Origin of the sequence: Mesoflavibacter sp., from assembly GCF_964226795.1 — a bacterium.
GTDB lineage: Bacteria > Bacteroidota > Bacteroidia > Flavobacteriales > Flavobacteriaceae > Mesoflavibacter > Mesoflavibacter zeaxanthinifaciens.
Map to the genome: position 1 here is coordinate 1 of NZ_CAXQQP010000004.1, position 57,671 is coordinate 57,671.

Sequence of the window (57,671 nt, forward strand, 5' to 3'; positions counted from 1 at the left end):
CACTTTACTCTGAAACGCTAGGAAACAACTTCTAATTCAAACAAACCAATACAAATAGAAACAAAAAAGCCTGAACATAGTGTTCAGGCTTTTTAATATAAGGTGTTTTATAAATAAAAACTAAAAGCGATTACTCAACTTCAAAAGTGATTTTAAGGTTAACTCTAAACTCAGTTACTTCACCACTTTTAACAATAGCGCTTTGGTCTTGTACATACACAGAACGTATGTTTTTTACACTTTTTGATGCGTGTTTTACTGCTTTTAAGATGTAAAAAAAAGCTTGAGTAGATACTCAAGCTTTTATATTTATGTTTTATTAGAGAGTTAAAGCTTAAAACTTAAAGAAAGTGTTATGTTAGAGTTTGTTCTGTCAATATTAGCTGCATTAGTAAAGCCAACATCAAAAAATTGCTCCTGTCTTTCTTGAGAAGAATTACTATAAGCCAAATCTAATACGGTGTTTCCAAAGTCGTAGCCTAATCCAAATGAATAACCAGTTAAATCGCCAATAATTTCGTCGTTTTTATAAGGACTTTCTTCAAAGCGGTAACCACCTCTTAAACTAAATTGCTTTATTTTGTACTCTCCACCAATTCTGTAGGTATTTGCTCTAGTTAGTAAATTAGACATAATATTGTTTTGTGCACTATAATAAGCATCAGAAGTTGGTTTAAACTTTGTGTTACTAAAGTCTTTAGTAGAATAATCAAAACTAATAAGACCTTTTTGTCCAAACACATATGCTATACTAGAAGAAAATCTTGAAGGTGTTTGTAATTTATAGCTAGGAAATATGTTAACTATATTAGGATTTACTATTTGGTAGAAATCACCATTTGTTTCATCAATTACGAAAGTCTCTAAATATTGTGTGGTCTCTTCTTCAATAGTCATCCATGTAGGAGAATCGTAAGTGAATCCTATTCGTAATTCTGGTGTTACTTTATATATAGTTCCTAATTGAAATGAAAAACCAGTACCGTTAGTGGCTAATGTGTTATCAAATAAAACTTCATCAACTAAAGTGTTTGTGTTATTATTTGTTTCATAATAACTAGTGTATCTTTCGTAGTTTAAAAAATGAGAATTTAAATTTAAACCAATATATAAATCATCTGTGTATTGTGCTGCAGCATTAAAAGTCACTTTTCCGTTATATCCTGTTGCAGAGTAATTATTAGCTTGATTGAAGTCTCCTGCAGCAATATTAGAAAAGTACACTGTATTATTATCATCAAAGGTTTCAGGTTCTAGTATGTAAGAGTCATAACCTAAAAAAGCTTGTTGATTTTGATAGCCATACAAACTACCAATTTCTGAATAAGCTTGAGAAGTAGATTCTCCTTCTAAAGCAGAAATTTCACCTAAGGGTAAACCTTGCGCATTAGCTAAAAAGTATTGGTCAACAGAGTTTTGACTTACTCCAGAAGCTCTCCAATTATCATCATAATGTTTTGAATTTTCAAAATTTATTCCAACAGAAAATTTCTTCCAAGGTGAATCTTGTCGATTATTTCTAAAGACAAATACGGCACCACCTTGAGTAAAATCAAAATTAGATTCAGATGATGTGTTGTTTACATTAAAATAATTTGTTTCATTATCAATGTTTTGATTTTCTAAAGTAAATGTGGCATGACTGCTTGTAAAAACAGCAGAACCTGCAGGATTTATACTTATAGCGCTTAAATCTCCTCCTAGTGCACCAAATGCACCGCTTAAAGCTCTAAATCTAGCAGTTCCTTTTAAATCATCATTAGAGTATCTTAAAGCATCTGTAACTGTTTGCCCAAAACTAAAGGACATAACAAAGCTACTTATGGCAAGCATAATAATTTTTTTCATTTCAATTTTTTTAAATAATTATAAATTTGAATAAATAAGGTTAAATAGTAATGACTTATTAATATTCTAATCATCCACCTCTACGACCAGAAGACCTTGAAGATGTTCCTCTAGAAGAGGATCCACCACTTCTTGTTCCTCCAAAAGATCTTGTTGGAGAACTTGTACTAGGTCTTGTTGTGCTAGTCCTTGGTCTAGTAGTATTTGTTCTAGGTCTAGTAGTGCTAGTTCTAGGTCTAGTAGTGTTTGTTCTAGGTCTAGTAGTAGAATTAGTTCTTGGTCTTGTGGTATTTGTTCTAGGTCTAGTTGTAGAGTTAGTTCTCGGTCTTGTTACAGATCTTGGTCTTACATTTGTGTTACCTCTATTTATGTTACTTCTACCATTTAGAACTGACGAGTTTCTTAATATAGATCCTCTTCTTCCAGCATTATAAGAAATACCTCTTCTAGTGTATATACCATTGTAAGCGTATCCATTATAGTAATTTCCGTAACCATATCCATAAAAGAATGGACCATATCCGTAAAAACCTCTATTCCAAAAAGGATCGTAGAAACCGGCATTCCATCCCCAAGAATTCCATCCCCATGGTCTGTTCCATCTCCATGAGTTCCATCCCCAAGGTGTCATACCCCAAGAATTCCATCCCCAATTGTTCCAACCGTATCTAGCTATTTGGTTTGAATAGACGTCATTGTAAACGTTAATAACAACTTGGTCATTAGAATCTCCCCAACCAGCTTTTTGGACAACAGAAGTAGTATCAGAGTATGTGCCTTCATAGGTGTCAATATCTGTAAAAATTTCGTTGTTATTATTGTTATAAGCTTCAGCTTCTAAAGCTTTCTCTCTGAAATAGTTAGTGTAATAATCATTATTATTATTATTATTATTTCCTTCTTCTATAACAACTGTTTGATGCCCATAAGCGTCAGGTGTTTCATAAATACCATCATTTGTTTGTCCAACATATTGATAAGACCCACACGAGGTTAGTGCAATTGCAGCTATTATAGCTGTAAATGCGTTTAATTTGTTAGATAAAAAAGTAAATAATTTCATAACGCTTTATTTTTAATTGTTGAACTATACAAAAATAGTTAGTTTTGCTAAACTATTCTATTATTTAACATAGACACAATATTTGTGCCAAAATACCGATATGAGTAAAAAATTGACAAGTAGAGCCGAAGATTATTCCAAATGGTATAATGAATTGGTTGTAGAAGCTAATTTAGCTGAAAATTCAGCAGTTAGAGGTTGTATGGTTATAAAACCTTACGGTTATGCAATTTGGGAAAAAATGCAAGCAGAGTTAGACAGAATGTTTAAAGAAACAGGTCATGAAAATGCATATTTTCCAATATTTGTACCAAAAAAACTTTTTGAAGCTGAAGAGAAAAATGCAGAAGGGTTTGCTAAAGAATGTGCAGTAGTTACTCATTATAGACTTCAAAACGATCCTGATAATCCAGGTAAATTAAGAGTAGATCCAGACGCAAAACTAGAAGAAGAACTTGTGGTAAGGCCAACAAGTGAAGCTATAATATGGAATACATATAAAGGCTGGATACAGTCCTATAGAGATCTTCCTTTGCTAGTAAATCAATGGGCTAATGTTGTAAGGTGGGAAATGCGTACACGATTGTTCTTACGAACAGCAGAATTTTTATGGCAAGAAGGTCATACTGCGCATGCAACAAAAAAAGAAGCAGTTGCAGAAGCCGAACAAATGAATAATGTTTACGCAGACTTTGCAGAAAACTTCATGGCTATACCTGTAGTGCAAGGATTAAAAACAGAAAGTGAAAGGTTTGCGGGTGCAGTAGAAACATACTGTATAGAAGCACTTATGCAAGATGGTAAAGCTTTACAAGCTGGTACATCGCACTTTTTAGGTCAAAACTTTGCTAAAGCTTTTGATGTAAAGTTTACTTCTAAAGAAGGAAAGCAAGATTACGTATGGGCAACTTCTTGGGGAGTTTCAACACGATTAATGGGAGCATTAATTATGACGCATAGTGATGATAAAGGTTTAGTTTTACCACCAAATTTAGCACCAAATCAAGTTGTAATAGTTCCTATATATAAAAATGAAGAACAGCTAGAAGCTATAACAAAGGTTGTAAATGGTATAATGAAAGACTTAAGAAGTAAAAACATTACTGTTAAGTTTGATAATCGAGATACATTAAGACCAGGAGCAAAATTTGCACAGCATGAACTTCAAGGAGTTCCTTTAAGAATTGCAATAGGAGCAAGAGACTTAGAAAACGGAACTGTAGAATTAGCAAGAAGAGATACCTTAACTAAAGAAATAGTAAACCTAAATGGTTTGACAGAAAAAGTAGAAGGTTTAATGACAGAAATACAAGAGTCTCTATTTAATAAGGCATTAGATTACAGAAATAATCATATAACTAAAGTAGATACTTTTGAAGAGTTTAAAACTATACTTAAAGAAAAAGGAGGTTTTATTTCTGCTCATTGGGATGGTACACCAGAGACAGAAGAAAAAATAAAAGAACTTACTAAAGCAACAATAAGATGTATTCCTTTAGATGGAAAGGAAGAAGAAGGTAAATGTGTGCTTACTGGTAAGCCTTCAAACCGTAGAGTATTGTTTGCAAAAGCATACTAGTAAAAATTTTTTTTAATTTTTTTTAATTAGTTGTTGCAATAGTCAAAAATAGTTGTATTTTTGCATCCGCAATGGAAACATTGTTAGTTGTTTTGAAATAAAAAAAAAGTTTTGCAAGTATTAAAAAATAATTTATATTTGCGCTCTCAAAATAACAAATGGCCCGTTCGTCTATCGGCTAGGACGCCAGGTTTTCATCCTGGTAAGAGGGGTTCGATTCCCCTACGGGCTACAATTTTTTAATAAAAAAAGAACTAATGGCAAATCATAAGTCAGCATTAAAAAGAATAAGAAGCAACGAAGCTAAGCGCTTAAGAAATAGATATCAGCATAAGACAACTCGTAATGCTGTGAAAAAATTACGTGACTTAGATAACAAGAAAGAAGCTGAAGAGTTATTACCTTCTGTTGTATCTATGTTAGATAAGTTAGCTAAGAAAAACATTATTCATGCTAACAAAGCAGCTAATATTAAATCTAAATTAGCTAAGCACGTAGCTGCATTATAAGAAATTATTATTAGTTATATAATATTATTTTAACGCTTCATTTTATGAAGCGTTTTTTTGTTTTTAATAATTTTCAGTTATAATATTAGCGCATTTTAAGATTATAAAAAAAGCCTTGAATAATTTCAAGGCTTTTTTTATATATAACATTCTTTAAGTCTTAACCATTCATAGAGATTAAAAACTCTTCATTGTTTTTTGTTTGTTTAAATCTTTCATTGATAAATTCCATCGCTTCAACAGGATTCATGTCTGCTAGGTATTTTCTCATTACCCACATGCGTTGTACTGTGTTGTCGTCTAATAATAAGTCGTCACGACGTGTACTAGAAGAAGTTAAATCAATAGCAGGGAATATACGTCTATTAGCAATTTTTCTATCTAATTGTAGTTCCATATTTCCTGTTCCTTTAAACTCTTCAAAGATAACTTCGTCCATTTTAGAACCAGTATCTGTTAAAGCTGTAGCTATTATAGTTAAAGATCCCCCATTTTCAATATTTCTAGCTGCACCAAAGAAACGCTTAGGTTTGTGTAAAGCATTTGCATCTACACCACCAGAAAGTATTTTTCCTGAAGCTGGTTGTACAGTATTATAAGCTCTAGCTAAACGGGTAATAGAATCTAAAAGAATAACAACATCGTGTCCACATTCTACTAATCTTTTTGCTTTTTCTAAAACTATATTAGCGATTCTTACGTGTTCATGAGCTTCTTTATCAAAAGTAGAAGCAATTACTTCTCCTCGTACATTACGTTGCATGTCTGTAACTTCTTCAGGACGCTCATCGATAAGTAAAATCATTTGATATACTTCTGGATGGTTAGCAGCTATTGCATTTGCTACGTCCTTTAGTAACATGGTTTTACCTGTTTTTGGTTGTGATACAATCATACCACGTTGACCTTTCCCTATAGGAGAGAATAGATCCATAATTCTGGTAGAAATTGTACTTTGCTTTTCTGCTATATTAAATTTCTCTTTTGGAAAAAGTGGTGTTAAATGTTCAAAAGAAACACGATCTCTAACCACATTAGGACTTTGACCGTTTATTTTATTAATTTTTATAAGAGGAAAATACTTTTCACCTTCTTTTGGAGGACGAACATTACCTAAAACAGTGTCCCCTGTTTTTAATCCAAATAATCTAATTTGAGATTGTGATACATAAATATCATCTGGAGAAGAAAGGTAATTGTAATCAGAGCTTCTTAAAAAACCATAACCGTCCTGCATGATGTCTAAAACACCTTCACTTTCAATAATAGCATCAAACTCAAAATCAGGTTCTCTATAACGGTTGCGGTTATCTTTGTTTCCGTTATTACCTTTTTGATTGCTGTTGTTATTCTTGTTGTTGTTATTTTTTTGACGATTGTTATTATTAGGTTTGTTAGCTTTATTGTCCTTTTGTTGCTTATCGTCTTTTTTGTTGTCGTTGTTATTTGACTGTTTATTTTTTTGATGATTTTGTTGGGTAGCTTTTTTAGGCTGTTCCTTCTTTTCTTTAGATTTATCAGACTCTAAATCTAATTTACTTTGGTTATCATCTTTTTTTTCTGTTGAAGTTTTCTTGTCTGCTGAAGCTTTGCTAACTCTTGTTCTTTTTTGTCTTTGAGGTTTTGGTTTGTCCTCTGTGTCTTCCTTTTTTACTTCTAAGACAGCTTTTGGATCTGCTGCTTGTTTGTCTAGTATTTGATATACTAAATCTAATTTTTTCATAGAGCGAAATTTAGGAACGCTCAATTTTTTAGCAATTTCCTGTAATTCAGGAAGCTTCATGGCTTTTAATTGTGAGATTTCAAACATTGATGTTGAATTAACTTATGTAATGTTATAATTTTTAATTGATTGTTTCTTAAAGAAAATAAGATATTTCTGAAGAATTAACGCTTTGCTATTGTGAGTGTTGCGTAACGTTAATGCAATTATACAACTTTTATTTTAATTTTTAGTTCTATAATTCTAAAAGAAACTATATTTTTGTAATCCTAAAATTTAAAAATTATTATGCTACAACGCATCCAAACTGTATATTTATTAATTGTTGCTATTATCTCTGGCGGATTAATATTTGCATTTAATCTGTGGACCACTGCAGAAGGAACTGTTGTGTATGCAAAAGATGAAATACTTGCTTTAGGCCTTTTTGTAGGCTCAGCTATTTTAGCAATTATCTCGATTTTCAATTTTAAAAATAGAAAGTCTCAATTTATGTTGGGACGTCTAAATATGATATTAAACTTAATTTTACTAGGATTTTTCGTGTATCGAATACTTAACTCACCTGGAGAAGCTAATGGAGTTTCAGAGAAAGGTGTTGGGATTTTTCTTCCAGTCATTTCTATCGTATTTTTGGTTCTTGCCAATAGAGCCATTAAAAAGGATGAAGATCTTGTAAAATCAGTAGATAGATTACGATAAACCTATCATCTTAGTAGTATTAGTGCGAAAGAAAAACCGAAGTGAATAACTTCGGTTTTTTTATTTTCTATCATATTGAATAACTTCTAAATTATCAATCTTACCATTATCTATTGTAAAACGTAACATGGTACGTACTTTATGAAAACCATGTATGCCAATTGCTCCCGGATTTATATGTAACAAACCTAATTTTTTATCAGACATAACTTTTAAAATATGAGAATGACCGCAAATAAATAATTGTGGTGGATTTGCTTTAATAGCGTCTCTAACTCTAATATTATATCTACCAGGATAACCACCAATATGCGTAATCCAAACATCAACACCTTCAATAGTAAAACGATTATGTTCTGGGAATTCTGCTCTTGCTTTATCACCATCAATATTTCCCCAAACAGCACGTAAAGGTTTCAATTTTTGTATTTGATCGGTAACGTTTAAATCTCCAATATCACCAGCGTGCCAGACTTCATCTGCATTTTTTACGTGTTTTAATATAGTGTCGTCAATGTAACTATGTGTATCAGAAAGTAGCAGTATTTTTTTCATCTCTTAATTAAACTATTCTTAAAACTTGTATCATCAAGTTTTTAACTTAATGCTTTATCTTATCTTTGCATTTCAATTTGTAAAAATAAGCGATTAATTGAGATATTTCATAGAATTATCATACAACGGAAAAGCCTATCATGGTTGGCAAAATCAACCTAATGCTATTTCTGTTCAAGAAGTTTTAGAAAATGCGTTAAGTACTTTATTGGGTGAATCTGTCGCTATTGTCGGAGCAGGACGTACCGATGCAGGTGTACATGCTAAACAAATTTTTGCGCATTTTGATACAGAACAAATTGTTGAAAAAGCGCAATTAGTTTATAAATTGAATTCGTTTTTACCAAAAGACATTGCTATACACAATGTTTTTAAAGTAAAGCCTGATGCGCATGCACGTTTTGATGCTTTAAGCAGAAGTTATTTATACAGAATTTCATTTAAAAAAAATGCGTTTAACATAGAACAAGCGTATTTTGTAAAGCAGCAGTTGGATGTTGAAAAGATGACAGAAGCAGCAAAAATCTTATTGGATTATAAAGATTTTCAATGCTTTTCTAAAGTGCATACAGATGTAAAAACGTATAATTGTGATATCAAAGAAGCTGAATTTAATATTGTTGAAGACGAGCTTCATTTCACCATAAAAGCAGATCGTTTTTTGCGCAATATGGTGCGTGCCATAGTTGGTACGTTAATAAATATTGGTGTTGGTAAAATTGAAGTTACCGATATGCATCAAATTATAAAATCAAAAAATAGAGGAGAAGCAGGTTATTCTGTGCCAGCTAAAGGGTTATATTTAACAGCTGTAGAATATCCAGATTCCATTAAAATAGATGACTAAGAAAAAAGAAAACATATTTGACGTTAACTTATTTAAGCGTCTTTTTAAATATACAAAACCTTATCGTGTAGTTTTTTACGGTTTAATAGTTTCGGTTCTAATTTTAGGAGCATTAAGTATTGCTACACCTTTATTAGTAAGAGAAATTGTAGACCAGCATTTGGTTAAGCAGGATTATGATGGTTTTGTCAACTTGATCACTATTATGGCTTTGCTATTATTAGCAACAGTTGTTTTTCAATTGTTATTTATCTACTATTCTTCTTGGTTGGGTTTAAAAATGGTTAAAGATATTAGAGTTAAGTTATTTGATCACATGCTTAATTTTAGAATGAAATACTTTAACAATTCTTCAGTTGGAGTTTTAATAACAAGAGCAGTTACTGATATGGAACGTATTTCGTCTGTATTTGGTGACGGTTTATTTTCAATCATAAGAGATTTATTAATTATGATTGTTGTCTCTAGCGCTATGCTTTATGTAAACTGGAAATTAGCGTTAATCGTTTTTGTAATGCTTCCTATAATACTATATGCTACCAAAGTATTTCAGCGTTATATGAAACAAGCTTTTGAAGAAATCAGAAATGAAGTTTCTAATCTAAATTCGTTTGTGCAAGAACGTGTTACAGGAATGAAAATTCTGCAATTATTTACTAGAGAAGTAACCGAGTATAAAAACTTTCAAGAGATAAATACAAGACATAAAAACGCTTGGTTAAAAACCGTTTGGTATAACTCTATCTTTTTTGCAATTTTAGAGGTTTTATCGGCATTAACTGTAGGTACAGTAGTATATTTTGGTGGATTAAGAGTGATTATTGACGGTTCTGTTTCAGCAGGAGATTTGTTTATGTTCATAACCATGATACCTATGTTATTTAGACCTTTACGTCAAATAGCAGATAAGTTTAGTACACTTCAAATGGGGCTTGTTGCTGCCAACAGAGTGTTTAAAATTTTAGATACCACTTCGCAAATTGATAATTCTGGAACTATTGTAGCTAAAGATTTAAAAGGAAGTATTAGCTTTAAAGATGTTCATTTTAGATATGTTGAAGACGAAGAAGTTTTAAAAGGAATTTCTTTCGAAGTTACCGCAGGTCAAACCGTTGCTATTGTTGGTGCTACTGGCGCAGGAAAAAGTACGGTGATTAATTTATTAAATCGTTTTTACGAAATTAATAACGGTGAAATTAAAATAGACAACACCAACATAAAAGACTTTACATTAAGTTCTTTAAGACAACAAACTGCAGTTGTGTTGCAAGATGTGTTTTTGTTTGCAGATACTATTTTAAGTAACATTACTTTAAATCATCCCGAAATCACAGAAGCACAAGTCATACAAGCTGCAAAAGATATTGGTATACACGATTTTATAATGAGCCTTCCAAACGGATATCATTATAACGTTAAAGAACGTGGTGTTATGTTATCTTCTGGACAACGTCAGTTAATATCATTTTTAAGAGCGTACGTCACTAATCCAAGTATTTTAATTTTAGATGAAGCAACATCTTCTGTAGATTCTTATTCAGAACAATTAATTCAAAATGCGACTGATAAGATTACCAAAGGTCGTACATCTATTGTTATTGCTCACCGTTTGGCAACCATACAAAAAGCAGATAATATTATTGTAATGGATAATGGTCAAATTGTAGAACAAGGAACTCATCAAGAATTACTTAAAAAGGAAAATGGTTACTATAGAAACCTTTATGAAGTTCAGTTTTTACAATCTGAAGTGGTTTAAACCAAATCTTTTTTCAAAATTTCTGCTAATTCTGAAGTATCAGAAAATGGTACAAATTCACCATCTCTAAAACAAGATATTTGTCCTGTTTCTTCACTTACTGCAATAGCTACAGCGTCTGTTCGCTCTGTAACGCCAACTGCAGCACGATGACGTAGTCCAAAACGTTGTGGTATATTTTTTTCGTTATTAACAGGTAAAATAACACGCGTTGCTTTTACAGTATTATCTTGAATTATAATCGCGCCATCATGTAAAGGACTATTCTTAAAAAAGATACTTTCTATAATGGGTTGTGTTACTTTTATATTCATCTCGTCACCAGTATTGGCTAAAAAATCAAGGTTATTATTGCGTTCTAAAACAATTAATGCACCAGTTTTTGAAGCACTCATCTTATTACAAGCAGCAATAATAGCATCAATATTTGTTGTAGCGTTTTCTTCCATTTTTAAAAACTTAAGCTGACTAAAAAACTTACGTCTACTAGCAAAATTGGTAGAACCTATCATTAATAAAAACTTTCTGATTTCTTGCTGAAAAACCACAATTAACGCAAACATTCCTACGCTAATAAATCCGCCTAAAATATTACTAAGCATTTGCATTTGTAGTGCTTGCGTAACCTTCCAAATAATGTAAATAATAACAATACCAATAAAAATATTGATAGCCACAGTACCTTTTACTAATTTGTAAACATAGTAGAGTAGTAGTGCAACTAAAATAACGTCGATAACGTCTATTAAACTAAATTTTAAAATATCATCTAATATCTCCAAAGTGAAGTCGGTTTTTGTAAATTTAATGAAATTGAATTAAAAAATATACTCGTTGTTGTCAATAACTATAGTTTCAAAATTTAAGTTTTGAAGTCTATTTTTTACTGTAATGTAATCTTGAAATTTTAATTGCTTATTTAAATGAAGTGTCAAAACAGTATTTTCTTCATTTTTATTAAAATTTTTCTCAAGTTGAATAATTAAATTATCAATATCAACTTCTGAAAGTTTTACATCATTATGATGAATTGCAATATCATTTAAATGGTTAATTGTTATTATATAATTGTTTTCAGAATTGATTTCTTCAACATAATTTACATCTGTAAAATCAATAAAACCTAGGTTTTTAATACTGGTATCGTTACAAGTGTAATAGTTTTTTGCGGCTTCATTTTTATGCATTTTTGCATTTCGTTTTTTGTCTTGCAAAAATTTAATTTTTGGTATGGCTTGCTCTAATGTCAAGCGTTTATCTACATTAAATAACCAGTTGGTAGAGATAATTAAATTTTTTCTATTAAGTTCAACACTGTCTGGTTGTGTTTCATTATAAAAAATATATGCAGGAGACACATCTAAAATTTCAGTTATTTTAGCGTGTTGTACTTCTGGTAATTGGATAACTTTTTCGTTTCCGCAAGACCATAAAAAGAGTGTTATTAATCCTATAAATCCTATTTTTTTAAGCATGTAATTGGTTATAAAGTGTGATACATTCTTTGGCTTCTTTTACATCATGTACGCGTAAAATTTTTGCGCCTTTTTGTAAAGCAATCATGTGTAAAGCAGTAGTTCCGTTTAGTGCGTTTTGAGCTGTTGTGTCTAGTGTTTTGTAAATCATAGATTTACGAGAGACTCCAACTAAAAGTGGTAAACCAGCAATGTTTAAAAGCTCTAATTGGTTTAAAAGCTCAAAATTTTGCTGTGTCGTTTTTGCAAAACCAAAACCAGGATCTAAAATCAAATCGATAATACCTAACGCTCTCGCTTTACTAATACGTTCAGAAAAATAGAAATTAACGTCTTTTGTCAAGTTATCATAATCTGTAAGCGTTTGCATAGTTTGTGGTGTGCCACGCATATGCATCATGATGTATGGTACGCTATGGTTTGCAACCGTTTCAAGCATGTTTTCATCTAAAAACCCTGCAGAAATATCATTAATTAAACTCGCGCCAGCTTTAATTGTTTGTTTTGCAACTTCACTTCTAAAGGTATCTACAGAAATAATAATTTCAGGAAAATGTTTCACTAGTAACTCAACAATAGGTACAATGCGTTGCAGTTCTTCGTCTTCTGTAACAAAATCTGCATTTGGTCTAGAGCTGTAAGCGCCAATATCTATAAAAGTAGCCCCTTGGTTAAGCATGGTTTCAACTTGATTTAATATAGAATTTTCGTCTTTATAACGTCCACCATCGTAAAAAGAATCTGGCGTTACGTTTAAAATTCCCATCACTTTTGGTGTACTTAAATCGATAAGTTTTCCTTTACAATTTATTGTCATTGGTATATAGTTGATAGGTGTTGGGATAACTTGTAAAAACTTTAATCCCTAAACCTTGAACTTTAAATAATTTTATGCGAAATTTACGGAAATTATCAAGATAAGAACACCATTTATGCAAGATACTTCTAAACAATACGATGCGGTAATAAAAACCTGTCGTGATCTTTTTACAAAAAAAATGTCTGATTACGGAAGCGCATGGCGTATTTTAAGATTACCATCTTTAACCGATCAAATTTTTATCAAAGCGCAACGTATAAGAAGTTTACAACAAAATGACGTTAGAAAAGTAGATGAAGGTGAGCAAAGCGAGTTTATAGGTATTATCAATTACTGTATTATGGCACTAATACAAATAGAAAAAGGTGTCGTAGAGCAACCAGATATGGATGTAAATGAAGCGACAGAATTATACGATAAGCATGTTGCAATCACTAAAAAATTAATGGAAGACAAAAACCATGATTATGGTGAAGCTTGGCGTGATATGCGTGTAAGTAGTCTTACTGATTTAATCTTGCAAAAATTACTACGCGTTAAACAAATTGAAGATAATGCAGGAAAAACAATTGTTAGCGAAGGTATTGATGCAAATTATCAGGATATGATAAATTATGCTGTGTTTTCTATGATACATTTAAATGAAAAATAATATCATTCCTGCTTAGGTAAGAATGCATAAATAATATTAATTAAAACAGATGCCTGTTTGCTCAGGAAAAAATAACATGAAAATTATAGTAGGATTTTTAAGAATTTTTGTCGGAATATTTTTTATCATTTCAGGATTTATAAAGCTAAATGACCCAATAGGATTTGCATTTAAACTAGAAGAATATTTTGGGCCAACCGTTTTAGATTTACCATTTTTTACTCCTTATGCTCTAGGAATTTCTATAGTAGTTGTAGTTTTTGAAGTGCTTTTAGGAGTGTTCTTAATTATTGGTTATAAAAAGAAATTTACATTATGGAGTTTATTATTAATGATAGTATTCTTCACATTTCTAACATTCTATTCAGCATACTTTGATAAAGTGAAAGATTGCGGATGTTTTGGTGACGCTATGAAGATGGATCCATGGGAAAGTTTTGGTAAAGACGTTGTATTGTTAGTTATGATCCTTATCATTTTTGCAGGTCAAAAATACATTAAGCCATTCTTTAGTAAATTTATTACAACCGTAATAGCATTATTAAGTTTTATTGCATGCTTAGGGTTTGCATATCATGTTTTAATGCACTTACCAACAATAGATTTTAGACCATTTAAAGTAGGTAATAATATTACTGAAAAAATGACCATTCCAGAAGATGCGCCACAACCAGTTATAGAATATACTTGGACGTTTAAAGAAAACGGAGAAGAAGTAGAGTATGTAACTAATGGAAGTTATCCAGAATCTTCAGGAACTTATGTTGGTGTAGAAACCAATGTGATAGAAGAAGGTTATGAAGCTCCAATTCATGATTTTTCAATAGAAAAAGATGGCGAAAATTATACCGAGGATATTTTAAATCGTCCACACGTATTATTAATTATCAATTATAATTTGGCTAAAGCTGAAACTGAAGGTCTTAAAACAATAAAAGTATTAACCGATAAAGCTATAGAAAACGGCTACGATGTTATTGGTATCACAGCAACAGGACCAGAAGAGGCAAATACTTATAAAAAAGAATATAATCTAAATTTTGATTATTATTTCTGTGACGAAACTGCTTTAAAAACAATCGTACGTTCTAATCCAGGTATTTTAAAACTTGAAGAAGGAACTATCATTCAAAAGAAACATTGGAATGATGCCGATGAAATTGAATTGCCAAAAGTAAAGCGACCAGAACCTACCAAAAATATGTCTTTGGTTGATCAAGGAGAAGTTTTATATTTAATTGAAGGAAAAGAAGCTACGTTAGAAGAAGTTAAAGCTTTAGATAAAGATAAGTATAAGCTTGTTCCTGTTCAAAAAGAAGGTTCTTTCGAAAAATATTTAGATTCAGTAAACACTGTAAAAGGTAAAAAATATATTGGTGTCTCAAGTTTTGAACTTAAACAAGAATAACCTAATCATAAAAATATAACATCTGTTAAGCTACTTACTAAATAAAATCTTTTATGCATTACTCACATTATTTGGAGTAGTTACTGTTATTTTCTTTTTATTTAGTGTATTGCCAGGTGATCCAGCACAAATGATGTTGGGGCAAAATGAAGATAGCGAACAGTTAGCTATTGTTAAAAAAAAATATGGATTTGATAAATCAATTGGGACACAGTATTTATACTATTTAAACGATTTATCGCCCATTTCATTTCATTCAAAGACAGAAGGTGATTATACGTTTTTAAGTCAAAATAAATACGCTGCAACCCAACTGTTTTCAATAGGAAATACTACAACCGTATTAAAGTTTCCGTATTTAAGAGAAAGCTTTACAAAACAAGGTAAAAAAGTAAGTCAAGTACTTTTAGAAACATTACCAAATACTTTTGTTTTAGCCATATCAGCGATAACAATAGCTTTATTTTTAGGAGTATTTTTAGGTGTTATTTCAGCATTAAAAAAAGATACATTTTTAGATAAATTTATACAAGTTATCAGTACTTTAGGGATGAGTGTACCTTCCTTTTTTAGTGCCATATTATTTGCGTGGTTTTTTGGTTTTGTATTACACAAATACACTAATTTAGAAATGACAGGAAGTTTATACCAACTTGACGATTTTGGTGAAAAAATGCACATCAAATGGAAAAATTTAATTCTTCCTGCGCTAGTTTTAGGGATTAGACCATTAGCTGTAGTTATTCAGTTAATGCGAAACTCACTACTAGAAGTATTTAACCAAGATTACATTCGTACAGCCAAAGCAAAAGGACTTTCAGAATTTCAAATTATAAAAAATCATGCTATAAAAAACGCATTAAATCCTGTAGTTACAGCAATATCAGGTTGGTTTGCAAGTATGTTAGCAGGAGCAGTTTTTGTAGAATATATTTTTGGGTGGAATGGCTTAGGTAAAGAAATTGTAAACGCTTTAAACACATTAGACTTACCAGTAATTATGGGTTCGGTGCTAATTATAGCGCTACTCTTCATAATAATTAATATTTTTGTAGATATAATCTACGGTTGGTTAGATCCAAAGGTAAAATTAGAGTAAAACTATCGTTAGGTCTAGCAACGTCATGACCTATTCATAAATAAATAAGATAAAGACATGAGAAAAAACATCGTCGCAGGAAACTGGAAAATGAATAATGACTTAGCCCAAACAGAAGGCTTATTAACAGATTTACAAAAGCAAACACAAACAAGTGATGCAGAAGTAATGGTAGCGCCTTCATTTACAAATCTTTGGCATTCATTTCAGTCATTACGTACATCAGATATAGAAGTAATCGCTCAAAACATGCACTTTGCAGAAAACGGAGCATACACAGGAGAAGTAAGTGCATCAATGCTAAAAAGCGTTGGTATACAAACCGTAATCTTAGGACATAGCGAGCGTAGAGCATACTTTAACGAGACAGACGCAACTTTAGCAAAAAAAGTAGACGCAGCATTAGCAAATAATATGCGAGTAATATTTTGCTTCGGAGAAGAGTTAGAAGACCGTAAATCTGGAAAAGAAGAAACCGTAGTAGGTAACCAAATTAGTAATGCATTATTTCATTTAGACGCATCAGCATTTAAAAATATCGTTTTAGCATACGAGCCAGTATGGGCAATAGGAACAGGCGAGACAGCTAGTCCAGAGCAAGCGCAAGACATGCACGCATTTATCCGTAAAACATTAGCAGATAAATATGGTAATGATGTAGCAAACGATGTCTCAATTCTTTACGGAGGTAGCGTAAAACCAAACAACGCTAAAGAAATTTTCTCTAAGCCAGACGTAGATGGCGGCTTAATAGGTGGCGCATCACTAAAAGCAGAAGACTTTTTTGCAATAGTAAACGCATTTTAAAATATTAATTTGGGCGTTACCCTTTGCCTGATATAAGTCAGGCAAAGCGTCGCGCTATTCGTTATATCTTTTTCTCGTACCTCAAAAAAGGATGTCACTACTATCGCTAACGCGGGTAAAACCGCAAAAACATAGCAACAACAATGTCTAATATTATTTATAAAGGTTACTATTTTAAAGTAGAACCATTACAACCAGCAGTAGAAATTTTAATCGCCGAGTTAGGTTATGCAGGATTTGAAAGTTTTGTAGAAACCGAAGAAGGTGTAACAGCATACATTCAAAAAGAAGAATGGAACCAGAATATCTTAGAAGATATTCAAATATTAAATTCTGATGAGTTTGATATTACCTACACACATGAAGATATAGAACAGACTAACTGGAATGCAGAATGGGAAAAAAACTTTAACCCAATTGTAGTAGATGATGTTTGTGCTGTTCGTGCACCATTTCATGAAAAATTTGAAACAGAATACGATATCATTATCGAGCCAAAAATGAGTTTTGGTACAGGACATCATGAAACAACACACATGATGATCCAGCATATCTTACAAAACGATTTTAAAGATAAATCAGTTTTAGATATGGGTTGTGGTACAGCTGTTTTAGCTATCCTAGCCGAGATGAAAGGCGCACAGCCTATTGACGCCATAGATATTGATAATTGGTGTTATTTAAACAGTCTAGAAAATGTAGAACGTAATAATTGTAAACATATTTCGGTTTATGAAGGAGAAGCTTCGTTATTAAAAGACAAAAATTACGACATAATAATAGCAAACATTAATCGTAATATCTTATTGCAAGATATAGCAACATATGCAAAATGCTTAAACACTAACGGAAGTTTGTTTTTAAGTGGCTTCTACGAAGAAGATATACCGTTAATAGAAAAAGAGTGTAATGCCAATAATTTACAACACTTAAAAACGTTAAAACGTAACAATTGGGTTGCTTTACATTTTAAAAATTAATACTTTAGAAGTGTAATACTCTCAAAATCATTGTATATGAGTACTAAAGAAAAAATTCAGGAACAATTAGAAGTAGATACGTTAGAGAAAAACAATAACGAAATTGTTTTGTACAACGATGACGTTAACACCTTTGATCACGTTATTAATACATTAATGTACGCATGTGATCACACACCAGAACAAGCAGAGCAATGTTCTATTTTAGTGCATTACAAAGGAAAATGTACAGTAAAAACTGGTGACTATGAAGATTTAAAACCACGTTGCTCCAAGCTTCTTGAAGCAGGATTAAGCGCAGAAATAGTATAAAAAAGAGCCTTTTTTAAAAAGGCTCTTTTTTTTTGTCTTATGATTTACGTCTATTTGTGTTAATGCCTAAAATTTTATACAATGGGCAAAAATTAATAAAACTTGTAATTAAAAAGATAATAGCAATAGCCATTAAAACGTAAGCTAGTGTACCTTCTATTACATCTAAATAATATAATAAAGCAATAATAATAGCAATAAGTACGCGTAGGCTTTTATCTAAAGCTCCCATATTTTTTTTCATAACCTTAATAGTATTGTTTATTTATAAATAAATATAGCTATATGCTTAATAATAAACAACTTGTTTTGTTTGTAGTGTTTGTAAAACAAAAAAACCACGTCAAATAGACGTGGTTTTTTATTGTAGTGACCTCGACAGGATTCAAACCTGTAACCTTCTGAGCCGTAATCAGATGCGCTATTCAGTTGCGCCACGAGGCCTTTTTTTTGTGGGTGCAAATATATTCCTTTTTTATATAAACATCAAAATTTATGTTATAAAAATTTAATCTAAAGCATTTTTAGTTACATAAAGTTTCCATCCAAAAATGGCTAATTGTAATTTACTAGCTTTACTAAGGTCTAAACCTTGTTTTGTATAACTCGGTAAGATTAACTTGTTTAGTTTGGCTAAAAGTTTAAAAAAAATCTTTTTCATGGTAAACCTTTTTACAAAACTACTGGTTTAATTAATGCTTGCCAAATAGCGAATTTTAAAAAAAAATGTAAAACTTATTCTAGACTAAGTTTTACTTTTTTGGTTTTTAGTAAATAACTGATGTAATAATATCAATTATTAATTTGGCAATTGTTAGCATAGTTATTAAGGTTTAAGGGTTAATAAAAACAACCATTTACATGATTGTTTTTTTAATATATATTTTTTCAATATTTACCTCCAAGCAAAAGCAATAAAATCTATGAATTTGACTATTAAATATGAAGTAAAAAAATCAAAAAAGTTTCAACTTTTAAAAATATTCCTTAAACAAAGTTTTGAATTGAAATAATAAAATATATTATTGTTTAAAAATGTAATAATTGTAGGGCTTTTTTTAGGGTGAAAATTTTTTACAAGGCAATTTTTATTTAAAAAACACCGATTTTAGAGATTTTCATTATTTTTTCTACTCATAAAAAGGTTAATTAACGTTCATATAAAATTGTAACTCGTTTATAGTGGTATATTTGTAAAAATAATTCTCCCAAAAATGAAAAAGATAATTACTATTTTATCACTGTTTATTGTGTCTATTAGTTACAGTCAAGCAGTTGTTATAAACGAATTAGATTGCGACACACCAGGAATTGATTATGGTGAGTTTGTAGAGCTAAAGTCTGCAACACCAAATTTTGCTTTAGATGGATATGTTTTAGTGTTTTTTAATGGCTCTAGTTCTGGTGGAGATAGTAGTTATTTTGCATTAGACTTAGATGGAGCAGTTACAGATGTTAACGGGTTGCTTTTAATAGGAAGCGATACAGTAACTCCATATCCACAAGTTTTTATTGGTGAAAACTTGATTCAGAATGGAGCCGATGCTATAGCAATTTATCAAGCTAATGATTATGATTTTCCTGAAGGGACTTTAGCAACAACAACTAATCTAGTAGATGCTTTAGTTTATGATACTAGTGACGCTGATGATACTGTTTTAATGTCTTTATTAGGTGTTACAGAACAAATTAATGAAGGTCCAGGAAATAATACTAACTCAATACAACGTAATAACGATGGGTCTTACACGTCTACAACACCAACACCAAGACAATTAAATGATGGTTCTGGAGTAATTTTAAATGCTTTAGAAATCACTGTAAGTCAATCACAAGTTGATGAAGGTGCATCTTTCGATATTACTTTTACAGCGCAAAGCAATGTAGATTCTGATTACTCGTTTAGCTTTGTAATGAGTAATCAAGGTTTTGATACTTCAGATTATACAGGAAATACATCTTTAACCATATTAAGTGGGCAAAATCAAGTTAGCACAACAATTACCTTAATTGATGATGCTCTAAATGAAGGAGATGAAGAGCCTTTAATTAGGTTTGATAACTTACCAACACCATTAATACCTTTTAACAATAATATTAAGATAAGAATTGTAGATAACGATTTTGTTGTCGCTCCATTTGGTACGCCAGTAAACCCAACTTTCGGAGTAGTTTCAAGTACGCAACCTACTGGTTATTATGATAGTTTAGATGGCTTATCTGGAGCTGCTTTAGAGCAAGCTTTACAAGATATTATTGCGGATCCTACCGTTGTAAGAGCGCAAACTTATACAGATGTTATTGATATTTTAAAAGAAGCTGATCAAAACCCAGAAAATTCAAATCAAATTTGGATGGTTTATACAGAACAAGGTCGTGCTAAATTAGATTTTCAAACCAATGCAAGTAATATTGGTAAATGGAACAGAGAGCATACGTTTCCTAGGTCTTTAGCAGGTTATAACAGTATTGAAGCTGATGATACAGGTGATGGAATTGATGTTTTCTGGACTACAGAAGCAGATTCTTTGCGTCATGGTAATAGTGATGCGCATGCATTAAGAGCAGTAGATGGGCAAGAAAATAGCTCAAGAGGAAATCAGCATTACGGACAATATACAGGACCAAGCGGCAATTTAGGAAGTTTTAAAGGAGATGTTGCTCGTAGTGTTTTATATATGCAAATAAGATATAATGGACTAAGTGTAGTTAATGGTTATCCCTCAACTACTGGGCAAATGGGAGATTTAGCAACTATTTTAGATTGGCATAGAAATGATCCACCAGACGATTTTGAAATGAATCGAAATAATGTAGTCTATAACTGGCAATTTAACCGTAACCCATTTATAGATCAACCAGATTTAGTAGAATATATTTGGGGAACAAATGTTGGTGATACGTGGAATCAAAACTTAAGTACAGATACTTTTGAAACTTCTTTTGTTAAAATTTATCCAAATCCAACAACAGATAAATTATACGTTTCTGGAAAAGAACAAAATTACAATATCTCTATGTTTTCTTCAGAAGGACGATTAGTGCTAAAGCAACAAGTCGCTAATAACAACTATATAGATTTAAAAGTTGCTAGCGGCTTATATTTAGTCAAAATTGAAACTGAAAATAATCAAAGTTTGGTTAAAAAGATTTTAGTCGATTAAGACTAAATATGAAAATAAAGAAAGACCTTCATTTGAAGGTCTTTCTTTATTTTAGAGCTAATAATTATTTAGAACTAATAATTAAATTTCCTTTTAAATCATTACCGTATTTAATGGTAGGTATTCCATCTTCAGATGCAAAAGTAGCACTTGCTTTTTGCCCTTTTTTATCTTCTAAAGTAATTTTGATTTTAATTATTTCTCCTTCTTTATTTCTTTTTATTTTACTGGTTTTTACCTCTAAATCATAGTGCTCTTTCATAAAATTTTTATTTATGGCAATAGATTTGTCAGTTGTTGTTTTAGAAAGTGTAAATACTGCAGCATTTTTATTTACAATATCATTTTCAGAATATGCAACTTCAGAGAGTTCGTAAGATATTTTCCAAGGATTTTTTTCTGTTGCTGTTATTTCTATAACTCCATCTTTTCCTTTGTCACCGTATTTAATAACTGCTTTTTCGTCTTTTAAAATAGTAATACTTTTAATTGAGTAACTTGGTATTTTAAAAAACTCTTCTTTAGTTATTTCTTCTTTATTTTTAATTATTAAAATTTTAGAATTTGGGTCATTTAATTTTTTTGATAAAAAATTAATGTCTTCAGGGTTTGTTCTATCTGCTTCAAAAACGTTAACCTCTGTAACACCAGGATTTATTTTCCATGGGTTTTCTTCAACCTCAGAAACTGTAACTACATTTACTTCTTCTTCGATCTTCCAAGGTTTTTTGTCTTTAGTAAAAACTTCAATAACACCGTTTTTACCTTTGTCTCCGTATTTGGTAATTGCTTTTTCTTCTTTTAAAACGTTTACAGAGTTGATATCTTCTGGACTTATTTTTTCTAATTGTTCTTTATTAGATTCTTTTTTATCGATGATAATTAATAAATCTTCATCTATTTCTTTAGTTTTAGTAGTATTCGTTTTTTCAAATACCCAACCAGAATTGGTGTATTTTTGATTGAATTTGTTTTGCTTAGAAGCAAAAATAAGTTCGTTATTTTCTACTTTTAAAGCGATGTTATCAATAGGTTTGTTTTTATAACTAAAAACTTTCACTGTTTTGAAGTCCTCGTTGTCTTTAAACTTAGCTTCAATTGAAATACTTGTAATTTCTTGATTATTATTTCTTTCTATTTCAGAAAATTTAATTTCTATTCCATCACCTTGTTTTTCTAAGTCTTTTTTTATTGATTTTAAATCTTTGTCTGTAGATTTTGATGTGATAACTGAAAGTTCAGTTTGCACAATGTTATTAGCGCTAGTGTTGTTATTTGCGATATAAACTTCTTTTGTGTTAAAACTCATTAAGAATAAAACTATAACAGGTATAACCAATGTTAGCTTTAATAAGTTGACATTTTTTGATTTTGATTTTTGTAGCATAATAATTCGTTTTTTGATTAATGATTGATAAAAGTTGTTTGATATTGATAATTGATTTTGTGATAAACTGGTTTTTAAAAGTAGTTTTTGGTAGCTTTTTACAGATTTGCTTTTTGCATTTGCTTGTTGGTCTGCTATAAATTCTAAATTTTGAATTATTTCCTTTTTATAAAGCCAAGAAAATGGATTAAACCATAAAACAACAGTTAATAAATTACAGATTAACACGTCTATAGAGTGAAGTTGTTTGGCGTGAGTTTTTTCATGTGCAATAACTTGTTCTAATTCTTTTTCGTTAAAATTATTTGGGTTGACTACAATGTTATTAAAGAATGAAAACGGTGCGAGATTGCTAGTTATTTCTATTAGCTTGTACTTGTTTTCGCTTTTAGAAATGCCGCTTTTTAATAACTTGTTTAATGAAAGGTATTGAAGTACAAGTCTTGCCAATAAAATAGAAGATACCAATAGGTAAGCTGAAAGTAAAATATTTTCAATATTTAAATGACTAGTTGGTTCTTGTGTATTGTTATTAGTTAATTGGTTTGTAGTTACAAATTGAAATGTTTCTGGAGTGTATTCTACATATATTGGAATGACTAAAAAAGGTAAAGAAAATGCTATAATAATTCCTGAAAGTAAAAACCATCTGTTAGATTGAAAAAAGGTTTCCTTTTGTAAAAACAGTTTGTAACAAACGTAAAAAATAATTGTAATCGCAGAAGATTCTATTAGATATTCCATAATTATTTTTGTTCTTCTATTAAACGAATAATGTCTTTTAACTCTTCTACAGAGATTTTTTCTTCTTTTGCAAAAAATGAAACTACATTTTTATAAGAACTATTAAAATAATTGTCGATAGCTGTGTTTATAAAGTTTTTTCGGTAATTCTCTTTTTTAACAATAGGGTAGTATCTGTGTGTTTTTCCAAATGCTTCATGACTAACGTAACCTTTGTCTTCAAGGTTTCTTACCATTGTAGATAAAGTGTTGTAATGTGGTTTATTGTCTTTATATTCAGCTAAAATATCCTTTACAAAAGCTTTTTCTAGCTTCCATAAAATGTGCATTATTTCTTCTTCTTTATTAGTTAGTTTTTCCATGAAAATGAATTTTACGCTAATATAACTATAAAAATAGTTATGTAACTAAAAATATAGTTTTTTAACTATTTTTTTAGTTTTTAATAGCTCGTGATAAATAAAAAAGAGAGTGTTAGATTTTAAAATTCAAAATGTATCTTCGCATAAAATATAATTTATGAGTATTGTTTTTTTAATCTTAGGATTTGTGCTTTTGGTTGTAGGAGGCGAGTATTTAGTAAGATCTTCGGTAGCATTATCCTTTAAACTTAATATTTCAAAAATAGTAATTGGTATGACGGTTGTATCTTTTGCAACGTCTGCACCAGAATTGTTGGTAAGTTTACAAGCTGCCTTAAAAGGTTCGCCAGCAATTGCAATTAATAATGTAGTAGGATCAAATATAGCTAATATTGGATTAGTTTTAGGTGTTACAGCAATTGTAGGAGCTATTGCAATAGATAAATCATTTTACAGGCTAACTTGGCCTGTCATGATGGTGTTTTCTTTCGCATTGTATTATTTTTTATGGAATGATAGTCAATTAACTCCAATAGAAGGAGCAGTATTGTTTGTAGGTTTACTGTTGTTTATTGTTTACTTAATTAAAGGTCAAAAATCTAATGAAGAAGTTGAAGAAGTAGATGATGCGCTATCTGTAGTTTCTAATGTTAAAATCATTATATGGTTGCTTATTGGTGCTTTAGCGCTTTACTTTGGAAGCGAATGGCTAGTAAAAGGAGCAACAGAAATAGCTCAAAAATTAGGTGTAAGTGAAGCTGTTATTGGTGTAACAATGATTGCAATTGGTACAAGTGTACCAGAATTAGCTGCTTCTGTTATTGCTGCAGCTAAACAAGAAAAAGCGATTTCTTTAGGTAATTTAATAGGTTCAAATATTTTTAATATAGGTTCTGTATTGGGTTTAACATCAATAATAAAAACTATCCCTATTGAAGAACCTTTAATTTTGAGTCGAGATATTTTTTGGATGCTTTTGTTTGCAGCGGTTATACTACCGTTAGGGTTAATCCCTAAAAAAAATACTATAGATAAATTTAAAGGGTTTGCTTTAGTGGTAGTTTATGCCACATTTATCTTTTTAGTTTTTAAAGGTTAAAACAGAAATAAAAAAAACGCTTTCAAATTGTTGAAAGCGTTTTTTAATGGATTTAACAAATATGTTATTAACTAATATTAGCAGATTTTACTGTTTTTACAATTCTTCCTGCAATTTTGTAAGGATCACCGTTAGATGCTGGACGACGGTCTTCTAACCAACCTTTCCAACCTTTTTCCACAGTGATAATTGGTATTCTTATGGATGCACCTCTGTCAGATATACCATAACTAAAATCGTCTATACTAGCTGTTTCATGTTCTCCTGTTAAACGTTGGTCGTTAAACTCACCATAAACAGCAATATGTTCTTTTACTACAGGTCTAAATGCTTCACAAATTTTTTCATAAATTTCTTTACTACCACAAGTTCTTAATACAGTGTTAGAGAAGTTGGCGTGCATACCAGAACCATTCCAATCCATATCCTTTCCTAATGGTTTTGGATGGTATTCAATATAGTAACCATATTTTTCTGTTAATCTATCTAATAGGTATCTAGCAACCCAAATTTCATCACCAGCTTTTTTAGCGCCTTTAGCAAATAATTGAAATTCCCATTGTCCAGCAGCAACCTCTTGATTGATACCTTCAAAGTTTAATCCAGCTTCAATGCATAAATCTGCATGTTCTTCTACTAAAGCTCTACCATGAGTGTTTCTTCCTCCGACAGAACAGTAGTATAAACCTTGAGGAGCAGGATAACCACCAACAGGGAAACCTAAAGGTAGTTGTGTCTTTTTATCCATGATAAAGTATTCTTGCTCAAATCCAAACCAGAAGTCGTTGTCATCATCATCTATTGTAGCTCTTCCATTAGAAACGTGTGGTGTACCATCTGGATTTAAAACTTCAGTCATTACTAAATAGCCATCTTTTCTTGCAGGGTCAGGATAAATAGCAACTGGTTTAAGTAAGCAGTCAGAAGAATCTCCTGTGGCTTGCTTTGTAGAGCTACCATCAAAAGACCAAATAGGGCAGTCTTCTAATTTACCGCTAAAGTTGTCTTCAACCTTAGTTTTGCTTCTCATGTTTTGTGTTGGATAGTAACCATCCAACCAGATGTACTCTAATTTAGATTTACTCATGGTATAAAAATTTTTATTAGTTATGTTGATGCAAATATATATAAATTATGATTTTACCTATAAAAAAATAAGGGTGATAATTTTAAATTTATCAAAAGAGTGTTGATAACCCTATTTTTTTTAGGGTATAATAAATTTATGATGCAAAAAATTGTAATTTCGCAAAAAACAATTACAATTTTATGTCTACATTAAGATTTCATGCAGTTAAACAGTCGCTACAACATAAGCCTGTATTTATAGAAGAAAAACAACGACGTTCAGAATTATTTGCTTCTCATGTTTTTAATGAAGCAACAATGCGTCAATATTTAACAAAAGATGCTTTTAATAGTGTTATAGATGCTATTCAATTAGGAAAAAAAATAGATAGAGTAGTTGCAGATCATATCTCAACAGGAATGAAAGAATGGGCAATCTCAAAAGGAGCAACACATTACACGCATTGGTTTCAACCTTTAACAGGAGCAACAGCAGAAAAACACGATGCTTTTTTTGAAACTGTTGGCGGAGGCATGTCAATAGAAAAATTTGAAGGTAGTCAATTAGTGCAACAAGAACCAGATGCCTCTAGTTTTCCTAACGGAGGTATTAGAAACACCTTTGAAGCAAGAGGTTATACCGCTTGGGATCCTACATCTCCAGCTTTTATTTATGGTACAACTTTATGTATTCCTACTGTATTTGTATCATATACAGGTGAAGCTTTAGATTATAAAACACCATTATTAAGAGCGTTGCAAGCTGTAGATAGTGCGGCTGTAGCAGTTTGTAAGTATTTTGATAAAAATGTAAAAAAGGTAAATGCGTCTTTAGGTTGGGAGCAAGAATACTTTTTAATTGATAGAAGTTTGGCAATGTCAAGACCGGATATAGTTTTAACAGGTAGAACATTGTTAGGTCATGCAGCAGCAAAAGGTCAGCAGTTAGATGATCATTATTTTGGAACAATTCCTAATCGAGCTATGTCTTTTATGAGAGATTTAGAAACCGAATGTATGTTACTAGGTATTCCTGTAAAAACAAGACATAACGAAGTAGCTCCAAATCAATTTGAATTAGCGCCAATTTTTGAAGAAGCTAATCTTGCGGTAGATCATAATTCATTATTAATGGATGTGATGGAAAAAATTGCAGGCAGACATAACTTTAAGGTGTTATTTCATGAAAAACCTTTTGCAGGTGTAAACGGATCTGGAAAGCATAATAATTGGAGTTTAAGTACAGATACAGGAGTTAATCTTTTAAGTCCAGGTAAAACACCAATGAGTAACCTTCAGTTTTTAACCTTTTTTATAAATACAATTAAAGCGGTTGGTGATAATGAAGAGTTGCTTCGTGCTTCAATCGCTTCTGCAAGTAATGATCATAGGTTAGGAGCAAATGAAGCGCCACCAGCAATAATTTCGGTGTTTATAGGAGAGCAACTTACAAAAACTTTAAAAGAGCTTGAAAATGTTACCGATGGAAAACTTTCACCTGAAGAAAAAACAGATCTAAAATTAAATGTAGTCGGTAAAATTCCTGATGTACTTTTAGATAATACAGATAGAAATAGAACATCTCCATTTGCTTTTACAGGAAATAAATTTGAGTTTAGAGCAGTAGGATCTACAGCAAACTGTGCTAATCCAATGACGGTTTTAAATACTATCGTAGCAAAGCAGTTAATAGATTTTAAAGTTGAGGTTGATAAATTAATCGACAATAAGAAAATGAAAAAAGACGATGCTATCTTTAATGTGTTAAGAGAGTATATTAAAAAGTCTAAAAATATTCTTTTTGAAGGAAATGGTTACGGAGAAGCTTGGGAAAAAGAAGCTAAAAAAAGAGGTTTAAGTAATAATAAGACAACACCAGAAGCTTTAAAAGCAAAAGTATCTAAAAAAGCGTTGACACTTTTTGAAGAATTAGGTGTAATGAATAAAGTAGAATCGGAAGCACGTTATGAAATAGAAATGGAAGAATATGCTATGCGCATTCAAATAGAAGGAAGAGTCTTAGGTGACATAGCAAGAAACCATGTAGTGCCAACAGCTGTAAAGTATCAAAACACACTAATTAAAAACGTACAAGGCTTAAAAGCTATTTATGATAAGGATTTTAAAAAACTAGCAAAAGAGCAATTGATGTTAATAGAATCAATATCAAATCATATAGAAGCGATAAACTCTGGAGTAACAAAAATGATTACTGCTAGAAAAACATCAAACAATATAGAAGATGTTTATAAAAAAGCTATAGCCTATTGCAATGATGTAAAACCTCTTTTTAATGAAATTAGATACCATTGTGATAAGTTAGAATTATTAGTTGATGACGAGATTTGGCCACTCACAAAATACCGTGAATTGCTATTTACTAAATAAAGAGTTTTACTTGAAAGTTATCAAATTATCAATTTTATATAAAAATTTTTAAATTATATCTACGTAGGTCTACGTAGATATGATTTTTCTTCAATTTTTAAAGTTTTTATTTGTAGGAATTATCTGAAGTGATTTTTGCATTTCAGCGATAAATTTATTTGTGATAACGAATAATTGGTTAAAAACAATAATTAATTATGGTTATTCAAAAATAGCATCTCAATATTTCTATATATTTGTATCAGCTATTAATCAATAAATTTATTCACAATGAAAAAATTAATTTTCAGTGCAGCAGCACTAATGTGTGCGTCTATGATGTTCGCACAAGACAACGACAGTAAAGTGTATCAAAATGGTACAATGAACGACTCTGACGTATTCCAAAAGGGTATGAGCAACGAATCTACAGTTGATCAAAAAGGTTCAGTAAACGCATTAAGTGGTTACATGAATGATGCCGATGTAGAACAAAGAGGTAACGACAACTGGTCTAAAGTTAAACAAGATGGTGATGAAAACATCGCTGATGTAAGACAAGTTGGTAACGATAACACTGCAGAAATAGATACAGGTGTTGGTTATGCTCAAGAAAACATTGCGATGACTGAGCAATTAGGTAACAACAACGATTCTTACCAAAAACAACGTTACGATTTTAATGAGGCATACATCTATCAAGATGGAAACAACAACACGGCTCATCAAGATCAAAACAGTAACCCAAACCAAACTACACCTGGTAACTTTGCAGATGCTAACCAAGTTGGTAATGGTAACGAGTCTTATCAAACTCAAGTTGGTCATAACGGTGGTTTTCTTTCAGGAGCATACGTAGATCAAGACGCTATTAGTGGTTTTGCAATGCAAGATCAAGATGGTAACGGTAACTTAGCTAGAGTTTATCAAGGTAATATGCAAGTAAATAACTCTGCATGGCAAACACAAACAGGTGATGATAACTTTGCTAGATCATATCAAAATGACCAGTTTACTTCAGGTTCTAATGGAGGTAAAAACAAATCATGGCAAACACAAGACGGAGATGATAACTATGCAAACGTTGATCAATCAGGTTGGTTAGGTTCTGATTACTCTGAGAAAAACAGAGCTTGGCAAACACAAGACGGTGATGATAATTTTGCGGATGTATATCAAGAAGGTTATTTCAATAAGTCACGTCAGGAGCAAACTGGAGATGATAACGACTCTTTTACTTACCAAGATGGAGATAATAACTTTGCTAGATCAGTACAAAATGGTGATGATAACTTCTCTGATATTATTCAAGTTGGTGATAATAACGAAGGTAGAGTTTTCCAAACAGGACACGATCATACTTCTTTAGTTGACCAAATTGGTATGAGTAATACTAGTATTACTGTACAAAAAGACTAATTAAATTTTAAATAAATTTAATTACAAATTATTAAGATAAAGTGAGGCAGGAGGTAACAATCCTGCCTTATTTTTTAAATTTAAATAATTATGAAAAAGCAACTAATATTAATATTACTTTCATTGTTTAGCGTTTTTTCTTTTTCTCAAAATGCTATTTTGTCATCAACAGAAACTGATGAAGATGGTAATGTTATAGATCAAAATCAAGAATTAGCTATAGTTAGTAATGCTGTAAATAATAGTCAACAAAACGCATCACAATTACAAATAAATAGTAAGAGTGTTTATGTTACACAAATAGGAGATTATAATACAGTAGAAGCAGTAGTCTCTGCACCAAAATATAATGTAGATTTAAATCAGGTAGGAGATAATAATTTAATAGATGTAAAATTAAAAGCAACTAAGCTTATAGATTATCAGGTGTTACAAGTAGGAGATAATAATACGGTAATAGATTATAATTTTGGTAATCAAAAAGTTATAAATTCATCTTTTAATCAAATAGGTGATAATTTAAAAATAGAAAATTATGGTTCAAACTCTATTTCAGAAAAATTACAAATCAATATGACTGGACAAAGCAGAACAATAACCATAAATAATTATAAATAAACTTAAAAACTAGATGGTTTCTATTAATAAAATCAAACTACTAATTGTTGTTTTGTTGTTTTCAATATCAAATTTGGTTGCGCAAAGAATAACTAATAGAGATATAGAAGCAAAAATAGATACGTCTAGCTTAAACGGTATATATCAAATCAAAAGTATAGCTTTTAATAAAACAGAGGTTTACAAAACACTTAAATATGATTTTAGTGTCATAAAAAAAAATAAAAAGACTAATAACTCCTCAAAAAATAAACAAGAAGGATTATTTGCTTTAGAGCCTAACCAGACAATGGAGCTGTCTCAAACATCAATTAATTTGTCAGAAAATGACGAAGTTGTTATTTTTTTACTAATTTACGAAGAAGAAAATCTGGTTGGTAAAAAAATAGTTAACCTATCAACTTCTAATAATTTAAAAAAAACAGTTAAACCTAAAGAAGAAAGTCTAACTATAGATGTTGATGATGCAAGTGAAGATGGAGTAGAAATTAAAGGCTTAGTAACAGATGAAACACGAACCAAATTTGGAAGAGAGTTTTATGAAGCTTTTGCAAATAGATATAGAGAAGATGGTGTTAATGCTGCAAAAGTTATTGTAGTAGAAGAAAAATTTAGTCTAGGAAGAAGAACAATAATAGAAGTAAAGATTGATGATAATTTAGTTTATCAATTTTTGATCAAACCAGATCCAGAATCAATAAGAAAGCATTCAGAGTCTTGTTTAAGATACGTAAAAAGGTATCTTATAAGAGAAAAAGAAAATGCTAAACGAATAAAAGAGTATTAACATGAAAAGTTTAATAACACTTGTAGGTTTACTAATTAGTATGACTAGTTTTAGTCAGGATTTGGTTTACAAACCAAAAAATCCTGCTTTTGGAGGAGATACATTTAATTATAATTGGTTATTAAGTTCTGCAGAATCTCAAAATTTGTTAGAGGATCCTGATGCACAAGATGATAATGATGGCTCAGAATTAGAAAACTTTTCAGAAAACTTAAACAGTCAAATTTTAAATCAACTTTCTAGATCATTATTTGCAGATCAAATAGGTGCAGATGGATTGTCTGAAGGTACATATACCTTCGGTACGTTATCTGTAGAAGTATATCCTTCTGGTAATGGTTTAGTGGTAGATATATTAGATACAGGAACAGGAGAACAAACACAGCTTATTATCCCCAATTAATCAATAATTTTAAATGACTAAAATCAATAATTTAAACATTGTTGTTCTAATTATTTGTGCTATTATATTAACGTCTTGTGGAACTTATTTTAACCAACCATATCAACAAGAACGAGCAAAATTAGGAGAACAAACTAAGGCTAATAAAAACTTAATAAACCTACCGCCACCAAAAGAACCAATAGTTGTTGGTGTTTACAATTTTAGAGACCAAACAGGTCAATATAAACCAACAGAAAACGGTAGTTCTTTTAGTACAGCTGTAACACAAGGAGCTACAACAATTTTAACAAAAGCGTTAGAAGATTCTAAATGGTTTACTGTAATAGAAAGAGAAAACTTTACAAATCTTTCTACAGAGAGGAATATAATTAGATCAACAAGAAAGCAATATAGGCAAACTACCAATCCAAACGAACCTCAATTACCACCATTATTATATGCAGGTGTGTTGTTAGAAGGAGGTATAATTTCTTACGACTCTAATATTATAACTGGTGGTTTTGGAGCAAGATATTTTGGTTTAGGAGGATCAACACAATATCGACAAGATAGAATAACAGTATATCTTAGAGCAGTTTCTACATCTAACGGAGAAGTGTTAAAAACCGTTTATGTTTCAAAAACTATATTGTCTCAAGCTATAGATGCAAGTTTATTTAGATATGTAAAATTTAAAAGATTATTAGAGGCAGAAACTGGAATTACAAAAAATGAACCAGGACAAATGGCAGTTACAGAAGCAATTGAAAAAGCGGTAGAGGCTTTAATTATTGAAGGAATTAAAGATCAATTATGGGCTCCTCAAGCAACACAAGAGGCTTCTAAGAAGTTAGTTGATGATTATCTCTTAGAAAAATCTGATGCTATGTCTACAGAGATTTACGATAGGTTATTAATAAAAAGAAGAGGTAAGACAGCAGTTACAGGTGCTTTAGGTTTATCTAGGATTAGTGGTGATTTACCAAATCCAGAATTTGAGTTTAATAGTAAGATTGGGTTTAAATACTTTTTAAATCCTGCTATAAATGTAAATTTTACCTACAACAAATTTAATTTAAAAAATAAACAGCTGCTTAATGAAGGTTACATGTCTTTTGATTTGAATGCAGAATATGTCATGTTACCATACGATAAGTTTACACCTTATGTTTTCGCAGGAGTAGGATCTAATGCTTCAAATTATTTTGATACTATAGATTTAAAAATGCAATTTGGAGCAGGTTTAGAATATATGGTGAATAATAATATAGGTGTATTTGGCTATGCAGAGCACAATACTGCATTTACAGATCAATTAGACTTTGTAGAGGCAGGTAAAAGAGATGATATGTATTACAGGTTTGGGATTGGTGTTAATTATTATTTTTCTGCACCAAAGAGTAATAAAGACCTGAAAAAACAACAGAAAAGAGAGTTAAAACAAGAAAAGCGTAGGATTAGAAAAGAGAATCTTAAACAAAAAAAGGATTCAACAAAAGAAGAATAAACTTGTTTAAATCGATTAGCTATTAATTAAATAAACCATGAAAAATCACATACTCAAAATATTTTTTACAATAAGCGCTTTAGTTCTTTTTTGTGCTTGTAGTGAAGAAACTATCACAATAACAGGACAAGGTACTTTAACAGGTAAAGTGGTAGAAAAAAGTACTAACATACCATTAGAAAATGTAAAAATCTCTACTAATCCAAATACTAGTACAATTTTTTCTGATTCGGAAGGAAATTTTCAAATTTCTAATATAGACGTAGGAGATTATTCAGTCAAAGCAGAAAAAGAAGGGTATATTGTAAAGTTTGAAGGTGCAACAATTCAAGAGTCCGTTTCTGCTAATGTTATTTTTGAACTTGAAATTGAAACAGCAAATAATGATGCACCAAACGCACCTATATTGCTAGAGCCTTTAAATGATAGTGTAGAAGTTGGACTAAGCGTAGATTTAGTTTGGTCCGGATCAGATCCAGAAGAGGATGAGTTAACTTACTCTGTAGAAATTTTAAATGATCAAAATGCAGATGTAATAAGTTTTACAGAAATTACAGATACTACATTAACAGTTTCTGGTTTAATGTATAACACAAAATATTTTTGGCAAGTAACCGCTAATGATGGTATTAATAATTCTGTATCTAGCAATGTTTTCAACTTTAGAACTATTGAGTTTCCAGAAAATAGAATTTTCTTCACTCGAAAAATAAACGGAAATAATGTTATCTTTTCTACAGATGATGACGGTAATGAGATTCAGTTAACCTCTCAAAATAACAATTCATGGAGACCTCGTAAAGCACAATCTTTAAATAAAATTGCATTTTTAAGAAGTAATGGAGGACAAACACATGTTTTTACTATGAATTTAGATGGTTCAGATGTTCAGCAAATAACATCTGCTGTACCAGTAAATGGATTTAATTTTGAAGAAATAGACTTTGAATGGACAAATAATGATTCTCAAATTTTATATCCAAGTTTTGATAAATTGTATGTAATAGATTCAGACGGATCTGGATTAAATCAAATATATCAAACATCTAATGGTAATTTTATAACCGAAGTAGATTGGAATCAAAACACATCCACAATAGCCTTAAAGACAAACAATAGTAATGGTTATGAGGTAGAGATTTTTACAATAAATACATCTGGAGTAGTTCAGGATATAATTTTACAAGGTGTAACAGGAGCTGCAGGAGGAATTGATTTATCTTTTGACGGTACAAAACTATTATATACAAGAGACGTTACCGGCAACGAAAATCAAGAGTATAGACAATTAAACTCTCAAGTATTTATTTATGATTTAACAACGATGACAACAAATAGTGCTGTGTCTTTTGAAAAACCACCAGGGACTAATGATTTAGATGCTAAATTTTCTCCAACAGAAGCAGAAATTATAATAGAAAACACACCAAATGATGGATTGTCGCAAAGTAATATTTATAAACTAACATTAGGTCAGGTTAACGGAAGAGAGTTGATAGAAGAAGATGCAAAAATGCCTGATTGGAAATAAAAAAGTTTACCAACCACATCAAAATAACCCTTAAAAGCACACATAAATATTTGTGTGCTTTTTTTTTATAAATATCTTTGTAGCTTAACACAACACAATGAGTTCCGAAATTTCTAAACGCTACAGTCAAAGAGGTGTTTCTGCTTCAAAAGAAGATGTGCACAACGCCATAAAAAACATAGATAAAGGATTATTCCCAAAAGCCTTTTGTAAAATTGTGCCAGATTACCTAACTAATAATTCTGACTATTGTTTAATAATGCACGCAGATGGTGCAGGAACAAAGTCGTCTTTAGCATACATGTACTGGAAAGAAACTGGAGATTTATCAGTTTGGAAAGGTATAGCGCAAGATGCTTTAATAATGAATATTGACGATCTACTTTGTGTAGGAGCAACAGATAATATTATGTTGTCTTCAACCATAGGGAGAAATAAAAATTTAATTTCAGGTGAAGTTATTTCAGCAATAATTAATGGTACAGAAGAGTTAATTGAAGAACTTAAAAACTTTGGAGTAACGATACATTCAACTGGTGGAGAAACAGCAGATGTCGGTGATTTGGTAAGAACAATAATTGTAGATTCTACTGTAACAGCAAGAATGAATAGAGCAGATGTTATAGATAATGCTAATATCAAAGCAGGAGATGTTATTGTTGGATTAGAAAGTTTTGGTCAAGCTACTTATGAAAAAGAGTATAATGGCGGAATGGGAAGTAACGGTTTGACTTCTGCAAGACATGATGTTTTTAATAAATATTTAGCTAAGAAATATCCAGAAAGTTTTGATGCTTCAGTACCAGAAGAATTAGTGTATTCTGGTCAAATTAAATTAACTGATAAGGTAGAAAATTCGCCAATAGATGCTGGTAAATTAGTGTTGTCTCCAACGCGTACCTATGCACCAATTATCAAGCAAATTCTTTCAAAATATACAAGCGAAGATATCCATGGGATGATTCATTGTAGTGGCGGAGCGCAAACAAAAATTCTTCACTTCATAGATAATTTACATGTTGTAAAGGATAACATGTTTTCAATTCCACCATTATTTAAACTAATACAAGAGCAGTCAAAAACAGACTGGAAAGAAATGTATCAAGTATTTAATTGTGGACATAGAATGGAATTGTATGTTAATCCTGAAGTAGCCGAAGAGATTATAAAAATTTCAAAATCATTTAATGTTGATGCTCAAATTGTTGGACGTGTAGAAGCATCTTCAACAAAAAAACTTACAATAGAAAGTGAATACGGAACGTTTACCTACTAACAATAAACTATAATTATGAGATTTTTTCTTTTAATCTTAGCTGTTTGTGTATCCCAAATAACACAAGCGCAAGAAACAGATTCGATTGTAAAAACCTTAGATACTTTAACTTGGAAACAAGTTAATCGTGTAGGTTTAGATATAAACGAGGTTACGTTTGTAAACTGGAGTGCTGGTGGTGCTAATTCAATTTCGGCACTTTTAGCTCTAAATTCTAGCTTACGTTACAAGAAGAATAATTTAATATGGTTTAATGCTATAAGAACACGTTATGGTATTAATAAGCAAGAAGATCAATTACTAAGAAAAACTGAAGACGAACTTGAGTTGATCTCTACAATTGGTTACAGAAAAGACACTATCTCTAATTGGTATTTTTCAGGTAGATTTAACTTTAAAACACAATACTCTAATGGGTATAATTATCCTAACAGAGATAATCCTATTTCTCGTTTTATGGCACCAGGATATGTGTTTGTAGGAGGAGGAGCAGAGTATGGGAAAAATATAGAAAAACTATCGTTTTATTTATCGCCTCTAACCTTTAAGGGGACATTTGTTTTAGACCAAAAATTAGCAGACAATGGTGCTTTTGGTGTAGCACCAGCAGTTTATGATATAGACGGTAATAAAATACAAGATGGAGAAATGATGCGGACCGAAATGGGAATTTTAATAACCAATGCCTACGAAGCTCAAGTTATGGAGAATATTTACCTACGTAACCAGTTAAGCTTGTATACAGATTATTTAAACAGCTTTGGTAATATTGATGTAGATTGGGAAGTAGTATTTGACTTTAAAGTAAACAATTTTGTAAAAGCTACGTTAGGCTCTCATATTAAATATGATAATGACATTAAAATTATAGAAGAAGCCGAGACCGAAGAAGCAGATGCTATAGAACGCGGTGCATCTATACAATGGAAACAACTTTTAGGTATAGGAGTTGTTGTAGATTTTTAGTATATTTAATGGTTGCTTCTTTTAATAGGTTTTTGTTAAAATCTGCTGCGGTCTATTAAAAAGATGTGTCAGTTTACAAAACACCTTTTCCAATTAAGTAGGGTTTTTAATGAATTCTAAACAAGCCATAAAAGTTGTTATCGCATTACTCTTAATAGTCAACTTATTATCAGTATATTTTTTTGATGTGCTAACTTTTAGAACTGTTAGAGCTATATCTGTATTATTTATTCTAATATATTTTTTACTTTTCACTATTAAAGACTATCTAATACTTTCTTTTGTGTGTCTGCTTTTATTTGCAGATATTTTAGATCTTTACTTTGATAGTCCGCTTATCCCAGAGTACTATTTTGTTGTAAAGATATCTGCCTACCTGCTTTTATTGCAAAGAGTTTTAAAAAAGACTAATTTTTTAAACGTAAAAATAAGAGATGTATTAATAGTTTCAGCAATAGCAATACTAAATATACTTATCGGTATTAGGTCGTTATATCAAGTATCTCTAAAAACAGCATCTAATTTAGAGTTGACCTTACTTTTTATATATGGATTTGTTTTGGTATTAGTAGGTACTTTTGTAGCTAATTATTACTTCAGGTACGCTTCAAAAAGAGCTTTCTATTTTACTACTTTTGTTTACTTAATCATGTTTGCAGATGTTTCAGGCTATGTAGCTAATTACTTTGATATTTATTTCTTTAATTATTTAGAGAGATTTTACTACTTTTTAGGATTTTTTTATATGACATTTTACCTCATTTATACTAATGAGCTAGATGATCAAGAAAATAAACTTTTTGAATAATTATATATTTTAAAAAGTTTACTTTTTAGTTTAAAGTACCCGGAATTAAATAGTTGTAATCCTCTAATTCATTAATGTTCTTAATTAGTTTAGTACATCCATTTTTAAGTAAATAAATTTCATCAGAAATGTCTATGACGACTTCATAGTTATGATCTGTCAAAATGATTACTTTTTGTTTTTTCTCTATTTCAAGAAGGCTTTTTATTTTTTCAATATATAAAGGTGAAATGTTAGAAAAAGGCTCATCTAAAAAAATAATTTCAGAAGTTTTTTTTAAGATTAAATAAATTTCAATAATTCTTCTTTGTCCACCAGAGAGCTTATTAAATTTTGAATGTTTGAGATTAGAAAACTCAGGAAAATTTTCAATAAAATTATTCCATTTCACATTAAATAGGTTAAAAATAGAAATTATTTTAGAATGATTTGGTGTATAATGAAACTGAGGTAAAAATGCTGCTCTTTTAGTTAGATATAGTTTTTTTATCAGCGGTTTTTTATCAATTCTAATATTGCAATATTTAGCTTTTAATGTTCCAAAAGCTATGTTGATTAGGCTACTTTTTCCTGATCCGTTTCTACCTAAAATACTTGTGATTTTACCTGTTTCAGCTCTTAGATAAATTCCATTTAAAATGTGTTTATCTTTAAAATATAATTCGATATTATCTATTTCTAAAACCAAAATTTATATAGTTATAAAGTTAATTAAAGAGAAAAATAATATGTTAAAAATAAGATCGATTATATATATAGACGCAAATAACTTAAAATTAGAAATACCTAAAATTTTATACAGCATCAATTTTTGGTTTCCGTAAGTTTTAATCATTACGTAATAGGTAAAAAGAAGTAATAAAATTTTAACAATTAAAATAAGCTTTATATCAGGAATTTGTAGCAAAACAAAAATTAAATTTATAAGTAATGACCAGATAAAAAACGATTTATACAAATAGAAAATACTTTTTAATTGTTTGGTCATGTGTGCTGTAAAAATAGTTTTTGTTTGTAATAAAGATATGTATTAATTATTTAGTGTTTGATCAGGATAATTAAATATTGCAAATTCATAAATTATCGTATTTTTGTTTTTCAACAAAAAAGATAGATGTTAGAGAAGTTACAAATTGTAAAACAACGTTTTGATGAGGTTAGCGATTTAATAATCCAACCAGATATTATATCAGATCAAAAGCGTTATGTAGAGTTAAATAAAGAATATAAAGACCTTCGTGTATTAATGGATAAGCGCGAAGAGTATATAGAACTTACCAATAACTTAAAAGAAGCAGAAGAAATTATTTCTGACGGAAGCGATGCCGAAATGGTCGAAATGGCTAAAATGCAATACGACGATGCTAAAACAGGTATCCCTAAATTAGAAGAAGAAATACGTATGCTTCTAATACCAAAAGATCCACAAGATTCTAAAAATGCGGTAGTCGAATTACGTGCAGGAACTGGTGGAGACGAAGCTAGTATCTTTGCTGGTGACTTATTTAGAATGTACACTAAGTATTGCGAAGGTAAAGGTTGGAAAGTAGACGTTGTAGATTATAGCGAAGGTACAAATGGTGGTTTTAAAGAAATTCAATTTGAAGTATCTGGAGAAGACGTTTACGGTACATTAAAATTTGAAGCAGGTGTACATCGTGTACAACGTGTACCACAAACCGAAACTCAAGGACGTGTACATACTAGTGCAGCAACTTGCATGGTGTTTCCAGAAGCAGAAGAGTTTGATGTAGAAATAGACCCTAAAGATGTACGTATAGACTATTTCTGTTCTTCAGGACCAGGAGGACAGTCTGTAAACACAACCTATTCTGCAGTACGTTTAACACATACACCAACAGGTTTAGTAGCACAATGTCAAGACCAAAAGTCGCAACATAAAAACAAAGAAAAAGCTTTTAAAGTATTACGTTCTAGATTATACGATTTAGAGTTAGCAAAAAAGATGGAAGAAGAAGCTGCTTTAAGAGGAACAATGGTGACAAGTGGTGACAGAAGTGCAAAGATTAGAACTTACAACTATCCACAAGGACGTGTTACAGACCATCGTATTGGCTTAACTTTATACGATTTATCGAACATCGTTAATGGAGATATCCAAAAAATTATAGACGAGTTACAATTAGCAGAAAACACTGAAAAGTTAAAAGCTAGTGACGAGACTATTTAACCTTAACTAAACCAATTAAAATGAAACTCTTAAAAATCGCTATTATACTATTGGTTTGTAATATAGCCAATGCACAGTCATTTATAGGTTATACTTCAGATAACTATTCTGGTTTGCATGGTGTTGCATTAAACCCAGCAAATATTGTAAACTCAAAATTTAGAACTGAAATAAACTTAGCATCAGCGTCATCAACATTTAATAATGATTATTTTGTTGCAGATTTTAACGAGTTATTTTCAGGTGAAGACTTTGACGATTCAAGAACAGAACCTAAAGATAATAACAACTTCACTATAAGTGCAGATGTAATGGGACCGTCTTTTATGGTTAATCTTTCGCCTAAATCAAGTATTGGTATCATTACAAGAGGTAGAGTTTTTTCTAACGTTAATGAGCTAAGTGGTGTTTTATTTGAAAATGTAGAAGACAACTTTGATGATAACTCAGACTTCACAATAGAAGAAGATAATTTTACAATAACTACACACGGTTGGGCAGAGTTTGGTGTTGCTTACGGACATGTATTGTTAGATAATAATCAACACTATTTAAAAGGAGGCGCAACGATAAAGTATTTAAGAGGTTTTGGTAATGCTTACACCATAGGGTCTAACTTACTTGTAGATTATAATGCTAATACTTTTATAAATGGAGATGGACAAATAACATCAACAGGAACCATACAATACGGAAGCTCTAATGCATTTAGTGCAGATGGAGATGGCGATTTTAAACTAGAAGATAACGCGCAAGGTTTAGGTGCAGATTTAGGTTTTATTTACGAGTGGCGAAAAGATCCTTTAGATATAGACAATATGTCTAACGCAGCATACAAACTTAAATTAGGAATAAGCATAACAGATATAGGAAGCATTAACTACAAAGATGCAGATGTAAAAGTTTATGATGTTACTAACTCTATTAATGAAGCACAGTTTAATTCTGAAGAAGATTTTGAAGATAAACTAGATGCATTCTACACCTTAGTAGAAGAAAGAAATGCAACAAAAGTATTGCTTCCAACAGCATTGCATATAACAGCAGATTATAATTTAGACTCTCAATTCTTCTTAAACTTTAGAAGTGATTTATCATTAAGAAAAAAAGGAGAAGTTAACACAAACTCAATAGACAATACATTTACACTTACGCCAAGATTTGAGCGTAAATGGGTAAGTGTTTATTTACCTTTAGGAGTATCAGAATACAGTGGTTTTCAAGCAGGTTTTGGTTTTAGAGCAGGACCATTATTTATTGGGTCTCAAACAATTTTAACTAATCTGTTATCAGATTCAAGTCAAGCAGCAAATATATACGCTGGTTTAAAAATACCAATCTATAAAAAAGGTAAATCGTATTCTAAAGCAAGTAATAATTAAAAAATATAAGCCTCTTTTTGAGGCTTTTTTTATAAAATCTTTTCGGGTTATAAATAAACATGACAACACAACAACTAATAGACCAAATCAAAAAAAAGAAATCCTTCCTTTGTGTGGGATTAGATGTAGATTTAAATAAAATACCACAGCATCTTTTACAAACCGAAGATCCTATTTTCGAGTTTAATAAAGCTATAATAGATGCAACACATCATCTTTGTGTGGCATACAAACCAAATATTGCATTTTTTGAAGCGTATGGTTTAAAAGGTTGGCAAGCTTTAGAAAAAACAATTAATTATATAAACAAAAATCACCCAGAAATTTTTACAATAGCAGACGCAAAACGTGGTGATATTGGTAATACTAGCACTATGTACGCTAAAGCCTTTTTTGAAGATTTAGCGTTTGATAGTGTAACCATAGCTCCATATATGGGTAAAGATTCAGTCGAGCCTTTTTTAGCATTTAAAGACAAACACACCATACTTTTAGCGTTAACCTCTAATCAAGGTGCTTTTGATTTTCAAACTAAACTTGTTGATGGTAAAGAGCTTTACAAACAAGTGTTAGAAACCTCTAAAACATACGCTAATTCTGAAAGCTTAATGTACGTAGTTGGTGCTACAAAAGCTGAGTATTTATCTGAAATTAGACAAATAATACCAAATAGTTTCTTATTAGTTCCTGGTGTCGGTGCGCAAGGCGGTAACCTTCAAGACGTATGTAAATATGGTATGACCAAAGATGTAGGTTTGTTAATTAACTCGTCAAGAGGTATTATCTATGCTTCAAACCAAGAAGACTTTGCACAAGCAGCAGCACAAAAAGCTGAAGAGTTACAAAAGCAAATGCAAGCCATTTTAGAATCATAATGACAGACCATTTAGGTAATCATATTGATATAAGTGTTACGCCAAAACGTATTGTTAGTTTAGTACCTTCTCAAACCGAACTACTTTATGATTTAGGTTTAGAAGAAAGCATTGTAGGTATTACAAAATTTTGTGTGCATCCACTTCATTTTAAAAGTACAAAACAAGTTGTAGGTGGTACAAAAAACATTAAAATAGAAAAGATAAAGCAGCTTAATCCTGATATTATTCTATGTAATAAAGAAGAAAATACGCCAGAAATTGTAGAAGCTTGTCAAGAGATTTGTCAAGTTCATGTGTCAGATATTGTAACTATACAAGACTGTTTGGATTTGATAAACGATTATGGTGTAATTTTTAAAAAACGCACTAACGCGCAACGTATTTCAGATAAAATACGATTTCATTTAAATAATTTTGAAACATTTATTAAAGCCGAAAAAGTTTTAAAAGTCGCCTATTTTATTTGGAGAGAACCATGGATGGTAGCAGCAAACAATACGTTTATTAATCATTTATTAGAGCTAAATAAATATCAAAATATTTACGCAAATTTAGAGCGTTATCCAGAAGTCGAACTAAAAAAAATAAGATTACAAGGCGATCCAGAAATTGTCTTTTTGTCTAGCGAACCTTATCCTTTTAAAGATGAACACGCTTTTGAAATTGGACGTAAAACACACCACGCAAAAACCGTTTTTGTAGACGGAGAATATTTTTCGTGGTATGGCTCTAGACTTATAAAAGCGTTTGATTATTTTATAGAGTTAAGAAAGCGATTGAGGACTATCTCTAACTAAAAACTTAAGTTTATTAAGCTTATCTAAAAGCTTTAAAGCTCTATATTCAGATAAGTCGCTTTCTTCATGATTAGTTTGACGCAAATTATAAGCTTCTTCAACAAGTTGTTTGTAACGTTTGTTAAGTTTTAACTGCTGTTGTTTTAATTTATCTCTACGACTCATAACTTTTAGAGGTTGATTTTCAGTTATTTAAATTAGTTTATTTATTTGAAGAAAAAAAATAAATCTCTAATTTTTTGATAAAAAAAAGAGTCCATTCGCTTTTTCTTCAAAACAGACTCTTTTAATAACTAACTAAACTAACTCAAGTAAAAGAAAATGAGATAACTCCTTCACTTTTGCAGTGCAAAGATGTGACAAATTGCTAGTTTAAATGTTACCTTAACATTATGCAATTATTATATAAAGTTAGTCTTGTAGTGCAAAAACCTTTTTTAATAATTCTGTACCTCTAGAGCTAACCTTGTTTCTTATTTCTCCTTCTTCAACAGCAATCATAGTGTAAACACCTTCTAATGCTTCGTTAGTAACATAATCTGTTAAGTCTGGATTTACATTATTAGTAAAAGGTATAGCATTATATTTTGTAATTAAATTAGCCCAAATTTGATCAGCGCCAACCTTATCAAAACTATTTTTAATCACCGGATTAAATTTGTTGTAAAGCTCAGTTTTAGTTCTGCCTTCTAAATAATCTGTTGCAGCGGTGTCATTACCTAACAAAATGTTTTTAGCATCATTAAAAGTAATCCCTTTAACAGCATTAACAAAGATAGGTGTAGCTTCACTAACAGCATCTTCAGCAGCTCTGTTAAGCGCTTTAATACCTTCGTCTGCAAGACTGCTTAATCCAATATCGCGTAACGCTTTATCTACTTTTTGTAATTCTTCAGGTAATAAAATTTTAACCAATTCGTTTTTATAAAACCCATCTTTTTGTGTTAATTTAGAGACTTGTTTGTCTATCCCTAAATCTAAAGCTTGGCGTAAACCATTAGCAATATCTAATTCAGATACCGTTCCTCCTTGTGGTAATTGGTTAACAACTTGTTGTAGTTCTGCACAAGAGGTAACAGAAATTAATAATAGTAGAGCAAAAATTCGTTTCATAGTAAAATATTTAGTCGGTAAAGGTACTAATTATTAGGGCAAATATTTTGTTAAACTTACGTTGTCTGCAACGTAAATTCAACAAAATACCACGCTTTCGGCAGTCGCTTTTTTGTGTTGCATAGGTGCAACAACACAAAAAGAGCTTCAACAAAGCCTCAATCGTTTTTGCTAGGCTAAGGATTAAGAAAAAATAACAGTCTTATTGTTAAACACCATAACTTTTCTTTTTAAATGTAGTTTTATAGCGTTAGCTAAAACTATTTTTTCAAGATCTCTTCCTTTGGCAATTAAATCTTCAATAGAATGTGTATGAGACACTCGTTCTACATCTTGTTCAATAATTGGACCAGCATCTAAATCTTCAGTCACATAATGGCTTGTTGCACCAATAATTTTAACACCACGTTTATAAGCACTATGATAAGGTTTTGCGCCGACAAAAGCAGGTAAAAAAGAGTGATGTATATTTATAATTTTATTGGGATACACATCAATTAATCTATTAGAAACAATTTGCATATAACGCGCTAAAACAATAAAGTTTACATTGTGTTTTTTTAATAACTCTAATTGCTTTGTTTCGGCTTCTTTTTTCGTGTCTTTAGTAACAGGAATATGATAAAACGGTATGTTAAAGCTGTCTGCAATTGGTTTTAAGTCGTTGTGATTACTTATAATAAAAGGTATTTTTACAAATAGTTCACCGCTATTATAACGTCCTAAAATATCGTATAAGCAATGATCATATTTAGAAACAAAAATAGCCATATTAGGCACATCTTCGGTATCGTAAATGCGCCATTTCATTTTAAATTTATCGGCTAAAACAGATTTAAAATTAGCTTTAAAAGCTGTCATGTTAAATTGTTCAAACTCACTTTCTAGACGCATAAAAAATATATCTTGCTCTCGGTCTACGTGTTGGTCAATGTAAACAATGTTTCCGTTATTGTTAGCTATAAAATTGGTGACAGCTGCAATAATACCAGATTGGTCATTACAATTAATTAAAAGCGTTATTTTAGTCATTGATAACTCGTATAGTTGGTTAACTAAATTACTATAAATGAGGCTAAAAAAAATCTTTATTTATTCTTTTAGAATATTTTAATTTTAATCGCAATTTTTTTGAATTATCCGTAAATTGCAGCTCATAAAAAGATAGATTTTTACGAATGGAACAAATCGCACCATATAAACCAAAACATAAAGTACGTATCGTAACTGCAGCATCACTTTTTGATGGGCACGATGCATCTATTAATATCATGCGCCGTATTATACAATCTACCGGCGTAGAAGTTATTCACTTAGGTCATGACCGTAGTGTAGAAGAAGTTGTAAACACAGCTATTCAAGAAGATGTAAATGCTATTGCCTTAACATCTTATCAAGGTGGTCATAACGAGTATTTTAAATACATGTACGACCTTTTAAATGAAAAAGGAGCTGGACACATCAAAATATTTGGCGGTGGCGGCGGAGTAATTCTTCCTTCTGAAATTAAAGAATTAATGGATTACGGTATTACACGCATCTACTCGCCAGACGATGGTCGTGAGCTAGGATTACAAGGTATGATTAATGATCTTGTGAAGCAATCGGACTTTGCAATAGGAGATAAGCTGGATGTAAAAGTTGAAGATTTAGCAAAGAAAAACCCAAAAGATTTAGCGCGAGTAATTTCTTCTGCCGAGAATTTCCCAGAAGTAGCTAAAAATACTTTAGATCAAATACATAATAAAAATAAAACATCAAAAACACCAGTTTTAGGAATTACCGGTACTGGTGGCGCAGGAAAATCTAGTTTGGTAGACGAGCTTGTTAGACGTTTTTTAATCGATTTTCCTGAAAAAACTATTGGTTTAATTTCTGTAGATCCTTCTAAACGTAAAACTGGTGGCGCATTGTTAGGTGACCGTATTCGTATGAATGCCATTAATTCACCACGAGTGTATATGCGTAGTTTGGCAACGCGTCAATCTAATTTAGCTTTATCAAAATATGTTAATGAAGCGGTTGAGGTTTTAAAAGCTGCCGAATACGATTTAATTATTTTAGAAACGTCTGGTATTGGTCAATCTGATACCGAAATTATAGAACATTCTAATGTTTCACTTTACGTGATGACGCCAGAATTTGGTGCTGCAACACAGCTAGAAAAGATTGATATGCTTGACTTTGCAGACTTAGTAGCTATCAATAAGTTTGATAAAAGAGGCGCGTTAGATGCTTTAAGAGATGTGCGTAAACAATACATGCGTAACAATAACCTTTGGGACATTCCACAAGATAAATTACCTGTTTTCGGGACTATCGCATCGCAGTTTAATGACCCGGGAATGAATACGTTGTACAAAACGGTAATGGATAAGTTAGTTGAAAACACTGAAGCCGATTTAAATTCGACATTTGAAATTACAGATCAAATGAGTGAGAAGGTTTTTGTTATTCCACCAAACCGTACGCGTTATTTATCAGAAATAGCAGAAAGTAATCGTGCTTATGATAATACTGCAGAAGTTCAAGTTGAAGTTGCACAAAAATTATATGGAATTTATAAGACTTTAGAGTCTGTTTTAGATAAAACACCAGAATTGGATAAATCTGGAATTTCTTCAGAATCAATATCTATAGATTCTTCAGAAAATAAGGACTTCATTAAAATGCTTATCGCAGAATTTGACCGTGTCAAACTAAACTTAGATCCATACAATTGGGAAGTCATCACAGGTTGGGAAGACAAAGTAAACAAATACAAAGCGCCAATTTATAGTTTTAAAGTTCGTGATAAAGAAATAAAGATTGAAACGCATACCGAGTCGCTTTCGCATTTACAAATTCCAAAAGTAGCGTTGCCTAAGTATCAAGCTTGGGGCGATATTTTAAAATGGACGTTACAAGAAAATGTACCAGGAGAATTCCCATATACATCTGGATTATATCCGTTTAAACGTAAAGGCGAAGATCCAGCACGTATGTTTGCTGGCGAAGGCGGACCAGAACGTACCAATAAGCGTTTTCATTATGTAAGTCAAGGTATGCCAGCAAAGCGTTTATCTACAGCTTTTGATAGTGTAACACTTTATGGTAACGATCCAGATTTACGTCCTGATATTTACGGTAAAATTGGTAATGCAGGTGTAAGCATTTGCTGTTTAGACGATGCTAAAAAACTGTATTCAGGATTTAATTTAGCAGATGTAAAAACATCGGTAAGTATGACCATTAATGGTCCTGCACCAATGTTGTTAGGCTTTTTTATGAATGCCGCAATAGACCAACAATGTGAGATTTACATTAAAGAAAATGGTCTTGAAAAAGACGTTGAAGCTAAAATAGCTAAGATATACAAAGATAAAGGCGTAGAACGACCAAAATACCACGGAGATTTACCAGAAGGTAACGATGGTTTAGGGTTAATGTTATTAGGTGTAACTGGTGATCAAGTCTTACCAGAAGCTGTTTATAACGATATTAAAACCAAAACTATTGCTCAAGTAAGAGGAACCGTACAAGCCGATATTTTAAAAGAAGATCAAGCTCAAAATACGTGTATATTCTCAACTGAGTTTGCATTACGTTTAATGGGTGATGTGCAAGAGTATTTTATAGATAATAATGTACGTAACTTTTATTCGGTATCTATTTCTGGTTACCATATTGCAGAAGCAGGAGCAAATCCAATTACGCAGTTAGCATTGACGTTGTCAAACGGTTTCACTTACGTGGAATATTATTTAAGTCGTGGTATGGATATTAATAAGTTTGGACCAAACTTATCCTTCTTTTTTTCAAACGGAATTGATCCAGAATACGCTGTAATTGGTCGTGTAGCAAGACGTATTTGGGCAAAAGCTTTAAAAAATAAATACGGAGCTAATGCTAGAGCTCAGATGTTAAAATATCACATCCAAACATCTGGTCGTAGTTTACACGCGCAAGAGATTGATTTTAATGATATTCGTACAACGTTGCAAGCACTTTACGCGATTTACGATAACTGTAACTCGTTGCATACTAATGCATATGATGAAGCGATTACAACACCAACAGAAGAATCTGTACGTCGTGCTATGGCAATTCAGTTAATTATCAACAAAGAATTAGGATTAGCGAAGAATGAAAATCCGTTACAAGGCTCTTTCATTATCGAAGAATTAACCGATTTAGTTGAAGAAGCAGTTTTAGCAGAATTTGATCGTATTACAGAACGTGGTGGCGTTTTAGGCGCTATGGAAACCATGTACCAACGTAGTAAAATTCAAGAAGAAAGCTTGTATTATGAAACGTTGAAGCATAACGGAGATTTCCCAATAATTGGTGTAAATACCTTCTTAAGTAGTAAAGGATCTCCAACTGTAATTCCTGCGGAAGTGATTAGAGCAACAGAAGAAGAGAAGCAAAATCAAATTAAAACTTTAGAAAATCTACACAAAGGAAATGATACTGAAAGCTTGTTAAAAGATCTTCAGCAAAAAGCCATTAACAACGAAAATATTTTTGAAGCTTTAATGGATGTTTGTAAAGTCTGTAGTTTAGGACAAATTACTTCGGCGTTGTTTGAAGTTGGTGGACAATACAGGAGAAACATGTAAGTAGATAGAATTTTAGATACACAATAAAATAAAACTAAACACCATAATTACATTTTTAATTATGGTGTTTTTCTTTATACGTTATTTAATCCCTATTTTCGTAGCAAATAATAATTATGTCCTTCAAAAAATACCATCCTTTATTAAAAGAATCTTTGGAAACATTAGGTATTGAACAGCCTAATGCTTTTCAGAAAAAAATATTACCCATTATAAAAAGTGGTGCAAGTGTTTATGGCATTGGACCAAAAGGATGTGGTAAAACGACCGCTTTAATTATTTCTGTGATTCAAAAATTAAAAGCAGAAGCTTTTGAAGACTCGCCAAGAGCATTAATTTTGGTAAAGGACAAACAAGAAGCCTTACAATTAAAAGAAAAATTTGAAGCCTTTACAGCAAATACAGATTTACGATTGTATTGTGCATATGCCGCTAAAAACTTAGAAACGCAACGCGAAGATATTTATTATGGTGTAGATATTTTAATAGCAACACCAAAACAGTTAAGCAAATTATATCACTTAAATAGCGTGCATACTGGTGAGTTAAAACTGTTTGTGGTACATGATGCAGATTTTATAAATAGAGACAACAATCATAATTACATTTTAAGATTAACCGAAAGTACACCCAAAGCGCAGTTTGTAATTTTCTCTGAAAATTTCAATTCTAAAATAGCAGCGTATCAAGATAGCTTTATGTTTAATGCTAGAATGGTGAAGGTGAAATCTTAAATTTTATAATACCTATAACATACTTTCTTTTAATTACCAAATAACTTTGCTAGCTATTATAATTATAAAACAAAGTTATGACAACATATCCAAAACGATTTTCGCACATTGGTATTACAGTACCAGATATTAATAAAGCTGCAAAATTTTACTCAGAAGTGATGGGTTGGTACACCATTATGCCGCCATCTTTAGTAAAAAAAGAAACCGATACCGCTATAGGGCAAATGTGTATAGATGTTTTTGGCGACGATTGGGAAACTTTTGAAATTGCACATTTGGCAACGTCAGACGGTATAGGTGTAGAGCTATTTAGTTTTCCTCACGGAAAAAAAGAAGCACCAGAATTTAATCCATTTAATACAGGTTTGTTTCATTTTTGTGTGCAAGACCCAGATATTGAAGGTTTAATTGAAAAAATTGTTGCTGCTGGCGGAAAACAACGTATGCCAATTAGAGAATATTATCCAAACGATAAGCCTTATAAAATGTGTTATGTAGAAGATCCTTTTGGGATTGTTTTTGAGATTTATACACACAGTTACGAGTTAACCTATTCTTCTGGTGCTTATGCAAATGAAGACAAATAAAAGAGTTAAAATGAAAAGATTATTCATATTATCGCTATTTTTTATGTCGATTTTTGCTTGTAAAAATGATACACAAAAAGAAGCAGAAGCCGCTAAAGCAACAGAATCAACTTCTGAAAATAAGCAAGAGATTATCGAAGTCGCAAGTTTTAAAGGTCAACAAGTTACAGGTGTAACAGTTACAGAAAACGGTCGTGTATTTGCTAACTTTCCTAGATGGCGTGATACGGTTAAATATTCTGTAGTCGAGGTGTTTGAAGATGGTTCTTTTAAGGCTTACCCAAGTGATATTTGGAATTTATGGCAACCAGACGATCAGCCAAAAGAGGATCAATTTTTAGGTGTACAATCTGTAGTTGCTTTTGAGGATAAATTATATGTTTTAGATACGAGAAATCCTAAATTTTCTGGTGTTGTAGATGCGCCAAGAGTGTTTGTATTCAACTTAAAGACTAATACTTTAGAGCAAACTTACAAGTTAGATAAAGATAGTTATCATAGCGATTCTTACATTAACGATTTGCGTGTAGATAAGGTAAATAATAAACTATATTTTACAGATTCTGGTCACGCAGGATTAGTCGCTTTAGATTTAAACACAGGAAAAAGTACCCGAATTTTAGATAACCACAAAAGTACAACAGCGGAAGTCTCTGAGCTTACGTTTGATAACATCGTTTGGAAAAATACAGTACATTCTGACGGAATAGCGTTTGACCAAAAAAAGCAACGCTTATTTTACCACGCGCTAACAGGCTACAGTTTATACTCTATTCCTGTGAGTAGTTTCAATTTAAAAGACAAGTCTAAAATTGAAGCGTCCGTAAAATTTGAAGCCAAAACAGCAGCGCCAGACGGAATGATTTTTGACCAAAAAGGTAATCTGTATTATGCCGATTTAGAAGACAATAAAATTGATTATATCACACCAAACGGCACTATTAAAACATTAATTGAAGGCGATAAGGTAAAATGGGCAGATACTTTTAGTATTTACGATGGGTATTTGTACTACACCAATTCTAGAATTAACGAGGCTTCAGGCGATATAAGTGACTTAAATTTCACTATAAATAAAGTTGAATTACCAAAATAACGTAAGAATTATGCATCTTTTTTAAAGTTTTATCGTCTATTAAGTGAACCCTAAAAATTTATTCATTTATGAAAACAGATAAATCTTGTAATTGTAATTGCGAACCTTGTAATAACGGAAGATGTGCAGACTGTACTTGTCAAAATTGTACATGTACAAATTGTAATTGTTAAACCTAAAATCGGCTTAAGTTTTTTTTGAAAATTTAAGCTGATTTTTTTATATTAAAGTATGACTACAAAGCACGTTTGGGATACCTATTCGCAAGATATTAAAGGCTTTATCTTAAGTAAAACTAAAGATGAAAGTGTTACAGATGATATTTTGCAAGAGACCTTTATAAAAGTACATAACAAATTACAAACCTTAAAGAATGATGATAAACTAAAACCATGGTTATTTTCTGTGGCGCGCTATACACTTATGGACTACTTTAAAACTAAAAAAATTAAAGTAGAACTAAATGATTTTGAAGTAACAGAAACTTTTGAAAACCATGAGCATACAGAAAAAGATTGCTTAAGAGGTATTTTGGTCAATCTTCCTAAAAAATACAGAGAACCTATTTTCTTGTCAGACATTATGGGTTTAAAACAAAAAGAAGTCGCTAAGCGTTTAAACCTTTCCTAGTCTACCGTAAAATCTCAAATACAGCGTGGAAGAAAGCAAATAGCACAAGGCTTTATGGATTGTTGTGGTTACGAAATGAACAATGATGGTTATTTGGTTGGCGAGTTAAAGGATAAGGACGATTGTAAGATTTGCAATTAAAGCGTCATCATCCAATTACGTTGTAACTTTCTAAATACTCTTAGTTCTTTTTTTAACAACGGAAGAAAGTCTTTACCATTACTATTACACCTTTCTAGTCGTTTACAGTTTCTGTAAAGTCTATTAGTTAATCGTCTAACAGATGCTGCATGTTTGTGTTTTTTATCAGAATGGCGTTGCAATTCGGCATTAATAATTTCTGGAGCTAGAGATTCAGATTGTTGCACAATATCTCCAGAAAAATAAATGTTGTTATCCTCTTTTCCATCTTCATATAAATAGGCTAAATCTTGATTTAAATAAGACGAAATACTTCTAGACAGTGTAAAAATTTGTATAGCCTGTTTGTAAACGGGTAAATCTGATAGGTGTGAAGGGACTTGAGCCGACATTTTAATTTTTCTTTTTACCAAAATTACTAACATGATAACGTTTTCGTCTTTAGATGTTAAAGTAAAAACATATATTTGCTTTAATAATTAAATTATTTTTTAAAAATTCTTTAAAAATGAATATAGATAATCTTAACTGGAAGATTTTGAGGTGTTTGCAGCAAAATGCTAGGCAATCTAATGCAGAAATAGGAAGGCAGGTTGGTATAACTTCTCCTGCAGTTTCTGAACGTATAAAGAAGATGGAAGATTTAGGGATTATTCAAAATCATATTACATTAATATCGCCTTTTGAAGTTGGTTATCAGTTAAAAGCCTTAATTACATTACAAGCTTTTATGGGAAAACTAAAACCGTTTTTAGAAAAGGTAAAAACGTTTGATGAAGTGGTAAATTGCTATCGAATTACCGGTAACGAAAACATCGTTATGGAAGTAATCCTAAAAAACCAAAAGCACTTAGAGAGTTTTATTGATCAATTAATTGTTTATGGCGAATGTAAAACGCAAATTATCTTATCTCATGTGGTAAAAAATAATGCGATAAAAAAGCTTTAGCTTTTAGAGGCAATATCTTCTGCAATTAGTTTTGCATGAATGCGAGAGTTCTCTATAAACCATTTATGTGTTTCCATACCGCCACAAATAACACCAGCAAGATATAGTCCTTCAACGTTAGATTCCATAGTATCTGGATTATAATTTGGGATGTGTTTTTTGTCTTCAGAAAATTTAATTCCAGCTTGATCTAAAAACTTAAAGTTAGGTTGGTAACCAGTTAAAGCAATTACATAATCGTTTGGTAAGTTTATTTGACCTTCAGGTGTTTTAATTGTAATTTGGTGTTCTTCAATTTTAGTGATTTCAGAGTTAAAATAAGCTTTAATGCTACCTTCTTCAATTCGGTTTAAAATATCTGGTCTTACCCAATATTTAACGCGTTCGCCAATAGATTCGCCTCTAACAATCATAGTTACGTTTCCGCCTTTACGGTAAATTTCTAAAGCAGCATCTACAGACGAGTTACTTGCACCAACAACCGCTATATTTTGTAAGGTAAACGGATGTGCTTCTTTGTAATAATGAAATACTTTAGGTAAATCTTCACCAGGTACATTCAACAAATTTGGAATATCGTAAAAACCAGTAGCTATAATCACCTTTTTTGCTTTGTATTGGTTTTTGCTTGTTTCAATGTTAAAGTCATCATTCGTCTTTTTAATAGTAGATACTTCTTCGTATAACTTAATATTTAATTGATTAGATGTCACTACTCTTCGGTAGTATTCTAAAGCCTCATTACGTGTAGGTTTTGGGTTATTGCTAATAAACGGAATGTTATCTATTTCTAACTTTTCTGAAGTAGAAAAGAACGTCATATTTAAAGGATAATTAAATAATGAATTGGTTAACGCGCCTTTTTCTATTACTAAATAATTCCAGTTACGTTTTTTGCATTTTAAAGCGCAGGCAATACCAATTGGACCTGCGCCAATGATGATGATGTCTAAATTTGTCGTTTTCATAAGCAATACAAAGTTAATGTATTAGATAAAAAAACTTAGATTAGAGGATATACATTAACAAAGTTTTAAATGCTTAACTTACTATGTTCTTTAGCTTTTAAAAATTGTTTTAAGATTAAAAGTAAAAACATGCACAACACACCAACTGCTGTAAAAATGTACCAAGTGTTATCAAAACCGTACATGCTAACACTTTCTAAACCTGCTTTATGACCAAAAATATGAGCAAAAGAAAACGCAATAGAGTATAATGCCATATATTCTCCTTGATTACCTTTTTTAGCCTGTTGTAAAGCAAATGCGTTGGCAAACGGAAACGCAATCATCTCTCCAACCGTCATTAAAAACATACCGATAATTAGTATGCCAGACCACGTTGTAAAGTTTAAAATTAAAAGGCTTAAACTTGTTAATAACGCACCAAACCATATAAGTGTTACTTTATTAAATCTTGTGTTTTCTAACCATTTTATAAGAGGCATTTCTAATAAAAAGATAAAAAAACCATTAGCACCTAAAAGCAAACCAATTTCAGGTTCTGTTAAAAAGTGACTGTCTCTGTAATATATTGGCATGGTAGAGAAATATTGCAAGAACATAACTCCGAATAAAAATAAAGCAAAGAGGAAGATAATAAAAGCTTTGTCTTTGTATGCCGAGTAAGGCTCTTCAACTTTAACTTCGTCTAAAACCTTAGATTTTTTCGGATTTAATAATTGAATTAAAAGTAAGGTAGCCAAAATACAAGTTATACCATCTACCCAAAATAAACCATTGTAACCCAATCCAGCAATTATTAAACCGCCAACAGCAGGACCAGCTGAAAATCCTAAATTAATAGCTAATCTAATTAAAGTAACGCTTCTTGTTTTATTTTCGGGTTTACTGTATGCGCTTAATGCCACAAACATTGCTGGTCTAAACATATCTGCAACTAACATTAATACAAAAATACCAATGGATAAACTTAGTACGGTTTTTAAATATTGAAGTAAGACGAATAATAACCCAGAAACAAAAAGGCTAAATACCATAATTTTATAGTAGCCAATCTTATCGGTTAATTTTCCGCCTAGCCAAGATCCTACAACAGATCCTAATCCAAAAGCAGCCATAATCGATCCAACTGTAGACGGAGAGAACTCTAAATCTTCAGTAAGATATAATGATAAAAACGGGATAACCATCGTACCAGCACGATTGATTAATGTAATTAATGCTAGCCACCAAACTTCTCTTGATAGCCCATCAAAGGTGTTTAAATAAAGTTTAAGTAATCTTTTCATTTTTTTTGGTTGGTTTTAAAAAAGATTGACTTCATTGCTGCTTAAAAATAGAAAAGTCCAACAATGAAGCTGGACTTTTTATATTCTTAAAATTGATATCTAAATTGTCAAAACATATAAAGCGTCCTTCTTCTATTGCAATCCTTGATAGAAGTGGTTTGTTGCTTACAATATGTGTTGACTCTTTTCATTCTTTTCTTAAAAGTTTGAATCAAAGCTAAGTAAAATTTTTAATAAGTCGTATTTTTGAAACTAAATAATTTAATTTTTTAAAAATGAAAAACTTCTTTTTTATTTTCAGTTTTGTACTAGTAATCTTTACTTGTAAAGAAGGTAAACAACCAATTTTAGGAGCAACTGATTGGCAAAAAGAACAAAACGCCATGTTTAAAGATGCTTCTAAATCGCCTTTAACAGATAGAGATAGACAAGACTTTAATGGTTTAGATTTTTTTCAATTTGATAGTACTTTTGTGGTTAAAGCAATTTTAAAACGCACACCAAACTCTAAATGGTTTAAAATGAAAAGGACCTTAAATGAAACTACAGACGAGCGTGTTTATGGTGTTTTAAACTTTAAATTAAAAGGAAAAGCATATACACTTAATGTCTATCAAGGTAAAGAGTTAATGACAAAAAAAGGCTTTGAGGATTATTTATTCTTACCCTTTTTGGATGATACTAACGGAGATACAACATATGGCGGCGGACGTTATATAGATTTAAGAATACCAGAAGGTAATACTATAGAAATAGATTTTAATAAAGCATACAACCCATATTGCGCTTATAACGAAAAATTTTCTTGCCCAATTGTTCCAAGAGAAAATTATCTTGATGTTGCTGTAAAAGCTGGTGTTAAAATGTTTAAAAAATAATTTATTTAGCTAGCCAAATACCTAAAAACACCGCTAAAAATCCTAAAATAAAACTAGCAATTGTATAGATAGCAAAGCTAGTAAAGTCGCCACTTTTTAAAAACAAATGATTTTCATAAGCAAAGGTAGAAAAGGTAGTGAAGCCGCCACAAAAACCAGTTGCTAATAATAAGGTTTGGTTCTGGTTTAGGCTATTATTTTTTAAGGCATATCCTAAAATAAATCCAATTAAAAGCGAACCTAAAATATTAGCTAAAAATGTACCATAAGGTATTCCTGTTTGATTGCTGTTTAGCCATTTACCAATAATAAAACGTAATACGCTACCAAAGCCACCACCAATAAAAACTAATACTAGTTGCTTCATGCTATTCTACAGGCATATAGATTTCTGTAATCCATTTTGCAGGGTTAGGCTCATTTGATGGATCGGTAACGTAGCTTTCAATAGCAACACCATCTTCATCAAAAACAAGATTGTACTGTTCTATATATTTCATGCCTTTATCCCAAGCTTCTTTTAGGTTGCTGTAATCGCCTTTTAGAGTCGTTTTTACAGCTTTAAAAGGTTCTAATTGACCAGTTAAAATGTCACTTGTTGTAGTAACTACTTTATTTGGTGTTGGCATTGCACAAGAGAACATAACAGTATTATTTTCTTCATCCCATTTGTGATAAATTACAAATGCAGATCCAGAAACTGTAATATTATTTTCTGCGACAAACTGTCCAACTTTAGGTAGCATTTCTGCCATTTTTTTTTGAAAGTCACTAATCTTACAAGACGTTGTGTTGTATAAGTAATAACCGCCACTATGTTCTGTAACACCATTAACTTCAATATTATATTGTCTAATTTGAGCTGTTGTAACGCTATCTAATTTTTCTAATCCGCGCTCAAAATCAGGACCAATCATTTTATCAAATCCGCCAGACATTAAACCAAATGCTTTAAACATAAAAGGGATATTTTCGCTATTCATTTGCCATTTAACTTCGGTTTTTCCGTCGTTAGTTGGTGTAAAAGTCCAATTGATTTTAGAAGGATCATAATCTTCAAATTGTAATTGGTGTTCTATAGATTTTGGTGGATTTGTATTAATAATTTTCATGTTGCCATTTCCATCTTTTCCTGTCCAACTGTAGCTTGCGCCAACACCTTTGGTTTGGTCGTTGTACATAATCTTCATTGTTGGATCTTTTTCTTTCCAAGGAGACCAATTTTCCCAAAGTTTTAAATCGGCAACATTATTATACACAACTCCAGAAGGCGCATTGATTATTCTAGTTCTTGAAACTTCAAAATTACTAGGTTGAACAGCTACATAAATAGATACTGCAATAATGGCAATTAGTAAGACGAAAAATATATATTTTAAGAATTTCATTACCTATAAAATTTGTGGTTAGTAATTCAAATATAATCAAATTTAATAGGTTAAATATTTATATCTTTAAGCACTTTTAAAAATTTTATTCAATGAAACTAAAAACAATATTTAGTGCTGCATTAATGACTTCACTTTTATTTTCTTGTGGAGAAGACAAAAAAGCACAAACAACCGAAGACACTTCAGTTAAAAAAGAATCTACTTTTGATTATAACGTAGATACTTTTGCTGATATAAAAATCTTACGTTACAAAATCCCGAGTTGGGATAATCTTAGCTTAAAACAACAAGAATTAGCTTATTATTTAACACAAGCTGGATTAGCTGGTCGTGATATAATGTGGGATCAAAACTACAGACATAACTTAGCTATTAGAGCAGCTTTAGAAAATGTTTATAAAACGTATGAAGGTGATAAAA

56 protein-coding genes, 2 tRNA genes and 1 pseudogene (1 of these 59 running past the window's edge) are annotated in these 57,671 nt (G+C 31.1%); 36 read left to right on the forward strand and 23 right to left on the reverse strand.

Annotated elements, in window-relative coordinates; genetic code table 11:
* Window positions 1-130: 130 nt before the first annotated feature.
* The 3 genes and pseudogenes from ACEQT4_RS01415 to ACEQT4_RS01425 form a co-directional block, all read right to left on the reverse strand.
* Window positions 131-265, reverse strand: a pseudogene (locus tag ACEQT4_RS01415) (dodecin family protein); the annotation flags it as partial.
* Between the two features lie 62 nt (window positions 266-327).
* The gene (locus ACEQT4_RS01420) at window positions 328-1,848 is read right to left on the reverse strand and encodes an OmpP1/FadL family transporter (RefSeq protein ID WP_370225662.1); all 1,521 of its coding nucleotides are present in this window, start codon (window positions 1,846-1,848) and stop codon (window positions 328-330) included.
* A 70-nt stretch (window positions 1,849-1,918) separates the two neighbouring features.
* On the reverse strand, window positions 1,919-2,911 hold the full coding sequence (locus ACEQT4_RS01425; RefSeq protein WP_370225663.1) for a hypothetical protein: 993 nt from the start codon (window positions 2,909-2,911) through the stop codon (window positions 1,919-1,921).
* 100 nt (window positions 2,912-3,011) lie between these two features.
* Between ACEQT4_RS01425 and proS the strand changes: the two genes are divergently transcribed.
* The 3 genes from proS to rpsT all read left to right on the forward strand — a co-directional run bounded on the left by proS (window position 3,012) and on the right by rpsT (window position 4,999).
* Complete coding sequence (gene proS, locus ACEQT4_RS01430) at window positions 3,012-4,490, forward strand: proline--tRNA ligase (RefSeq protein ID WP_370225664.1); 1,479 nt, start codon at window positions 3,012-3,014, stop codon at window positions 4,488-4,490.
* 160 nt (window positions 4,491-4,650) lie between these two features.
* Window positions 4,651-4,722, forward strand: a tRNA-Glu gene (locus ACEQT4_RS01435).
* Window positions 4,723-4,747: 25 nt separating this feature from the next.
* Window positions 4,748-4,999, forward strand: coding sequence for a 30S ribosomal protein S20 (rpsT, locus tag ACEQT4_RS01440; protein ID WP_027880707.1), 252 nt, complete (start codon window positions 4,748-4,750; stop codon window positions 4,997-4,999).
* 160 nt (window positions 5,000-5,159) lie between these two features.
* Here the strand turns inward: rpsT and rho are convergent, their stop codons facing one another.
* Window positions 5,160-6,809, reverse strand: coding sequence for a transcription termination factor Rho (gene rho, locus ACEQT4_RS01445; protein ID WP_370225665.1), 1,650 nt, complete (start codon window positions 6,807-6,809; stop codon window positions 5,160-5,162).
* A gap of 201 nt (window positions 6,810-7,010) precedes the next feature.
* Between rho and ACEQT4_RS01450 the strand changes: the two genes are divergently transcribed.
* Entirely contained in the window at window positions 7,011-7,424 is a 414-nt protein-coding gene (locus ACEQT4_RS01450; protein WP_370225667.1) for a DUF4293 domain-containing protein, read from the forward strand.
* Between the two features lie 60 nt (window positions 7,425-7,484).
* Here ACEQT4_RS01450 and ACEQT4_RS01455 read toward each other — a convergent pair whose 3' ends face one another.
* A complete protein-coding gene (locus tag ACEQT4_RS01455; protein WP_370225668.1) occupies window positions 7,485-7,979 on the reverse strand; it encodes a metallophosphoesterase in 495 nt (164 codons plus the stop codon).
* Window positions 7,980-8,076: 97 nt separating this feature from the next.
* Between ACEQT4_RS01455 and truA the strand changes: the two genes are divergently transcribed.
* Together truA and ACEQT4_RS01465 are read left to right on the forward strand one after the other, a co-directional pair.
* Window positions 8,077-8,826, forward strand: coding sequence for a tRNA pseudouridine(38-40) synthase TruA (gene truA / locus ACEQT4_RS01460; RefSeq protein WP_370225669.1), 750 nt, complete (start codon window positions 8,077-8,079; stop codon window positions 8,824-8,826).
* Entirely contained in the window at window positions 8,819-10,585 is a 1,767-nt protein-coding gene (locus ACEQT4_RS01465) for an ABC transporter ATP-binding protein (RefSeq protein WP_370225671.1), read from the forward strand. The genes truA and ACEQT4_RS01465 overlap by 8 nt, the downstream gene beginning before the upstream one ends.
* On the opposite strand, the gene cdaA is transcribed toward ACEQT4_RS01465, so the two are convergent.
* Genes cdaA through folP form a run of 3 tightly spaced genes read right to left on the reverse strand, consistent with a single transcriptional unit; the run spans window position 10,582 to window position 12,877 of the window.
* A complete protein-coding gene (gene cdaA, locus ACEQT4_RS01470; protein WP_370225672.1) occupies window positions 10,582-11,367 on the reverse strand; it encodes a diadenylate cyclase CdaA in 786 nt (261 codons plus the stop codon). The two genes, ACEQT4_RS01465 and cdaA, sit on opposite strands and share 4 nt — an antisense overlap.
* Window positions 11,368-11,403: 36 nt before the next feature.
* Entirely contained in the window at window positions 11,404-12,060 is a 657-nt protein-coding gene (locus ACEQT4_RS01475) for a hypothetical protein (protein ID WP_370225674.1), read from the reverse strand.
* Window positions 12,053-12,877 carry a dihydropteroate synthase gene (gene folP / locus ACEQT4_RS01480; protein WP_370225675.1) on the reverse strand — a complete coding sequence of 275 codons (825 nt, stop codon included), beginning with the start codon at window positions 12,875-12,877 and terminating at the stop codon, window positions 12,053-12,055. The genes ACEQT4_RS01475 and folP overlap by 8 nt, the downstream gene beginning before the upstream one ends.
* A 115-nt stretch (window positions 12,878-12,992) precedes the next feature.
* On the opposite strand from folP, the gene ACEQT4_RS01485 reads away from it, so the two are divergent.
* The 6 genes from ACEQT4_RS01485 to ACEQT4_RS01510 all read left to right on the forward strand — a co-directional run bounded on the left by ACEQT4_RS01485 (window position 12,993) and on the right by ACEQT4_RS01510 (window position 18,138).
* On the forward strand, window positions 12,993-13,532 hold the full coding sequence (locus tag ACEQT4_RS01485) for a DUF1599 domain-containing protein (RefSeq protein ID WP_370225676.1): 540 nt from the start codon (window positions 12,993-12,995) through the stop codon (window positions 13,530-13,532).
* A gap of 76 nt (window positions 13,533-13,608) precedes the next feature.
* Window positions 13,609-14,940, forward strand: a complete 1,332-nt coding sequence (locus ACEQT4_RS01490; protein ID WP_370225678.1) for a BT_3928 family protein — start codon at window positions 13,609-13,611, stop codon at window positions 14,938-14,940.
* 22 nt (window positions 14,941-14,962) lie between these two features.
* On the forward strand, window positions 14,963-16,039 hold the full coding sequence (locus tag ACEQT4_RS01495) for an ABC transporter permease (RefSeq protein WP_027880717.1): 1,077 nt from the start codon (window positions 14,963-14,965) through the stop codon (window positions 16,037-16,039).
* Between the two features lie 57 nt (window positions 16,040-16,096).
* The gene (gene tpiA, locus ACEQT4_RS01500; protein WP_370225679.1) at window positions 16,097-16,846 is read left to right on the forward strand and encodes a triose-phosphate isomerase; all 750 of its coding nucleotides are present in this window, start codon (window positions 16,097-16,099) and stop codon (window positions 16,844-16,846) included.
* 143 nt (window positions 16,847-16,989) lie between these two features.
* Window positions 16,990-17,826: a 50S ribosomal protein L11 methyltransferase gene (gene prmA / locus ACEQT4_RS01505; RefSeq protein ID WP_370225680.1), complete on the forward strand. Its 837-nt coding sequence runs from the start codon at window positions 16,990-16,992 to the stop codon at window positions 17,824-17,826.
* Between the two features lie 36 nt (window positions 17,827-17,862).
* On the forward strand, window positions 17,863-18,138 hold the full coding sequence (locus tag ACEQT4_RS01510) for an ATP-dependent Clp protease adaptor ClpS (protein WP_370225682.1): 276 nt from the start codon (window positions 17,863-17,865) through the stop codon (window positions 18,136-18,138).
* A 37-nt stretch (window positions 18,139-18,175) separates the two neighbouring features.
* Here the strand turns inward: ACEQT4_RS01510 and ACEQT4_RS01515 are convergent, their stop codons facing one another.
* From ACEQT4_RS01515 to ACEQT4_RS01525, 3 genes are all read right to left on the reverse strand, one after another.
* Window positions 18,176-18,382, reverse strand: a complete 207-nt coding sequence (locus ACEQT4_RS01515; protein ID WP_106679027.1) for a DUF2892 domain-containing protein — start codon at window positions 18,380-18,382, stop codon at window positions 18,176-18,178.
* 126 nt (window positions 18,383-18,508) lie between these two features.
* Window positions 18,509-18,582 (reverse strand) — tRNA-Arg (locus ACEQT4_RS01520).
* 64 nt (window positions 18,583-18,646) lie between these two features.
* Complete coding sequence (locus ACEQT4_RS01525) at window positions 18,647-18,799, reverse strand: hypothetical protein (protein ID WP_027880722.1); 153 nt, start codon at window positions 18,797-18,799, stop codon at window positions 18,647-18,649.
* Between the two features lie 553 nt (window positions 18,800-19,352).
* Here ACEQT4_RS01525 and ACEQT4_RS01530 point away from each other — a divergent pair.
* The gene (locus ACEQT4_RS01530) at window positions 19,353-21,302 is read left to right on the forward strand and encodes an endonuclease (RefSeq protein ID WP_370225683.1); all 1,950 of its coding nucleotides are present in this window, start codon (window positions 19,353-19,355) and stop codon (window positions 21,300-21,302) included.
* Between the two features lie 64 nt (window positions 21,303-21,366).
* Here the strand turns inward: ACEQT4_RS01530 and ACEQT4_RS01535 are convergent, their stop codons facing one another.
* Window positions 21,367-23,433, reverse strand: a complete 2,067-nt coding sequence (locus tag ACEQT4_RS01535) for a M56 family metallopeptidase (protein ID WP_370225684.1) — start codon at window positions 23,431-23,433, stop codon at window positions 21,367-21,369.
* A gap of 2 nt (window positions 23,434-23,435) precedes the next feature.
* On the reverse strand, window positions 23,436-23,795 hold the full coding sequence (locus ACEQT4_RS01540) for a BlaI/MecI/CopY family transcriptional regulator (RefSeq protein WP_027880725.1): 360 nt from the start codon (window positions 23,793-23,795) through the stop codon (window positions 23,436-23,438).
* 157 nt (window positions 23,796-23,952) lie between these two features.
* Here ACEQT4_RS01540 and ACEQT4_RS01545 point away from each other — a divergent pair, with 157 nt between their 5' ends.
* Window positions 23,953-24,894, forward strand: a complete 942-nt coding sequence (locus tag ACEQT4_RS01545; protein WP_370225686.1) for a calcium/sodium antiporter — start codon at window positions 23,953-23,955, stop codon at window positions 24,892-24,894.
* 67 nt (window positions 24,895-24,961) lie between these two features.
* Here the strand turns inward: ACEQT4_RS01545 and ACEQT4_RS01550 are convergent, their stop codons facing one another.
* Entirely contained in the window at window positions 24,962-25,981 is a 1,020-nt protein-coding gene (locus ACEQT4_RS01550; RefSeq protein ID WP_027880727.1) for a glutamine synthetase beta-grasp domain-containing protein, read from the reverse strand.
* Between the two features lie 182 nt (window positions 25,982-26,163).
* On the opposite strand from ACEQT4_RS01550, the gene ACEQT4_RS01555 reads away from it, so the two are divergent.
* From ACEQT4_RS01555 to ACEQT4_RS01600, 10 genes are all read left to right on the forward strand, one after another.
* A complete protein-coding gene (locus tag ACEQT4_RS01555; RefSeq protein ID WP_027880728.1) occupies window positions 26,164-28,350 on the forward strand; it encodes a glutamine synthetase III in 2,187 nt (728 codons plus the stop codon).
* Between the two features lie 270 nt (window positions 28,351-28,620).
* On the forward strand, window positions 28,621-29,748 hold the full coding sequence (locus ACEQT4_RS01560) for a hypothetical protein (protein ID WP_370225687.1): 1,128 nt from the start codon (window positions 28,621-28,623) through the stop codon (window positions 29,746-29,748).
* 90 nt (window positions 29,749-29,838) lie between these two features.
* Window positions 29,839-30,366: a hypothetical protein gene (locus tag ACEQT4_RS01565; RefSeq protein WP_370225688.1), complete on the forward strand. Its 528-nt coding sequence runs from the start codon at window positions 29,839-29,841 to the stop codon at window positions 30,364-30,366.
* 13 nt (window positions 30,367-30,379) lie between these two features.
* Complete coding sequence (locus ACEQT4_RS01570) at window positions 30,380-31,153, forward strand: CsgE family curli-type amyloid fiber assembly protein (RefSeq protein WP_370225689.1); 774 nt, start codon at window positions 30,380-30,382, stop codon at window positions 31,151-31,153.
* A gap of 1 nt (window position 31,154) precedes the next feature.
* Window positions 31,155-31,556 (forward strand): curli production assembly/transport component CsgF, encoded by a 402-nt coding sequence (locus ACEQT4_RS01575; RefSeq protein ID WP_027880732.1) that lies wholly within the window; start codon window positions 31,155-31,157, stop codon window positions 31,554-31,556.
* A gap of 13 nt (window positions 31,557-31,569) precedes the next feature.
* Complete coding sequence (locus ACEQT4_RS01580; protein ID WP_081653211.1) at window positions 31,570-33,045, forward strand: CsgG/HfaB family protein; 1,476 nt, start codon at window positions 31,570-31,572, stop codon at window positions 33,043-33,045.
* A gap of 37 nt (window positions 33,046-33,082) precedes the next feature.
* The gene (locus ACEQT4_RS01585) at window positions 33,083-34,576 is read left to right on the forward strand and encodes a carboxypeptidase regulatory-like domain-containing protein (RefSeq protein WP_370225691.1); all 1,494 of its coding nucleotides are present in this window, start codon (window positions 33,083-33,085) and stop codon (window positions 34,574-34,576) included.
* 97 nt (window positions 34,577-34,673) lie between these two features.
* Entirely contained in the window at window positions 34,674-35,852 is a 1,179-nt protein-coding gene (locus tag ACEQT4_RS01590) for an AIR synthase related protein (RefSeq protein ID WP_370225692.1), read from the forward strand.
* 15 nt (window positions 35,853-35,867) lie between these two features.
* Window positions 35,868-36,818, forward strand: coding sequence for a DUF3078 domain-containing protein (locus ACEQT4_RS01595; RefSeq protein WP_027880735.1), 951 nt, complete (start codon window positions 35,868-35,870; stop codon window positions 36,816-36,818).
* A gap of 109 nt (window positions 36,819-36,927) precedes the next feature.
* Window positions 36,928-37,626 (forward strand): hypothetical protein, encoded by a 699-nt coding sequence (locus ACEQT4_RS01600; protein ID WP_370225693.1) that lies wholly within the window; start codon window positions 36,928-36,930, stop codon window positions 37,624-37,626.
* 25 nt (window positions 37,627-37,651) lie between these two features.
* Here ACEQT4_RS01600 and ACEQT4_RS01605 read toward each other — a convergent pair whose 3' ends face one another.
* A complete protein-coding gene (locus ACEQT4_RS01605) occupies window positions 37,652-38,314 on the reverse strand; it encodes an ATP-binding cassette domain-containing protein (RefSeq protein ID WP_370225695.1) in 663 nt (220 codons plus the stop codon).
* 426 nt (window positions 38,315-38,740) lie between these two features.
* Here ACEQT4_RS01605 and prfA point away from each other — a divergent pair, with 426 nt between their 5' ends.
* Genes prfA through ACEQT4_RS01625 form a run of 4 tightly spaced genes read left to right on the forward strand, consistent with a single transcriptional unit; the run spans window position 38,741 to window position 42,874 of the window.
* Window positions 38,741-39,817 (forward strand): peptide chain release factor 1, encoded by a 1,077-nt coding sequence (gene prfA, locus ACEQT4_RS01610; protein ID WP_027880737.1) that lies wholly within the window; start codon window positions 38,741-38,743, stop codon window positions 39,815-39,817.
* 20 nt (window positions 39,818-39,837) lie between these two features.
* Window positions 39,838-41,199 carry a DUF5723 family protein gene (locus ACEQT4_RS01615; protein ID WP_370225696.1) on the forward strand — a complete coding sequence of 454 codons (1,362 nt, stop codon included), beginning with the start codon at window positions 39,838-39,840 and terminating at the stop codon, window positions 41,197-41,199.
* A gap of 59 nt (window positions 41,200-41,258) precedes the next feature.
* Window positions 41,259-42,074, forward strand: coding sequence for an orotidine-5'-phosphate decarboxylase (gene pyrF, locus ACEQT4_RS01620; protein ID WP_370225698.1), 816 nt, complete (start codon window positions 41,259-41,261; stop codon window positions 42,072-42,074).
* Window positions 42,074-42,874 (forward strand): helical backbone metal receptor, encoded by an 801-nt coding sequence (locus ACEQT4_RS01625; RefSeq protein WP_370225699.1) that lies wholly within the window; start codon window positions 42,074-42,076, stop codon window positions 42,872-42,874. The genes pyrF and ACEQT4_RS01625 overlap by 1 nt, the downstream gene beginning before the upstream one ends.
* Here ACEQT4_RS01625 and ACEQT4_RS01630 read toward each other — a convergent pair.
* From ACEQT4_RS01630 to purU, 3 genes are all read right to left on the reverse strand, one after another.
* Complete coding sequence (locus tag ACEQT4_RS01630; RefSeq protein ID WP_027880741.1) at window positions 42,842-43,039, reverse strand: Lacal_2735 family protein; 198 nt, start codon at window positions 43,037-43,039, stop codon at window positions 42,842-42,844. The two genes, ACEQT4_RS01625 and ACEQT4_RS01630, sit on opposite strands and share 33 nt — an antisense overlap.
* Window positions 43,040-43,285: 246 nt before the next feature.
* On the reverse strand, window positions 43,286-43,987 hold the full coding sequence (locus ACEQT4_RS01635) for a DUF4197 domain-containing protein (protein ID WP_370225700.1): 702 nt from the start codon (window positions 43,985-43,987) through the stop codon (window positions 43,286-43,288).
* Window positions 43,988-44,170: 183 nt separating this feature from the next.
* On the reverse strand, window positions 44,171-45,019 hold the full coding sequence (purU, locus tag ACEQT4_RS01640) for a formyltetrahydrofolate deformylase (RefSeq protein ID WP_370225702.1): 849 nt from the start codon (window positions 45,017-45,019) through the stop codon (window positions 44,171-44,173).
* A 146-nt stretch (window positions 45,020-45,165) separates the two neighbouring features.
* Here purU and ACEQT4_RS01645 point away from each other — a divergent pair, with 146 nt between their 5' ends.
* The 5 genes from ACEQT4_RS01645 (at window position 45,166) to ACEQT4_RS01665 (ending at window position 51,638) form a co-directional block, all read left to right on the forward strand.
* Window positions 45,166-48,588, forward strand: coding sequence for a methylmalonyl-CoA mutase family protein (locus ACEQT4_RS01645; protein ID WP_370225703.1), 3,423 nt, complete (start codon window positions 45,166-45,168; stop codon window positions 48,586-48,588).
* 116 nt (window positions 48,589-48,704) lie between these two features.
* Entirely contained in the window at window positions 48,705-49,322 is a 618-nt protein-coding gene (locus ACEQT4_RS01650) for a DEAD/DEAH box helicase (RefSeq protein WP_027880745.1), read from the forward strand.
* A 77-nt stretch (window positions 49,323-49,399) separates the two neighbouring features.
* A complete protein-coding gene (locus tag ACEQT4_RS01655) occupies window positions 49,400-49,912 on the forward strand; it encodes a lactoylglutathione lyase family protein (protein ID WP_027880746.1) in 513 nt (170 codons plus the stop codon).
* A 10-nt stretch (window positions 49,913-49,922) separates the two neighbouring features.
* Window positions 49,923-51,008 carry an L-dopachrome tautomerase-related protein gene (locus tag ACEQT4_RS01660; protein WP_370225704.1) on the forward strand — a complete coding sequence of 362 codons (1,086 nt, stop codon included), beginning with the start codon at window positions 49,923-49,925 and terminating at the stop codon, window positions 51,006-51,008.
* A 231-nt stretch (window positions 51,009-51,239) separates the two neighbouring features.
* Window positions 51,240-51,638, forward strand: a complete 399-nt coding sequence (locus ACEQT4_RS01665) for a sigma-70 family RNA polymerase sigma factor (RefSeq protein WP_370225705.1) — start codon at window positions 51,240-51,242, stop codon at window positions 51,636-51,638.
* 137 nt (window positions 51,639-51,775) lie between these two features.
* On the opposite strand, the gene ACEQT4_RS01670 is transcribed toward ACEQT4_RS01665, so the two are convergent.
* Window positions 51,776-52,171 carry a hypothetical protein gene (locus ACEQT4_RS01670; protein WP_223078052.1) on the reverse strand — a complete coding sequence of 132 codons (396 nt, stop codon included), beginning with the start codon at window positions 52,169-52,171 and terminating at the stop codon, window positions 51,776-51,778.
* Window positions 52,172-52,287: 116 nt separating this feature from the next.
* On the opposite strand from ACEQT4_RS01670, the gene ACEQT4_RS01675 reads away from it, so the two are divergent.
* Window positions 52,288-52,728, forward strand: a complete 441-nt coding sequence (locus tag ACEQT4_RS01675; protein ID WP_027880750.1) for an Lrp/AsnC family transcriptional regulator — start codon at window positions 52,288-52,290, stop codon at window positions 52,726-52,728.
* Here the strand turns inward: ACEQT4_RS01675 and ACEQT4_RS01680 are convergent.
* Together ACEQT4_RS01680 and ACEQT4_RS01685 are read right to left on the reverse strand one after the other, a co-directional pair.
* The gene (locus ACEQT4_RS01680; protein ID WP_370225707.1) at window positions 52,725-53,696 is read right to left on the reverse strand and encodes a YpdA family putative bacillithiol disulfide reductase; all 972 of its coding nucleotides are present in this window, start codon (window positions 53,694-53,696) and stop codon (window positions 52,725-52,727) included. The two genes, ACEQT4_RS01675 and ACEQT4_RS01680, sit on opposite strands and share 4 nt — an antisense overlap.
* A 65-nt stretch (window positions 53,697-53,761) precedes the next feature.
* Window positions 53,762-54,982: an MFS transporter gene (locus tag ACEQT4_RS01685; RefSeq protein WP_370225708.1), complete on the reverse strand. Its 1,221-nt coding sequence runs from the start codon at window positions 54,980-54,982 to the stop codon at window positions 53,762-53,764.
* A gap of 275 nt (window positions 54,983-55,257) precedes the next feature.
* Between ACEQT4_RS01685 and ACEQT4_RS01690 the strand changes: the two genes are divergently transcribed.
* The gene (locus ACEQT4_RS01690; RefSeq protein WP_370225709.1) at window positions 55,258-55,860 is read left to right on the forward strand and encodes a DUF1684 domain-containing protein; all 603 of its coding nucleotides are present in this window, start codon (window positions 55,258-55,260) and stop codon (window positions 55,858-55,860) included.
* A 1-nt stretch (window position 55,861) separates the two neighbouring features.
* Here the strand turns inward: ACEQT4_RS01690 and crcB are convergent, their stop codons facing one another.
* Both crcB and ACEQT4_RS01700 read right to left on the reverse strand, forming a co-directional pair.
* The gene (gene crcB, locus ACEQT4_RS01695) at window positions 55,862-56,227 is read right to left on the reverse strand and encodes a fluoride efflux transporter CrcB (protein WP_370225710.1); all 366 of its coding nucleotides are present in this window, start codon (window positions 56,225-56,227) and stop codon (window positions 55,862-55,864) included.
* Between the two features lies 1 nt (window position 56,228).
* On the reverse strand, window positions 56,229-57,248 hold the full coding sequence (locus tag ACEQT4_RS01700) for an SRPBCC family protein (protein WP_370225712.1): 1,020 nt from the start codon (window positions 57,246-57,248) through the stop codon (window positions 56,229-56,231).
* A gap of 92 nt (window positions 57,249-57,340) precedes the next feature.
* On the opposite strand from ACEQT4_RS01700, the gene ACEQT4_RS01705 reads away from it, so the two are divergent.
* Window positions 57,341-57,671: the start of a dihydrofolate reductase gene (locus ACEQT4_RS01705; protein WP_370225713.1), read on the forward strand. It continues 1,709 nt past the right edge of the window; the window shows 331 of its 2,040 coding nt (coding positions 1-331); the start codon lies at window positions 57,341-57,343; its stop codon lies beyond the right edge, outside the window.

Excerpts from the sequence above, each read along its gene's own strand:
- ACEQT4_RS01450 (WP_370225667.1), top strand. The coding sequence starts at position 7,011 with ATGCTACAACGCATCCAAACTGTATATTTATTAATTGTTGCTATTATC.
- ACEQT4_RS01595 (WP_027880735.1), top strand. The coding sequence starts at position 35,868 with ATGAGATTTTTTCTTTTAATCTTAGCTGTTTGTGTATCCCAAATAACA.
- ACEQT4_RS01635 (WP_370225700.1), bottom strand. The coding sequence starts at position 43,987 with ATGAAACGAATTTTTGCTCTACTATTATTAATTTCTGTTACCTCTTGT.
- ACEQT4_RS01555 (WP_027880728.1), top strand. The coding sequence starts at position 26,164 with ATGTCTACATTAAGATTTCATGCAGTTAAACAGTCGCTACAACATAAG.
- ACEQT4_RS01690 (WP_370225709.1), top strand. The coding sequence starts at position 55,258 with ATGAAAAACTTCTTTTTTATTTTCAGTTTTGTACTAGTAATCTTTACT.
- ACEQT4_RS01490 (WP_370225678.1), top strand. The coding sequence starts at position 13,609 with ATGAAAATTATAGTAGGATTTTTAAGAATTTTTGTCGGAATATTTTTT.
- ACEQT4_RS01675 (WP_027880750.1), top strand. The coding sequence starts at position 52,288 with ATGAATATAGATAATCTTAACTGGAAGATTTTGAGGTGTTTGCAGCAA.
- ACEQT4_RS01475 (WP_370225674.1), bottom strand. The coding sequence starts at position 12,060 with ATGCTTAAAAAAATAGGATTTATAGGATTAATAACACTCTTTTTATGG.
- ACEQT4_RS01585 (WP_370225691.1), top strand. The coding sequence starts at position 33,083 with ATGAAAAATCACATACTCAAAATATTTTTTACAATAAGCGCTTTAGTT.
- ACEQT4_RS01485 (WP_370225676.1), top strand. The coding sequence starts at position 12,993 with ATGCAAGATACTTCTAAACAATACGATGCGGTAATAAAAACCTGTCGT.
- rpsT (WP_027880707.1), top strand. The coding sequence starts at position 4,748 with ATGGCAAATCATAAGTCAGCATTAAAAAGAATAAGAAGCAACGAAGCT.
- ACEQT4_RS01655 (WP_027880746.1), top strand. The coding sequence starts at position 49,400 with ATGACAACATATCCAAAACGATTTTCGCACATTGGTATTACAGTACCA.
- ACEQT4_RS01670 (WP_223078052.1), bottom strand. The coding sequence starts at position 52,171 with ATGTCGGCTCAAGTCCCTTCACACCTATCAGATTTACCCGTTTACAAA.
- prfA (WP_027880737.1), top strand. The coding sequence starts at position 38,741 with ATGTTAGAGAAGTTACAAATTGTAAAACAACGTTTTGATGAGGTTAGC.
- ACEQT4_RS01455 (WP_370225668.1), bottom strand. The coding sequence starts at position 7,979 with ATGAAAAAAATACTGCTACTTTCTGATACACATAGTTACATTGACGAC.
- ACEQT4_RS01625 (WP_370225699.1), top strand. The coding sequence starts at position 42,074 with ATGACAGACCATTTAGGTAATCATATTGATATAAGTGTTACGCCAAAA.
- ACEQT4_RS01680 (WP_370225707.1), bottom strand. The coding sequence starts at position 53,696 with ATGAAAACGACAAATTTAGACATCATCATCATTGGCGCAGGTCCAATT.
- ACEQT4_RS01615 (WP_370225696.1), top strand. The coding sequence starts at position 39,838 with ATGAAACTCTTAAAAATCGCTATTATACTATTGGTTTGTAATATAGCC.
- ACEQT4_RS01575 (WP_027880732.1), top strand. The coding sequence starts at position 31,155 with ATGAAAAGTTTAATAACACTTGTAGGTTTACTAATTAGTATGACTAGT.
- ACEQT4_RS01600 (WP_370225693.1), top strand. The coding sequence starts at position 36,928 with ATGAATTCTAAACAAGCCATAAAAGTTGTTATCGCATTACTCTTAATA.
- ACEQT4_RS01685 (WP_370225708.1), bottom strand. The coding sequence starts at position 54,982 with ATGAAAAGATTACTTAAACTTTATTTAAACACCTTTGATGGGCTATCA.
- pyrF (WP_370225698.1), top strand. The coding sequence starts at position 41,259 with ATGACAACACAACAACTAATAGACCAAATCAAAAAAAAGAAATCCTTC.
- ACEQT4_RS01570 (WP_370225689.1), top strand. The coding sequence starts at position 30,380 with ATGGTTTCTATTAATAAAATCAAACTACTAATTGTTGTTTTGTTGTTT.
- ACEQT4_RS01530 (WP_370225683.1), top strand. The coding sequence starts at position 19,353 with ATGAAAAAGATAATTACTATTTTATCACTGTTTATTGTGTCTATTAGT.
- proS (WP_370225664.1), top strand. The coding sequence starts at position 3,012 with ATGAGTAAAAAATTGACAAGTAGAGCCGAAGATTATTCCAAATGGTAT.
- purU (WP_370225702.1), bottom strand. The coding sequence starts at position 45,019 with ATGACTAAAATAACGCTTTTAATTAATTGTAATGACCAATCTGGTATT.
- ACEQT4_RS01425 (WP_370225663.1), bottom strand. The coding sequence starts at position 2,911 with ATGAAATTATTTACTTTTTTATCTAACAAATTAAACGCATTTACAGCT.
- ACEQT4_RS01660 (WP_370225704.1), top strand. The coding sequence starts at position 49,923 with ATGAAAAGATTATTCATATTATCGCTATTTTTTATGTCGATTTTTGCT.
- rho (WP_370225665.1), bottom strand. The coding sequence starts at position 6,809 with ATGTTTGAAATCTCACAATTAAAAGCCATGAAGCTTCCTGAATTACAG.
- ACEQT4_RS01510 (WP_370225682.1), top strand. The coding sequence starts at position 17,863 with ATGAGTACTAAAGAAAAAATTCAGGAACAATTAGAAGTAGATACGTTA.
- ACEQT4_RS01565 (WP_370225688.1), top strand. The coding sequence starts at position 29,839 with ATGAAAAAGCAACTAATATTAATATTACTTTCATTGTTTAGCGTTTTT.
- ACEQT4_RS01420 (WP_370225662.1), bottom strand. The coding sequence starts at position 1,848 with ATGAAAAAAATTATTATGCTTGCCATAAGTAGCTTTGTTATGTCCTTT.
- crcB (WP_370225710.1), bottom strand. The coding sequence starts at position 56,227 with ATGAAGCAACTAGTATTAGTTTTTATTGGTGGTGGCTTTGGTAGCGTA.
- ACEQT4_RS01645 (WP_370225703.1), top strand. The coding sequence starts at position 45,166 with ATGGAACAAATCGCACCATATAAACCAAAACATAAAGTACGTATCGTA.
- ACEQT4_RS01665 (WP_370225705.1), top strand. The coding sequence starts at position 51,240 with ATGACTACAAAGCACGTTTGGGATACCTATTCGCAAGATATTAAAGGC.
- ACEQT4_RS01525 (WP_027880722.1), bottom strand. The coding sequence starts at position 18,799 with ATGAAAAAGATTTTTTTTAAACTTTTAGCCAAACTAAACAAGTTAATC.
- ACEQT4_RS01550 (WP_027880727.1), bottom strand. The coding sequence starts at position 25,981 with ATGAGTAAATCTAAATTAGAGTACATCTGGTTGGATGGTTACTATCCA.
- ACEQT4_RS01590 (WP_370225692.1), top strand. The coding sequence starts at position 34,674 with ATGAGTTCCGAAATTTCTAAACGCTACAGTCAAAGAGGTGTTTCTGCT.
- ACEQT4_RS01630 (WP_027880741.1), bottom strand. The coding sequence starts at position 43,039 with ATGAGTCGTAGAGATAAATTAAAACAACAGCAGTTAAAACTTAACAAA.
- ACEQT4_RS01535 (WP_370225684.1), bottom strand. The coding sequence starts at position 23,433 with ATGGAATATCTAATAGAATCTTCTGCGATTACAATTATTTTTTACGTT.
- ACEQT4_RS01540 (WP_027880725.1), bottom strand. The coding sequence starts at position 23,795 with ATGGAAAAACTAACTAATAAAGAAGAAGAAATAATGCACATTTTATGG.
- ACEQT4_RS01700 (WP_370225712.1), bottom strand. The coding sequence starts at position 57,248 with ATGAAATTCTTAAAATATATATTTTTCGTCTTACTAATTGCCATTATT.
- ACEQT4_RS01545 (WP_370225686.1), top strand. The coding sequence starts at position 23,953 with ATGAGTATTGTTTTTTTAATCTTAGGATTTGTGCTTTTGGTTGTAGGA.
- ACEQT4_RS01515 (WP_106679027.1), bottom strand. The coding sequence starts at position 18,382 with ATGAAAAAAAATATGGGAGCTTTAGATAAAAGCCTACGCGTACTTATT.
- ACEQT4_RS01650 (WP_027880745.1), top strand. The coding sequence starts at position 48,705 with ATGTCCTTCAAAAAATACCATCCTTTATTAAAAGAATCTTTGGAAACA.
- ACEQT4_RS01580 (WP_081653211.1), top strand. The coding sequence starts at position 31,570 with ATGACTAAAATCAATAATTTAAACATTGTTGTTCTAATTATTTGTGCT.
- folP (WP_370225675.1), bottom strand. The coding sequence starts at position 12,877 with ATGACAATAAATTGTAAAGGAAAACTTATCGATTTAAGTACACCAAAA.
- ACEQT4_RS01465 (WP_370225671.1), top strand. The coding sequence starts at position 8,819 with ATGACTAAGAAAAAAGAAAACATATTTGACGTTAACTTATTTAAGCGT.
- tpiA (WP_370225679.1), top strand. The coding sequence starts at position 16,097 with ATGAGAAAAAACATCGTCGCAGGAAACTGGAAAATGAATAATGACTTA.
- ACEQT4_RS01560 (WP_370225687.1), top strand. The coding sequence starts at position 28,621 with ATGAAAAAATTAATTTTCAGTGCAGCAGCACTAATGTGTGCGTCTATG.
- prmA (WP_370225680.1), top strand. The coding sequence starts at position 16,990 with ATGTCTAATATTATTTATAAAGGTTACTATTTTAAAGTAGAACCATTA.